The organism is Streptomyces colonosanans (genome assembly GCF_001866645.1).
In the GTDB taxonomy this organism is placed as follows: Bacteria; Actinomycetota; Actinomycetes; order Streptomycetales; family Streptomycetaceae; genus Streptomyces; species Streptomyces colonosanans.
Window position 1 is genome coordinate 56,321 of the sequence record NZ_MLYP01000042.1, and the last position, 57,671, is coordinate 113,991.

Genomic DNA, 57,671 nt, shown 5'->3' on the forward strand with positions numbered 1-57,671 from the left:
CGCCACGGGCCGGGCGGTCAGGCCAGCGGCCCGGTGACCCCCTCGACGGCCGACACGAGCCGCCCCGTCCGTACGAACCCGTCCGCTGCCGCGAGATCCGGGGCCAGGAAGCGGTCCGGGCCCGGGCCCCCGACGCCCGCCTCGCGCAGCGCGGTGATCGCCGCCCTGGTCGCCGGGGCCGGGGTCAGCCCCTCGCGCAGTTCGACGGCCCGCGCCGCCGCGTACAGCTCGATCGCCAGCACCCGGGTCAGATTGTCCACCGCCGTCCGGAGCTTGCGCGCCGCCGACCAGCCCATCGAGACGTGGTCCTCCTGCATCGCGGAGGACGGGATGGAGTCGGCGGACGCGGGCACGGCGAGCCGCTTCATCTCGCTGACCAGCGCCGCCTGCGTGTACTGGGCGATCATCAGGCCCGAGTCGACGCCCGGGTCGTCCGCCAGGAAGGGCGGCAGGCCGTGCGAGCGGTTCTTGTCGAGCAGACGGTCCGTGCGGCGTTCCGCGATCGAGGCCAGGTCCGCCACCGCGATCGCCAGGAAGTCCAGGACGTACGCCACCGGCGCGCCATGGAAGTTGCCGTTCGACTCGACCCGCCCTTCCGCGGGCAGGACCACCGGGTTGTCGACCGCGGAGGCCAGTTCACGCTCGGCGACCAGGCGGGCATGCGCCAGGGTGTCCCGGCCCGCGCCCGCGACCTGCGGGGCGCAGCGGACCGAGTACGCGTCCTGCACACGCGGCGCGTCGTCCTGGTGATGACCCGTCAGGCCCGAACCCTTGAGCACCGCGAGCATGTTGGCGGCCGACGCGCCCTGTCCGGGGTGCGGACGGATCGCGTGCAGCTCCGGCGCCAGCACCTTGTCCGTGCCGAGCAGCGCCTCCAGCGAGAGCGCGGCCGTGACGTCGGCCGACGTGTACAGCGTCTCCAGGTCCGCCAGCGCCATGATCAGCATGCCGAGCATGCCGTCGGTGCCGTTGAGAAGCGCGAGTCCCTCCTTCTCGCGCAGTTCGACGGGGGCGATGCCGTGCTCGGCGAGAAGTTCGGCGGCGGGCCGTACGGTGCCGTCGGGGCCCTCGGCCTCACCCTCGCCCATGAGCGTCAGCGCGCAGTGGGACAGCGGTGCCAGGTCGCCGGAGCAGCCGAGCGAACCGTACTCGTGCACGACCGGGGTGATGCCGGCATTGAGGATGTCCGCCATCGTCCGCGCGACCTCGGGACGGACACCGGTGTGCCCCGAGCAGACGGTCTTCAGCCGCAGGAACATCAGGGCGCGGACGACCTCCCGCTCGACCCGCGGGCCCATGCCGGCCGCGTGCGAACGGACGATGTTGCGCTGCAGCTGGGTGCGCAGCTCCTGGCTGATGTGCCGGGTCGCCAGCGCGCCGAACCCGGTGCTGACCCCGTAGACGGGGTCCGGCTTCGCCGCCAGCGCGTCCACGACTCCCCGGGCCTGCGCGAGGGCCGCCAGGGCCTCCTCTGAGAGCTCGATCCGGGCACCCGCGCGGGCCACGGCGAGCACGTCGGACGCGGTGACCCCGGACGTCCCCACCACCACAGTGTGCATATCCATATTCAGGAGCGTACGCAGTGAATTCGATGATGTCACTAGTGGACTGCGGGGTGGCCCCTTACCCGGCCGAGGGGACGGCGTGGCCCCGGCAGGGCGGCCGGCGCTCAGGACTGACGCCCACGGAACCGGCGGCGCTCCCCCACGGGCGGAGGCGTGTCGGCCAGGCGTACGACCGGATCGTCGGGCCCCTCACGGCCCGCGACCACGGGCTTCGAGGCACGCAGGGCCTTGGCGCGGTACTGGGCCGCGTCCGCGAGCCGGAACAGCCGGCGGGCCGAGCGGACCGGCCCGATGGGATCCAGGGTCGAGGCGACCCCGCAGGCGACGCCTTCGCCGAGTTCCAGCTCGGCCGCGCGGCGGCAGACCTCCTCGGCGATCCGGACGACCTCGTCGGCCGGCGGGCCGACGGCCAGAAGACAGAACTCGTCGCCGCCGAGGCGGGCGACAAGCGTCTCCGGCAGCATGGCGCCACACAGCGAGAGGACCGAACCGAAACGTTCCAGCAGCCGGTCGCCCACGGCATGCCCCTGGGTGTCGTTGACCTGCTTGAGCCCGTTGAGATCACAGACGACGAGCGAGACCCCGATCCCGTCCTCGCGGTGCTGCTCGACCGCCTCGTCGAGGCGTACGTCGACGGCGCGGCGGTTGGCCAGTCCGGTGAGGGCGTCGGTGAAGGCCAGCCGGCGCGCCTCCTCCAGACGTTCGGTCTGGGCGATACCGGCGGCGACGACGGAGGCGAGCACGGTGGCGAAGTCGGCGTCGGCACGGTCGAAGACGGGGGCGCCGACCGGGCGGGCCACATACAGCTCACCCCAGGCGCGGCCGTGCAGCACGAGGGGCGCGACGACACAGCAGCCGCGGCGACGGCGGCGCAGGGCGGCCACGCGCTGGTGGCAGTACCCGGCGTGCCCCGCGGCCGAGCCGTCCGCGGTCTCCACCCAGGCGCTCGGCCCGCCGCCGCCCGCCCAACGCTCGTGCAGGAACTCGGTGATCTCCGGGAACTGGTGCACGGGATACGCCTCGTGCTCCGGGAACTCCTCCTCGGCGGGTGCGCGCTCCCCCACGTTGACCAGGACCCGCAGCCGCCCCAGCTCGCGCTCCCACACGGAGAGCGCGGCGAAGCTCCCGGCGAGCGCCCGGCACGCGCCGAGGGCGGCGGCCTGCCAGGACTCCCGCGGAGTGTGCGCCGCCGCCATCCCCTGCGCCAGCGCCACCACGGCCCTCAGCCGACTGTCCTCACCCATCCCTCCAGGCTAGGGACGTTCAGGACAATGTGGGACATCGATGCGGCGATCAGGGTGTGCGGACGCCGGGCGCCTCGCGGCTACTCTCCGGGCCAGCTGGGGCTGCGCTTCTCGTTGAAGGCCGCCACCCCCTCCGCCCGGTCCCCCGAGAACGCCACCGAGCGCCACGCCGCGTCCTCGACCTCGAGACCGGTCCGCAGGTCCAGGCCGTGCCCCAACCTCAGGGCGCGCTTCGCGGCACGCAGACCCACGGGGGAGTTCGCGGCGATGCGGGCCGCGAGGCCGAGCGCCTCCGCGCGGTCCCGGCCCTCCGGTACGAGCTCGTCGACCAGACCCAACTCCCGCGCCTCGGCCGCCTCCAGGCGCCGTGCCGTGAAGATCAGCTCCGCCGCACGCGCCGCGCCCACCCGGCGGGGCAGCAGCTGTGTGCCACCGCCGCCCGGGATCACGCCGACGGACACCTCGGGCAGCCCGACCACCGCCGTGCGGTCCGCCACGATCAGGTCGCAGGACAGCGCCAGCTCGAAGCCGCCGCCCAGCGCGTAGCCGTGCACGGCGGCGACCGTCGGCATCGGCAGCTCCAGGACGCCGGTGTAGGCGGCGCGCGCGACCGGCCGCTGGCGCACCAGGTCGGCGTCCGTGAAGGAGTTGCGCTCCTTCAGGTCGGCGCCCACGCAGAAGGCCCGCTCGTGCGTCGACGTCAGCACCGTCACCCGGGCGTCCCGGTCGGCGGCCAGGTGCTCGCACGCCGCGGCGATCGAGCGCGCCATCTGCGTGGACACCGCGTTCATCGCCTTGGGCCGGTCGAGCGCCAGCTCCGCGACATACCCGTGCCGCCGTACGACGACGTACTCGCCGAACCGCCGCTCGTCGCCCTGCTCCGCCATGACACCCTCCCGGTTAACGCGGGTTAACTACCGACATCCCGATCATCGCAGCCGAAGCGGCCCGGCGGAAGCCGCCGCGATCCTCGGACGGACACGGGCCACCCGTCCCCGTTCGAGTGAATCTGAGCCGTCTCCGTCCCATCCGACCTTCGCCGGCGCATAGCCTGCGCACCGTCATGACGTGAGGGTGGAAGTGCGGACACGCCGGGAGAGGGGCGGCCATGACGACGGACACGGCCACCGCGGAAGCCACGACGACGGAAATCGACGCTCCGGGTCCCTTCCGGCGCCGCCCCGCGGGCCGCCACCGCAAGCCCCGCCCGCGGCGCATGGCCCTCGCCGTCGGCGGGCTCACGCTCGCCGCCGGGGCGCTGAGCCTCGTACGCCTCACCTCCGGGTCGGTGACGGACGGGGGCGGCGGGACCGCGGAGGCCCAGCCCCGGATCGGCAGCAGCGACGTCGTCGGCAGCACGGCTGACTCGGTCGCCGCCACACCGTCCCCGCGGACCGCGAGCCGCCGAGCGAGCGCCGCCATGGGAGGGGTGAGCGCGACCCCGAGCGCACGGACCACCGCGCACCCTTCCTCGTCGGCCCCGCGTGCCGCCGACCCCGCGACCGGCATCCCGGAGGCGCCCTCGACCCCCACGGCCTCGGAGACGCCCGAGCCGTCGGCGCCGCCGACGTCCGCAGCACCGCTTCCCACACCCTCGCCGACCACGACCCCCGAGGACTCCGACCCGGACACGAGCGCCCCGGGCCTGTGCGTCCCGGTCATCGGACTGTGCGTCAACGACCTGTCCTCACCCAAGAACTGACGGAACGCACGGACACCGGACACCGCCCGTCCGACCCGGGTCGCCGATCGGGACGTACGGACTACGCCGTCCCGTCACGCCGTGCCAGCAGCCACGGCTCGATCACGCCGAGGCCGCGCACCGGACGCTGCCACATCGGCTGGAGCGCGAAGCGGTAGGACGGCGGTTCCTCGCCCTCCTTCTCCGCTACGGCCGCGGCCTCGGCGGCCTTCGTCTCGGAGGCGGGCGCCTCGGCCGTGCGGATCAGTTCCTCCGCGAACGCGCCGTCGACCAGGACCGCGTCCCGGGGAGCTATCGAGGTGAGCCGGCTCGCCAGGTTCACCGTCGTACCGAAGACATCACCCATACGGGTGGTCACCGTGCCGAAGGCGATACCCACACGCAGTTCCGGCATGGTCTCGTCGTGCGCCATCGTCTCGATGAGGCGGAGAGCGATCTCCGCGGCCGTACCCCCGTCGTCCGCCGCGAACAGCACCTCGTCGCCGAGCGTCTTGATCAGCCGTCCGCCGTGCGCGGCGACCAGATCCGCCGCAGTCGTCTCGAACGCCTCGACGAGTTCACCCAGTTCCTCCTCCTCCAGGCGGCGCGTCAGGCGCGTGAAGCCCACGAGGTCCGCGAAGCCGACCGCGAGACGGCGGTCGACCATCTCCTCGTCGTCGGCGGCCTGGACGACCCGGCCGGTCGCGGCGGCGAGCTGGCGCCGCCAGACGTAGACGAGGAACTCCTCCAGCTCCGGCAGGAGCAGCTCGATCAGGGGGTACGTGACCTCCGTGCGGGTCATGCCGGGCTCGGGTGGCTCGGTGAGGCCCTCCAGGAAGGAGTCGATCTGCCACTCGGCCAGCCGGGCGGTGGTCTGCCCGGTCGAACGGGCCACCTGCACCGCCATCGCCTCGCTCAGCAGGCCCGCCTCGACCAGACCGGCGAGCCGGCGCAGCGCCAGGACGTCGGCCTCCGTGAGCGCCTTGGCCTGCCCGATGTCCGCGAAACCCATCGCCCGCCAGAACCGGGACGCCAGCTCCATCGAGACGCCCGCGCTGCGGGCCGCTTGGAAGGGGGTGTAGCGGCGCTCCGCTCCCAGGATGAGCTGTTCCAGGCGGAGCGCGAGGGGGTTCTCGTCGGACTCGGCGTGTGCGTCCCGCCCCGGCTCACCGTCGGGGGCGAGGCGTCCGCCCGTGCCCGAGCCCGTGTCGTCGACGGTCACGCGTGCTGCCCTTCCGATCTGCCACGGTCAGGTATCGACCGCGGTCAACTCTACGGCAGGTGTGCGGTAGCTCACTCCTCGGCGGGAACCTCCGGTGGTGGGGGCGGACACCCTGGGACACCCGGGGCCCGGAGCGGCCTCCGGCTCCGACGCGACCGCTCCCCGGGGGCTCCGCCCCGGCCCCCGTATCGGCCTGAACGGCCTCGCTCGCGGACGAGCGCCGGACGGGCCGGTCGCGACCGGCCTCCGGGTGCCGGCCGGGCCGATCCCCGCTCCCCTACGCCGGCCGCAGGTGCACGATGTCCCCCGCCCCCACCGGCTTCTGCATACCGTCCTCCGTCGCCAGCACCAGCCGGCCGTCGCCGTCGATCGCCACCGCCTCACCGGTGACGAAACGGTCGCCGGGCAGCTCGGCCCGTACGAGGCGGCCCAGGGTCGCGCTGCCCGCCGCGTACGTCTCCTGCAGACCGCTGGCCACCGGGTCGCCGCCCGCGGCGACCCACCGGCCGTACCAGTCCTCCAGGGCGCGCAGCACGGCCCGCAGCAGCGGGTCACGGTCCGTGGAGCGGGCGCCCGCCAGGGCCAGGGAGCCGGCCGTGGGCACCGCAAGCTCCTCCTCACGGACGGAGACGTTGATGCCGATGCCGATCACGACCGCGTCCTCGCCCGCGCGCTCGGCGAGGATCCCGCCGGCCTTGCGCTCCTCGCCGCCCACGGTGACGAGGACGTCGTTGGGCCACTTGAGTGCCGTGTCGACGCCCGCGGCCCGCGCGAGCCCGGTCGCCACCGCCACCCCGGTGAGCAGCGGCAGCCAGCCCCAGCGGGCGACGGGCACCCCGACCGGCTTGAGCAGGACGGAGAAGAACAGGCCGGAGCGGGGCGGAGCCGTCCAGGTGCGGTCGAGCCGGCCACGGGCGGCGCTCTGCTCCTCGGCGACCAGCACGGTGCCCTCGGTGGCCTTGCCGGACGCGGCGAGGGCGACGAGATCGGTGTTGGTGGAACCGGTGCGGGGTACCACCTCGATCCCGGTCCACAGCCCGCCCTCCCGCACCAGCGCCCGGCGCAGCGCGGCGGCGTTCAGGGGCGGGCGATCCAGGTCTGACCAGCGGCCACGGCCCCCGGAGTCGTTCGACGGGTCATGGGCGTCTGAGGCATCTCGGCGCATCATGCAACCCAGCCTAGGTGTGGTAAACGCCGCACTGCTGATCGGTGGGCAACGCCACTACGCTACGGATGAGTAACCGTTCGTTCTTCTGAGCATTCTCCTAGTGCCGTGACAGGCGACGGGGCAGACGCCGCCTGTCGGGTGCACTGACACCTCACCCTCACGTCCCCACTGAGCAGGCAGGGAGCCGCATCCCGATGTCCGAGCCGGAAGAGATCGACATTCACACCACCGCGGGCAAGCTGGCGGATCTCCAGCGCCGGGTCCAGGAGGCGACACACGCCGGCTCGGAGCGCGCCGTCGAGAAACAGCACGCCAAGGGCAAGCTGACGGCCCGTGAGCGGATCGAACTGCTGCTGGACGAGGACTCCTTCGTGGAGCTCGACGAGTTCGCCCGGCACCGCACCACGAATTTCGGACTGGAGAAGAACCGCCCCTACGGCGACGGTGTCGTGACCGGTTACGGCACGGTCGACGGCCGCCCGGTCGCCGTGTTCTCCCAGGACTTCACGGTCTTCGGCGGTGCCCTCGGCGAGGTCTACGGCCAGAAGATCGTCAAGGTGATGGACTTCGCCCTGAAGACGGGCTGCCCGGTCATCGGCATCAACGACTCCGGGGGCGCCCGCATCCAGGAGGGCGTCGCCTCCCTGGGCGCGTACGGCGAGATCTTCCGCCGCAACACCCACGCCTCCGGTGTGATCCCGCAGATCAGCCTGGTCGTCGGCCCGTGCGCGGGCGGCGCGGTCTACTCCCCCGCGATCACCGACTTCACGGTGATGGTCGACCAGACCTCGCACATGTTCATCACCGGCCCGGACGTGATCAAGACGGTCACCGGCGAGGACGTCGGCTTCGAGGAGCTGGGCGGCGCCCGCACCCACAACACCGCCTCCGGTGTGGCCCACCACATGGCCGGGGACGAGAAGGACGCCATCGAGTACGTCAAACAGCTGCTGTCGTACCTGCCGTCCAACAACCTCAGCGAGCCCCCGGTCTTCCCGGAGGAGGCGGAGCTGTCGGTCACCGACGAGGACCGCGAGCTGGACACGACCGTCCCCGACAGCGCGAACCAGCCGTACGACATGCACACGGTGATCGAGCACATCCTGGACGACGCCGAGTTCTTCGAGACCCAGCCGCTGTTCGCGCCGAACATCCTCACCGGCTTCGGCCGGGTCGAGGGCCACCCGGTGGGCATCGTCGCCAACCAGCCGATGCAGTTCGCCGGCTGCCTCGACATCGACGCCAGCGAGAAGGCCGCGCGCTTCGTGCGCACGTGCGACGCCTTCAACGTGCCCGTGATCACCTTCGTCGACGTGCCCGGGTTCCTGCCCGGCGTCGGCCAGGAGCACACCGGCATCATCCGCCGCGGCGCCAAGCTGATCTACGCCTACGCCGAGGCGACGGTCCCGCTGATCACGGTCATCACCCGCAAGGCCTTCGGCGGCGCCTACGACGTCATGGGCTCCAAGCACCTGGGCGCGGACCTGAACCTCGCCTGGCCGACCGCGCAGATCGCCGTCATGGGCGCGCAGGGCGCGGTCAACATCCTGCACCGGCGCACGATCGCGGAGGCGGACGAGCCGGAGACGACCCGCGCCCGGCTGATCCAGGAGTACGAGGACACCCTGCTCAACCCCTACATCGCGGCCGAGCGCGGCTACATCGACGCGGTGATCATGCCGTCCGACACCCGCCGCCAGGTCGTACGCGGTCTGCGTCAACTGCGCACGAAGCGGGAAAACCTTCCCCCGAAGAAGCACGGCAACATCCCCCTGTAGGCCCCCGGACCTTTGGAAGCCGAGATGACGATCAAGGTCGTACGGGGTAATCCGACCCCGGAGGAGCTGGCCGCCGCACTGGCGGTGGTCCGAGCCCGCGCCGCGGCGGCGGCCTCCACACCGCCGGGCGCGGCGCGCCCTCGCGACGCCTGGGCCGACCCGGCCCGCCTCACAGGCCGCCGACTGCCCCAGCCGGGCGCGGCATCCTGGTCCCGCACCTACTGGCCCGGCTAGGCGGGCCCCGAGGGGCGCGGGGACTGCGCGAGCAGAGCATGACCGCCCGCAGTCACCCGCGCCCCCTCCAAGCGGCCGAGGGCCCGGCCCGACGGCCGCATCCTCGGTCCTGCGGGCGACGGCAACACCGTCGGTCCTCCGTGATGAGGCGGCGTACGCGGGGCAGAGAGCGCCGGGTCAAGTTGAGTACGCGTACTCAGGCGCCGAAGCCCGCCATCGACGCACGATCGAAGGCATGCTGTGGTCCGACCCCGACAATGAGCCGCCCAAGGAACTCCGCCACACTCAGGACATGTTGCGGCGGCTGGGGGTCCTCATGGCGGTGGCCATGCTGCTGGCGATGATCGTCATCGGCATCCGATGAGGGGCGCGGATACGCTGAGCGCATGACCGATCAGCCCCGCCGCCGTCTCGTGCTCGCATCCCAGTCCCCCGCCCGGCTCGGACTGCTCCGGCAGGCCGGACTCGACCCCGAAGTCATCGTGAGCGGGGTCGACGAGGACGCCATCGCCGCCCCCACCCCCGCGGAACTCGCACTCGCGCTGGCCGAGGCGAAGGCCTCCGTCGTGGCGGCGAAGCCCGAGGTCATGGGTGCGCTGGTGATCGGCTGCGACTCGGTGCTCGATCTGGACGGCGAGGCCCTCGGCAAGCCCGCGGACGCGGAGGAGGCGACGGCCCGCTGGAAGTCGATGCGCGGCCGGGCGGGCACGCTCCAGACCGGTCACTGCGTCTACGACACGGTCAGCGGCCGGTACGCGTCCGCCACCGCATCCACCGTGGTCCGCTTCGGTGAGCCGACGGACGAGGAGATCGCCGCGTACGTCGCGTCCGGTGAACCCCTCTACGTGGCTGGGGCGTTCACGCTCGACGGGCGCTCGGCACCCTTCATCGACGGCATCGACGGCGACCACGGCAATGTCATCGGCATCTCGCTGCCGCTGGTGCGCCGACTGCTGGCCGAACTCGGCGTCCGCATCACGGAGTTGTGGGCGCCCGGGAAGGAGTGAGCCGGGCCCGGCCGCGGGAGGCGCTCAGGAGGTGACCGGTGCGGGGCCGTCGCTTCCCGGGGCCTGCGGGGGCGCCGGGGTTCCTGGGGGCTCCGGGGTTTCCCCATCCGCCAAGGTGCCGCCCCGGGGCTCGCCCTGAGCCGCTCCGCCACCCTCGGGGCCGGTGCCCGCGGGCGGTGCGCCGGCCGGGCCCTCCTGGCCGTCGTACGTCATCAGGGTGAGCAGGATCAGCCCGAGCACCACCATCAGATACGCGAACGCGCCCCAGCCGACCAGGCCGACCGTGAAGGCGCCGAGCAGGCCGTGCACCACGGCGGCGCTGATCAGCAAGATGCGCCAGACGCCCGACGGGGAGCGGTCGCGCGCGGCGACCAGCAGGGCGGCGAGACCGCACAGCGCGAAGTAGAGCCCGAAGACGACACCGGCCGCCTTCGACGACACGGACATCATGTGCGGGTCGAGGCCGGCCAGGGACATGTCCTGCCGGTCGACGACCATGCCGAGGAACCAGTTCAGCAGCGCGACGCCGAACGCCTCCACGAAGAGGACGACCGTCACGATCCATGCCACCGGTCTGCGGACCACCGGGCCCCCACCCACTTTCGAGCGCGCCACGTGTTACCCCGAGTACGAGACATCGCGAACGCTACTCACGGGTATACCGCGGGGCAAGGGGTCTGGCGAAGGCAAAGAATCGTTGGGCCATTAGTAGGGACTCCACAAAGAAACACGACCTGCGGCGGGACTACTTCATAGAGACCTTGACCACGTCTGAAGGCTAGGGTTTTCCGGTGGGTTCCCATGTACGGCGGTGCGACAAGGGATTTCACAGCTTGAGTGAGCCTGGTTTCACGCTCCGTGTGGGCAAGCTCACCACTGGGGACGGGTCGAAACGTCGTGTCGGCAGTCCCTAAACTCGGCTTGTTTCAAGGAGAGGGAGCCATCGTGCGCAAGGTGTTGATCGCCAACCGTGGCGAAATCGCTGTCCGTGTCGCCCGGGCCTGCCGTGACGCCGGGATCGCGAGCGTGGCCGTGTACGCCGACCCGGACCGGGACGCCCTGCACGTCCGCGCTGCGGACGAGGCATTCGCCCTGGGCGGTGACACCCCCGCCACCAGCTACCTGGACATCGAGAAGGTCCTGCAGGCTGCCAAGGACTCCGGCGCGGACGCCATCCATCCCGGCTACGGCTTCCTCTCCGAGAACGCGCACTTCGCCCAGGCTGTGCTGGACGCCGGACTGATCTGGATCGGCCCGCCGCCGCAGGCCATTCGCGACCTGGGCGACAAGGTCGCGGCCCGCCACATCGCCCAGCGCGCCGGCGCCCCGCTGGTCGCCGGTACGCCCGACCCGGTCTCCGGCGCCGAGGAGGTCGTCGCCTTCGCCGAGGAACACGGCCTGCCCATCGCGATCAAGGCCGCCTTCGGCGGGGGCGGACGCGGCCTGAAGGTCGCCCGCACCCTGGACGAGGTCCCCGAGCTGTACGAGTCGGCGGTCCGCGAGGCCGTCGCCGCCTTCGGCCGCGGCGAATGCTTCGTCGAGCGCTACCTCGACAAGCCCCGCCATGTGGAGACCCAGTGCCTGGCCGACCAGCACGGCAACGTGGTCGTCGTGTCCACCCGCGACTGTTCCCTCCAGCGCCGCCACCAGAAGCTGGTCGAGGAGGCGCCCGCCCCGTTCCTGAGCCAGGAGCAGACCGCCGAGCTGTACCGGGCGTCGAAGGCCATCCTCAAGGAGGCCGGCTACGTGGGCGCGGGCACGGTGGAGTTCCTCGTCGGCGTCGACGGCACGATCTCCTTCCTCGAGGTCAACACCCGTCTCCAGGTCGAGCACCCGGTCACCGAGGAGGTCGCCGGCATCGACCTCGTGCGCGAGATGTTCCGCATCGCCGACGGCGAGGAACTGGGCTACGGCGACCCCGAACTGCGCGGCCACTCCTTCGAGTTCCGCATCAACGGCGAGGACCCGGGCCGTAACTTCCTGCCCGCCCCCGGCACCGTGACCACCTTCACCCCGCCGGCCGGCCCGGGCGTACGCCTGGACGCCGGTGTGGAGTCGGGTTCGGTCATCGGCCCGGCCTGGGACTCGCTGCTGGCCAAGCTGATCGTGACCGGGCGTACCCGCAAGGAGGCCCTGCAGCGGGCCGCCCGCGCGCTGGAGGAGTTCCAGGTCGAGGGCATGGCCACGGCCATTCCGTTCCACCGCGCGGTCGTCAGGGATCCCGCCTTCGCGCCGGAACTGACCGGCTCCGACGAGCCGTTCACGATCCACACCCGCTGGATCGAGACCGCGTTCGTCAACGAGATCAAGCCGTTCACGGCGGCCGCGGATGCGGAGGCCGAGGAGGAGTCGGGCCGCGAGACGGTCGTGGTCGAGGTCGGCGGCAAGCGGCTGGAGGTGTCCCTGCCGGCGTCGCTGGGCATGTCCCTGGCCCGTACGGGTCTGGCGGCGGGTGCCAAGCCGAAGCGGCGCGCGGCCCGCAAGTCCGGCCCCCTCGCCTCCGGTGACACCCTCGCCTCCCCCATGCAGGGCACGATCGTCAAGGTCGCCGTGGAGGAGGGCCAGGAGGTCCAGGAAGGCGACCTGGTCGTCGTCCTGGAGGCGATGAAGATGGAGCAGCCGCTGAACGCGCACAGGGCCGGCACCATCAAGGGCCTCAGCGCCGAGGTCGGCGCGTCCATCACCTCCGGCGCGGCCATCTGCGAGATCAAGGACTGACACAGCGTCCATCGAGGCGCCCGGCGGACCTGGAACAGCGGGTCCGCCGGGCGCTTCGCTTTTCCACGCGGCGGACGGGGGCGACGGCCGTTCGAGCGCCGTGGGGGCGGGTGCGGGCCACGGCCGCGAGCGCACGGGAGACACCGGACGCACCCAAGTCGTGCGCCCGACGCGCCGGAGTCGTACGCCACGGGCGCCGGATGCACGACGAGGTGACTGCGCCTGTCCGGGCAGTCGCGACTTCGCGCTATCGGCGGCGCAGGTCCGCAACGCGCGCGCGTTCTCCCGCGGGCTGCTCCCCCAGGGCCGTCGCGCTGCGCAGTTGCGGGCCACCCCCGGGGACTTGGCTGCGGCGCGGGCCGGGCAGGGGCATGTCCCGGCGCGGCTGACGCCCCGCGGCGACGGGCTCACCTCCCGCCGAACCGCTGCCCGACGCCCCGGCGACCGCGATCTGTACGCCCTGATCGGCCAGGGCCTGCAGTTCGGTGGCCGCGCGGTCGTCGTGCGCGGGCGGCTCGTCCGTCACCAGGTGGGTGATGAGGTCCGTCGGCACGGTCTGGAACATCGTGTCCGTGCCGAGCTTGGTGTGGTCGGCGAGGACGACGACTTCGGCGGCCGCCTGCACCAGCGCACGGTCGACGGACGCCGACAGCATGTTGGACGTGGAGAGCCCGCGCTCGGCCGTGAGCCCGCTCCCGGACAGGAAGGCTCTGGAGACCCTCAGCCCCTGCAGGGACTGCTCCGCTCCACTGCCGACCAGGGCGTAGTTGGACCCGCGCAGGGTGCCGCCGGTCATCACGACCTCCACGCGATTGGCATGGGCCAACGCCTGGGCCACCAGCAGGGAGTTGGTGACCACGGTCAGCCCGGGTACCCGCGCGAGCCGGCGTGCCAGCTCCTGAGTGGTGGTACCCGCCCCGACCACGACGGCCTCGCCCTCTTCGACGAGACCCGCGGCGAGGTCGGCGATGGCCGTCTTCTCGGCGGTCGCGAGATGCGATTTCTGCGGAAAGCCGGACTCCCGCGTGAACCCGCCCGGTAGTACCGCACCGCCGTGCCGGCGGTCGAGGAGTCCTTCTGCCTCCAGCGCGCGCACGTCCCGTCGTACGGTCACTTCGGAGGTCTGGACGACGCGGGCGAGTTCACGGAGCGACACGGCACCGTTCGCTCGCACCATTTCGAGGATCAATTGGCGACGTTCTGCAGCGAACACGAAACTGACAGTAACCCCAACGACCGTCTGCTTTCAGCAGTTTGCGCCGAATAACAGAAGTTGTTCGCACGGCAGGGCGGGAGATGGTATAAGCGCCTACTCCCGGGTCCTATGCCACACGCATCGTCGGCGACGCCCCGTGACCTGCGCCGTCCGCCCCGGGGCCGTCAGTCCTCGCCGTTGAGCTTCCGCGTGTGCAACTGCCGCGCCACCTCGGCGATCGAGCCCGACAGGGACGGGTACACGGTGAAGGCGTTCGCAATCTGTTCGACCGTCAGATTGTTGTCGACCGCGATCGAGATGGGATGGATCAGTTCGGAGGCGCGCGGTGCGACCACCACACCGCCGACCACTATCCCGGTGCCCGGGCGACAGAAGATCTTGACGAAGCCGTCGCGGATGCCCTGCATCTTGGCGCGCGGGTTGCGCAGCAGCGGCAGCTTGACGACCCGGGCGTCGATCTTGTCGGCGTCGACGTCCGCCTGGGTGTAGCCGACGGTGGCGATCTCGGGGTCGGTGAAGACGTTCGAGGAGACGGTCTTCAGGTTGAGCGGGGCCACCGCGTCGCCCAGGAAGTGGTACATGGCAATGCGCCCCTGCATGGCGGCGACGGACGCGAGGGCGAAGACGCCGGTCACGTCACCGGCCGCGTACACGCCCGGAGCCGTCGTCCGGGAGACCTTGTCGGTCCAGATGTGCCCGGACTCGCGCAGCTTGACCCCGGCCTCCTCCAGCCCCATCCCGCTGCTGTTGGGGATGGCGCCGACGGCCATGAGGCAGTGTGAGCCCGTGATCACCCGCCCGTCGGAGAGGGTGACCTCGACCCGGTCGCCGACGCGCTTGGCGGACTGTGCGCGCGAGCGGGCCATCACGTTCATGCCGCGCCGCCGGAAGACGTCCTCCAGGACGGCGGCGGCGTCGGGGTCCTCGCCTGGCAGCACGCGGTCGCGGGAGGAGACGAGGGTGACCTTGGATCCGAGGGCCTGGTAGGCGCCGGCGAACTCGGCACCGGTGACACCGGACCCGACGACGATGAGCTCCTCGGGCAGCTCGTCGAGGTCGTAGACCTGGGTCCAGTTGAGGATCCGCTCACCGTCGGGCTGGGCGTCGGGCAGCTCGCGCGGGTGACCGCCGGTGGCGATGAGCACGGCGTCGGCGGTGAGGGTCTCCTCGCTCCCGTCCGCGGCCCGGACGACGACCTTGCGCGACCCGTCCAGGGCCTGCATGCCCTCCAGCCGACCGCGGCCGCGCAGGACCCGGGCGCCGGCGCGCGTCACGGACGCGGTGATGTCGTGGGACTGGGCGAGCGCGAGCCGCTTCACTCGGCGGTTGACCCTTCCCAGATCCACCCCGACGACGCGCGCGGCCTGCTCCAGGGGCGGGGTGTCGTCGGCGACCAGGATGCCGAGCTCCTGGTACGACGAATCGAAGGTGGTCATCACCTCGGCCGTGGCGATGAGCGTCTTCGACGGCACGCAGTCGGTGAGCACCGACGCCCCGCCAAGACCGTCGCAGTCGACGACGGTCACCTCCGCGCCGAGCTGTGCGGCCACCAGCGCCGCTTCATATCCGCCGGGTCCGCCACCGATGATCACGATCCGAGTCACGTACCCCATTGTCCCGCACGCTTCGAGTGGTGCTCCTCCGGGGGCGGCGGGCGGTACGTCTGTTGCAGCCGAGGCGGACGGGGTGCTGCCGTACTCTCGACAGCATGTCGCTCTACGCCGCGTACGCCGGCAACCTCGACGCGCGGCTGATGTCCCGCCACGCACCCCACTCACCGCTGCGCGCCACCGGCTGGCTCAACGGCTGGCGGCTGACCTTCGGGGGCGAGCAGTGGGGGCTTCCCTCCTCGACCGGAGCCGAGGACGTGGGACGGGGCTGGGAGGGCGCCCTCGCGACGATCGTCGAGGACCCGCTCACCCAGGTCTTCGTCGCGCTGTACGACATCGCCCCCATGGACGAGGACTCCCTGGACCACTGGGAGGGCGTGAGTCTCGGCGTCTACCGCCGCCTGCGCGTGCGCGTGCACACGCTGGACGGCGAGGAGACAGCCTGGGCCTATGCCCTGAACGGCTACGAGGGTGGCCTTCCCTCGGCCCGCTACCTGGGCGAGATCGCTGACGCCGCCGAGTCCGCAGGGGCGCCACACGATTACGTGATGGAGCTGCGTAAGCGGCCCTGCTGACGGGGACCGGTCCCTAGACTCGGGGGGACCGATGCAGGAACGGGAGAACCATGACCGGCACGCGCACGTACCACGTCTTCTACACCGAACAGGCGGCGACGGTACGTGACCGGCTCGACGACCGGCAGCGCGCCGCGTTCGACAAGGGGATCGCCGTCCTGGCACGCGACCCCTTCCTGCCCGCGTCCCGCGCCATAAGCTCCACGGGGGACGACCGTACGGTCCGGCTCACCCAGAACATCCTGGTGGAGTACACGATCAGCCTGGGCCGGCTGCTGGTCTTCATCGTCGAGGTCTTCAACGACAAGGACGTCGTCATCACGGACGAGGGCTGAACCTCCCACCAGGGGCCGCCCCGCCCAGCAGAGGGCCGACCCGCCCACCGGGCGAAACGACTTCCGGTGGAAACGGCATCCGGCAGAAACGGGTTCCGACCAAAACGGCAAGACAACGATCGCATTGCCGTGACCTCCCTCATCTACGCGCGTAGGCACTGACCGGCTACCCTCGTGCGCGTGAACGCATCTCTTCTTCCGGACGACATCCAGGGCGACCCCTACGCCGCCGCCGACGCCGCCGCCGCGCGCCTGCGCGAGCTGACGGGCGCCGAGACCCACGACGTCGCCCTCGTGATGGGCTCCGGCTGGGCGCCGGCCGCCGACGCTCTCGGCGAGCCCGAGGCGGAGTTCCAGGTCACCGAGCTGCCCGGCTTCCCGCCGCCGGCCGTCGAGGGCCACGGCGGCAAGATCCGCTCGTACCGGATCGGCGACAAGCGGGCCCTGGTCTTCCTGGGGCGCACGCACTACTACGAGGGCCGCGGTGTCGCCGCCGTGGCGCACGGTGTCCGCACCGCCGTCGCGGCCGGCGCGAAGACCGTCGTCCTCACCAACGGTTGCGGCGGCCTGCGCGAGACCATGCGCCCCGGCCAGCCGGTCCTGATCAGCGACCACATCAACCTGACGGCGACCTCCCCGATCGTGGGCGCCAACTTCGTCGACCTGACCGACCTGTACTCCCCGCGTCTGCGCGCCCTGTGCAAGGAGATCGACCCCACCCTTGAGGAGGGCGTCTACGCGCAGTTCACCGGCCCGCACTACGAGACCCCGGCGGAGATCCGCATGGCCCGTGTCATCGGCGCGGACCTCGTGGGCATGTCGACGGTCCTGGAGGCGATCGCCGCACGCGAGGCGGGGGCCGAGGTCCTGGGCATCTCCCTGGTGACGAACCTGGCCGCCGGGATGACGGGCGAGCCGCTGAACCACGAAGAGGTCCTCCAGGCGGGCCGCGACAGTGCGACGCGGATGGGAATGCTGCTGACGCAGGTGCTCGGCCGACTGTAGGGCGCCCTGCCCGGGGTGAACCATGTGGACGGGATGCGACACGCGCCCCGCCCCGCCCTCGACCGCCCACGCGCGGAAGGGGACGGGGCGGGGTGTCCGCCTACGACGGCCGGCGCGCAGCCACAGGCCCCCGGGTACCCACCGGCTTCGTGCCGGACCAGGGCGGACCACCGCCGACGCGCCCACCCGCCGCAGGCGACGAACCCACCACGCGCGACCGGCCGCCCTACAACCGAAACCGAAACCGAAACCGAACCCGCACCAAGCGCCCCCGACCACACAATGAGAGGTTGACCCGACGTGCACGACGAACTCATCGCACGGGCCAAGGCGTGGCTGGCCGAGGACCCCGACGCGGAGACCCGTGAGGAACTCGCGGGGCTCATCGACGCCGGGGACCACGTCGAGCTCGCCGCACGCTTCAGCGGCACCCTCCAGTTCGGCACCGCCGGCCTCCGCGGCGAACTCGGCGCCGGCCCCATGCGTATGAACCGCTCCGTGGTCATCCGCGCCGCCGCCGGTCTTGCCGCGTTCCTGAAGTCGAAGAACCAGGGTGACGGCCTCGTGGTCATCGGTTACGACGCCCGCCACAAGTCCGCCGACTTCGCCCGCGACACCGCCTCCGTGATGACCGGCGCGGGCCTGCGGGCCGCTCTCCTCCCCCGTCCCCTCCCCACCCCCGTCCTCGCCTTCGCCATCCGGCACCTCGGCGCGGTCGCCGGTGTGGAGGTCACCGCCAGCCACAACCCGCCCCGGGACAACGGCTACAAGGTCTACCTCGGCGACGGCAGCCAGATCATGCCCCCCGCCGACGCCGAGATCGCGGCCGAGATCGACGCCCTCACCACCCTCAGTGCGATCCCCCGCCCGGACTCCGGCTGGGACACGCTCGACGACAGCGTCCTCGACGCCTACCTCGCCCGCACGGACGCCGTCCTCGCCCCGGGCTCCCCGCGCACCGCCCGCACCGTCTACACGGCGATGCACGGTGTCGGCAAGGACGTCCTCCTCGCCGCGTTCGCCCGGGCGGGCTTCCCGGAGCCGGTCCTCGTCCCCGAACAGGCCGAGCCCGACCCCGACTTCCCCACCGTCGCCTTCCCCAACCCGGAAGAGCCCGGCGCCATGGACCTCGCGTTCGCCAAGGCCCGCGAGACGGACCCCGACCTGGTGATCGCCAACGACCCGGACGCCGACCGCTGTGCCGTGGCCGTCAAGAACGGCGAGGACTGGCGCATGCTCCGGGGCGACGAGGTCGGCGCGCTCCTCGCCGCGCACCTGGTCGGGCGCGGCGCCCGGGGCACCTTCGCCGAGTCGATCGTCTCCTCCTCCCTCCTCGGCCGTATCGCCCAGAAGGCGGGCCTGCCGTACGAGGAGACCCTCACCGGCTTCAAGTGGATCGCCCGTGTCGAGGGCCTGCGCTACGGCTACGAGGAGGCCCTCGGCTACTGCGTCGACCCCGAGGGGGTGCGCGACAAGGACGGCATCACGGCCGCCCTGCTGATCGCCGAACTCGCCTCCACGCTCAAGGCCGAGTCCGGCAGCGGCTCCGCGGGGGGCCGCACCCTCCTCGACCTCCTCGACGACCTCGCCGTCGAGCACGGTCTGCACGCCACGGACCAGCTCTCGGTCAGGGTCGAGGACCTGTCGGTCATCGCGAACGCGATGCACCGCCTGCGCGAGCAGCCCCCGGCCCACCTCGCGGGCCTGCCGGTCATCCACAGCGAGGACCTCGGCAAGGGCACGGACCAGCTCCCGCCCACGGACGGCCTGCGCTACACGCTCGACGGCGCCCGCGTGATCGTCCGTCCCAGCGGCACGGAACCGAAGCTGAAGTGCTACCTGGAGGTCGTGGTCCCCGTCTCCTCGCACGCCGACCTTCCGGCGGCCCGCGCCAGGGCCACGGAACTCCTGGCGTCGATCAAGCGCGACCTGTCGGCAGCCGCCGGCATCTGACGGCCTGCGCGCGGGCCCTGCGGCCCGCGCGCACGGCGGCTGTCCCCGGGGCGTGGTCCGGCTTCCCCGCCCCACGCCATGAAGTGACCGTGGGGACCAGGGCCGGGACCCGCCGAGCGCCTGCCCGACCCCGGCCGTCTCCTGAACGGTCGGCTCAGCCCACCGCCACCAGAATCGCCAGCAACACCGCCCCGGCCACCGCAGGCGCCATCACCTCGTACGCCCAGCGGACCGTCGGTTCGCCCTGGGCGCGCTCGGCCTTCTCGTGGATCTCGGCCAGTTCGCGCAGGTCGTGCATGATCTGGTCGCCCTGGGCTCGGGTGGGCTTGGCCGGGGTCGCCGAGGCACCCGGGCGGCCCTGCGTGCCCCCGCCGGAGGCCTGCGCGGCCGCCCGGCTCTGCTGCCGTGTCACCTTCTTGCGGGCGCGCAGCGAGACGGGCACCGCCCACAGCTGGTACTTGGTGCCGGACGTGGCGACGACCTCGTTCGAGTAGCCGGAGCGGAGCGAGGCGACCGAGCCCCAGGGCAGCACGATCACACGGAGCGGATTGCGGATGCGCAGCCGCTCCTCGTTCGCGTACACGGCCGGGCGTACGGTGAAGGCGGTGACCAGCGGAGTGATCAGGACCATTGCGGCGAGCGCCAGCCAAGGGGTGCGGCCGTGACCCGAGACCAGCGCGTCGATGCCGAGCCAGAGCACGATGGCGAGCAGCAGCACACCGCCCACGATGCCGCCGGGCGAGCGGAAGATCCGGTCCCGGGACTCGGGTACCGAGGAGTCCGGCGCGGGCGTTGGGCGATCGGGGGTCGTCATGGACCCGATTCTGCACGACGGGTGCGGAGTGCTCCCCAGTCGGTACGCAACCGTGGCCCGTGCGGTGCGTACCTGTGTCCCGCCCGCAGCGGGAGTGGCCCCCCGGGGGTGTACAGCCGCTACGCGCGTAGATATGCTCGCCTGGTGACCATGCCCACTTCTGCACCCGCTGCTGCACACGCACTCACGGACGTCGCCTCGTCCGACAGCACGCTGCGCCGCTTCCTCCATGGGCTGCCCGGCGTCGACACGGTCGGCCTGGAGGCGCGCGCCGCCGCCCTCGGCACCCGTTCCATCAAGACCACCGCGAAGGCGTACGCCATCGACCTCGCCATCTCGATGGTCGACCTGACGACGCTGGAAGGCGCGGACACCCCGGGCAAGGTCCGGGCGCTCGGCACCAAGGCGGTGCACCCCGACCCGACGGACCGTACGACCCCCACGACCGCGGCCGTCTGCGTCTACCCCGACATGGTGGCCGTCGCCAAGGAGGCCGTCGCGGGCTCCGGGGTGAAGGTCGCCTCGGTCGCCACCGCGTTCCCGGCGGGCCGTGTCGCACTCGACGTGAAGCTGGCCGACGTGCGGGAGGCCGTGGCCGCGGGCGCCGACGAGATCGACATGGTCATCGACCGCGGGGCGTTCCTCGCGGGCAGGTACATGAAGGTGTACGACGAGATCGTCGCCGTGAAGGAGGCCTGCGGGGCGGCTCGCCTGAAGGTCATCTTCGAGACGGGCGAGCTGTCGACCTACGACAACATCCGCCGCGCCAGCTGGCTCGGCATGCTGGCGGGCGCCGACTTCATCAAGACCTCGACCGGAAAGGTCGCCGTCAACGCGACCCCGGCCAACACCCTCCTCATGCTGGAGGCCGTACGCGACTTCCGCGCCCAGACCGGCATCCAGGTCGGCGTGAAGCCCGCCGGCGGTATCCGCACCTCCAAGGACGCCGTCAAGTTCCTGGTCCTCGTCAACGAGACGGCCGGCGAGGACTGGCTGGACAACCACTGGTTCCGCTTCGGCGCCTCCTCGCTTCTGAACGATCTCCTGATGCAGCGTCAGAAGCTGGCCACCGGCCGCTACTCCGGCCCTGACTACGTGACGGTGGACTGATCACCATGGCATCCGCATTCGAGTACGCACCCGCACCCGAGTCCCGCTCGGTCGTCGACATCGCGCCCTCCTACGGCCTGTTCATCGACGGCGAGTTCACCGAGGCGGCGGACGGCAAGGTCTTCAAGACGGTCAGCCCGTCCACCGAGGAGGTCCTCTCCGAGGTCGCCCAGGCCACCGCGGAGGACGTCGACCGCGCGGTGAAGGCCGCCCGCAAGGCCTTCGAGACGTGGTCGGCGCTGCCCGGCTCCGAGCGCGCCAAGTACCTGTTCCGCATCGCCCGCATCATCCAGGAGCGCAGCCGCGAGCTGGCCGTCCTGGAGACGCTGGACAACGGCAAGCCCATCAAGGAGACCCGCGACGCCGACCTCCCCCTGGTCGCCGCGCACTTCTTCTACTACGCGGGCTGGGCCGACAAGCTCGACCACGCGGGCTTCGGCCCCAACCCCCGGCCGCTGGGTGTCGCGGGCCAGGTCATCCCCTGGAACTTCCCCCTCCTGATGCTGGCGTGGAAGATCGCCCCGGCGCTGGCGACGGGCAACACGGTCGTTCTCAAGCCGGCCGAGACCACTCCCCTGTCGGCGCTCTTCTTCGCGGACATCTGCCGCCAGGCGGGCCTGCCGAAGGGCGTCGTCAACATCCTTCCGGGCTATGGCGACACGGGCGCCGCGCTCGTCGGGCACCCGGACGTGAACAAGGTCGCCTTCACCGGCTCCACCGCCGTCGGCAAGGAGATCGCCCGCACGGTCGCGGGCACGCAGAAGAAGCTCACGCTCGAACTGGGCGGCAAGGGCGCGAACATCGTCTTCGACGATGCCCCGATCGACCAGGCCGTCGAGGGCATCGTGACCGGCATCTTCTTCAACCAGGGCCAGGTCTGCTGCGCGGGCTCCCGCCTCCTGGTCCAGGAGTCGATCCAGGACGAACTGCTGGAGTCCCTGAAGCGGAGGCTCACGACCCTCCGCCTGGGCGACCCGCTCGACAAGAACACGGACATCGGCGCGATCAACTCGGCCGAGCAGCTCGCCCGGATCACCGCCCTCGCCGAACGGGGCGAGGCCGAGGGTGCCGAGCGCTGGTCCCCCGCCTGTGAACTCCCCACGTCCGGCTACTGGTTCGCCCCGACGCTCTTCACGAACGTCACCCAGGCGCACACCATCGCCCGTGACGAGATCTTCGGCCCGGTGCTGTCCGTCCTCACCTTCCGCACGCCGGAGGAGGCCGTCGCCAAGGCCAACAACACCCAGTACGGCCTGTCGGCGGGCATCTGGACGGAGAAGGGCTCCCGCATCCTGGCGGTGGCGAACAAGCTCCGCGCGGGTGTCGTCTGGTCCAACACGTTCAACAAGTTCGACCCGACCTCGCCGTTCGGCGGTTACAAGGAGTCGGGCTTCGGCCGCGAGGGCGGCCGCCACGGCCTGGAGGCGTACCTCGATGTCTGACGAACGACTTTCCGTCTTCAAGACCTACAAGCTGTACGTGGGCGGGAAGTTCCCGCGTTCCGAGAGCGGCCGGGTGTACGAGGTGACCGATTCGAAGGGCCAGTGGCTGGCGAACGCGCCCCTCTCCTCCCGCAAGGACGCCCGTGACGCCGTGGTCGCCGCGCGCAAGGCGTTCGGCACCTGGTCGGGCGCTACGGCCTACAACCGCGGCCAGATCCTCTACCGCATCGCCGAGATGCTGGAGGGACGGCGCGACCAGTTCGTGCGCGAAGTGGCCGACGCGGAGGGCCTGTCGAAGTCGAAGGCGGCGGCGCAGGTGGCCGCGACGATCGACCGCTGGGTCTGGTACGCGGGCTGGACCGACAAGATCGCCCAGGTGGTCGGCGGCGGCAACCCGGTCGCGGGCCCGTTCTTCAACCTGTCGACGCCCGAGCCGACCGGCGTGGTCGCGGTCCTCGCACCCCAGGAGTCGTCCTTCCTGGGCCTGGTCTCGGTGGTCGCCCCGGTGATCGCGACCGGTAACACGGCGGTCGTGGTGGCCTCCGAGAAGGCCCCGCTCCCCGCGCTCTGCCTGGGCGAGGTGCTGGCCACCTCCGACCTGCCGGGCGGTGTCGTGAACGTCCTCTCCGGCCGTACGGCGGAGATCGCAGCGCCGCTCGCCGCCCACCAGGACGTCAACGCGATCGACCTGGCCGGGGCCGATGACGTCCTGGCGAAGGAACTGGAGATCGCGGCGGCGGACAACCTGAAGCGCGTCCTTCGTCCACAGCCTGTGGACTACACCGCGACGCCGGGCATCGAGCGGCTGACGGCGTTCCTGGAGACGAAGACGGTCTGGCACCCGACGGGTTCGCTGGGCGCGTCGGGCTCCTCTTACTGAGACGGCCCCGAGACCGATGAGCCGCGCTTCTTCTCCATCCGGGAAGCGCGGCTCTCCATCTGTCCCGCTCAGCCAAGCGCAGTTCGCGTCGCACCGCCATGTCGTGTGACCCGTGGGCGGCAGTCAACCTTGACAACCCCCCTGACGAACGCCTCATCCGTGGCTTTCCCGGACCACACGTAAGCCTCACCGGGTCTGAGCGCCGCCAACTTCTCGGGGTTCAGGCCCGCCAAAGCGGCATTGACCTTTTGCAGGTGTTTCAGCCAGGCCGGCGATGTGAACCTGTGCAGCACTATGTGAGTGGAGAGTTCGATGAGCTCTGACGGCACGGACGGCGGATCCTGACTGGCGACGAGCACGGACATACCCTTGTGTCGCATTTGCCGCACGTTGGATACCAAGCCATTCACCAGGTCGCCGCTGTCGGCGTACTTGTGCGCCTCATCGAAGACAACCAGCTTGTTGAACGGACGTCCCTGGTCGGTCGCCTCCGAGAACAGCTGCATCAGGACGACGAACAGGCTCAGCGCATCGCTCTTCTCGATGTCGTCAGAGCGCAAGTCCACAACGATCAGGCGTCCAGGACGCGCCAGCTCCGTGATGCGCACCGAGTCGTCGATGTAGTCGCCCGCGATGTCGAGGCGTTCCCTGGCCTTCCTCTTCAGGTGGTCTTCGAGACTCGACTCCTCTACTCCGCGTCGCACCGCCTCCCATGTCAGGTCGGCGCGATTCGCCTTGATGATCCTGCTGATCTGCCGGATGTAGCCGGACTGGTTTCCGATGGCTCCCATGAGAAATTTCCAGTGGGCGATCTTCAGTTCCGCGGCAGCGAATGCCAACGGGTGCACCTGGACGCCTGGATATCGCGCCTGACGCTCCTCCACATACTCCTCGGGAACGAGCAGGACCACGTCCTCAAGGCCGGTGGGCTGTGCCCCGTACCGCCGTCGCAAGGCCTCTCGCTGCCCCTCGTCGTCGTTGGCCTGGAGCATGCTCAAGAACTCTGGCTCGTACTCCGAGGTTTCGCTGTAGTGGAAGACAATGCTCGCCAGAGGGCTTGCCAGCCGGTTGACCCCGGGTACCTGGACGCTCGCCATCTCCAGTACAGATCCCAGCGTGTAGCTCTTGCCGCCACCCTGCACACCGAACAGGCTGATCGCGTGGGTCTCATTGAGGTCCAGTGCGACCGTGCGACCCGCACTCATACCGAGCAGGCCGAATTGCGCCGATGCCCTGGAGGTGCCTAGGACGACGTCCGGATCCCCGGTTTCCAGGGCGTCGGACACCTCACCTTCCGAACCGGGTTCGACGGCTCCGCCCCCTTGCACTTCTCGCATGTCGCCCTGGGGTGACGAGACAGGCCCTCCACGCTGGTCGATCGCGCCAGCAGAATCGCTTGACGCGATCGCATCCCGCTCACCGAGCGGCGACGCGGCGTCGGGCGCGCGCCCAAATTCGTCAGGGCCAAGGGGCGTCGGGATATCGGGCTCGTCTTCGTCCGGGTCCTCGGAAAGGGGAGCAGGCTCCTCAGGGATGTCCCGGGTACGCGTGCGAGGCCTCAGCCGCATGGTCACCCCGGCGACGGAATCGCTCTCCTTCGTGCCAAAAGCCTCCCACCCCGGCAGCACAGGCTCGTCCTGCGCAGCATCCTCTGGAGCCGGAAGGTACTCCGTCGCTATGGCATCGAGCAGTTGCACCGCCTGGTCCCGGCCGATGCGATGGAACGCGACGCCTTCTTCCTCGTCGGTGTCGAATCCGTCCTGGGACAGGTCGAACACGAGGCCACTACGAGTGAATTCAAGGCGATAACCGTGGTCGAGGCGCTTCAGGAACCAGCGTGCCTCGTCCATCGCGCGCTCATCGAAGAGACCGTACCGGCCCGCACGGGACAGGTACTGATCGAGCAGAGTTCGCAACGCCACGTTCTGGAGCGGGCGGTCGGCACGCCCCTCTGAAGGATCGAACCGCTGCGCAAGAATCCGCTCGGTGTTCTCGGTCTGGCGGATGACCTGCCGGCGTTTACTCTGGTACGCGCCGATGCCACCACTGGTGTGGCACTTCACCTCCAGCAGACGGCAGACGATCGTCCGTCTCTCGGCATCAAGGTCGAACAGGGCGAGGTCGGTGCGGTGCAGCCGAACTTCTGTGTCTCCGCCCGTGGCCCGGCTGCGTTCCTCGTCGTAAAGCTCGGGATGCGTATCGAGGGGCACGAGAATCTGGTTGCGCAGCGCCTTGCGTGCCCCAAGGTAGAGGCGTGCGAGCGCGAGGCCCAGGACTTCCGTGCGCTGGCTCTCGCCAAGTGCCGCGAGCTTGAACACAAGGCTTCCGGACATTTCGCGCAGTTGATCGAAGAAGGTCCGGATGTGCCGTTCGGGAATGCCGAGCGCGCGATCCGCCAGGACGGGTGCGATGAGGGCACGCATCTCGTCCAGCGATCGTGAGGAGACAACCAGTTGGTGTCCCAATCCACCGCGAGACATGGTTGTGTGGTCGATGATGTATTCCGAACGCCCGCGCCGCCCGTGATCGAAGTATTCGGCACCAAGGGTGCGGTCCACGGTGACGACCCAGTCGCTCATCCGGTGGACCTCGTGTAGGAGGGCTCGATCGTCCGGCGTCAGGCGGACCGTGATCTGCGGGAGCATTCCCGGCCGGTGTTCGCCCGCGCTGGCCGCGACCAGGGCGGCCGACAGCGTTCTGGGCAAAGCCGCAAGAAGGTCGCCCGTCGTCTCGGCCCCTGTCACCGGGTCGGTGACGCCGTGGCGGGGCTGCCGGGTCCACTCGACGTTCTCGTCGTCCTCCTGGTACGCGCTGCTCATCTCCTGGACGAGGCCGTGCACCGCGACGCGCCCGGTGCCGTCGCTGCCGGCCGCGATGTCGTGGCTCTCTCCACCGAAGGGATTGAAGAGGAAGGTGAGGTGGGCGGGGAAGTCGTCCGCCGACCTCAGGAGTTCGGCGGCATCCCGGATCACCACCGACAGTTTGGGGCGCAACGGGTCTCCGGGAGTCGCGAACGCCTCGGCGGCGGCGGAGCGCGGGCCGCTTGACGGGCCCATCAGGTCGGTCAGTGCCGAACCTGTCCATGGATCGTCCGGCACGGCGGTGAACAACCGCACCGTGTAATGGAGATGCGACAGATGACGTCGCTCTTGAAGAGAGACCAGCATGTCGGCAAGGAGTTCACCGTGTCCCGCGCCGAGCGCGTTGATCACCAGGGTTTCGGCATAGGGGTGGAGGCGGATGTACTTCTCGACCCGGTCGGCGAGTTCACCACCGCTGACACCGCCCGCCGCGGCTGCCGCGTCGATACCCAGCGCATCCGCCACCCTGGCCAGCACTTCGCGTGGGTCGTCGACTTCGCTGGGCAGACAGATCTGCCAGTAGTCGGTCAACCGGCTGCTGGCAAAGGCGAGTTCGCCGGAATCCAGAGGGACGGCGAGCGGATACCCGAGGGGGGCGAGCCGCTGTTCCAGGCTGTCCAGCCGCGCCCTGACCACGCCTGCCGAAGCGCCCTGGAGGCTGTCGAGCCAGTGGTCGGCCAGGGCTGCCTGTCCGCTCCACCACAGCATGCGCAGCGGATGGGTGGGGGCAACGAGGATCACGGTGCGTCGGCTGCCGTCGATATCGTGAAGGCGAACGACGAGTGTGTCCGTGCGCAGCAGACTGCGCAGTGCGGCCCGCCGCTGATCGGTGTCAGAGGCGTTCGGTCGATCCAGGGACCGTAGGCAGAAGGTGACGGCACCAAGATATGCCTCCGCATAGGCCTCCACCGCTTCCCTGAGTGCACGCGGGTCCATGCCTTCCACAATCAGGGCATCTCCCACGCCGCCGGGTGATGCCGGTAGAGAGAAGTGATTGAAGAGCGCTGCGCGTGCATGGACGTAGTCCTGCACGGGCCCGTCAGGCGGGATGTCGGAAGTCCCCTCGGTGGACTCGGGAATGACGGCGCCCCCTGCCGGATCCACCTCGATCTCAGGGCCGTCCAGCGCGTGCGGTTCGCGCAGCATGCGCTGCTGCGCCTCGGCGAGAATCCTCGGCACATCGATGGTGACCAGTCCGGCGGGCCCGAACGACGCACGAAGCGAACGAGTCTTGAGACTCGTACTGCGCGGCCCCCAGCCGATGTCGCGGCACTGCACACGGTGGGGTGTTCGTCCCTCGGCGAGCGCTGTGAAGCGCAGCCGGTTGACGGCCTGGGCGAGGCCGGGCGCATGGTGGCCACGCTGGGCGGGCGGTTCGTCGAACTCGCCTTCAGGGATGACGTAGAAGCGGTTGCTCTCGTGCGGCTTACGGCCCTCAGTCTGCCCACCGAAGGCGAACCGCAGCGGATCGCCGTTGCCGTCGAGCGGAGTGACCCGCACGAAGTGCCAGCCCTCCTCCCAGTCGGGGTTCCGGCGTCCCTTCTTGAGCTTGATGGTGGCCCTGAGGGCGGATTTAGTTTTGGCGGTGACCGGCTTGGTGATGGTCAGCCCTGTAGGGCTGGCAAGTGGCGTGCTGTCGCCTTCGTCCTCGGTGTCGTCCCCGGTCTCGGCGCAGATCTCGACCTTGAAGCCTTTGATTCCCGTGATGCTGCGCGGGTCGGGATCCACGGTGAAGGTGACGGGCAGGGAGGACAGCCCGCCCGGCAGCAGGTAGGGCTGGCCGAAGAGGCGCTCCAGGGCGGGGTGGTTGCGCTGGTCCTCCGCGTTCTCACCGGCTTTGGGCAGCGCGGTCAGATCGTCGACCTCGATGCGTACGGTCTGGCCGGAGGGGTCGTTCTCCTGTGGCCAGTGCTGGAAGGCGAGAGGCCAATTCTCCGGGTCGGCGGCGATGGCCCGACACCAGTGACGGGGATCGGTCAGCCCGGTCGCCGCGGCGAAGTCGACCAGGCGGCGCAGGAAGCGCTGGTGTTCAGCCGAGTTGCGGGGCAGGCCGAGGGCGAGAATGCGCTGCCTGTCGGTGGCGGCGCCTTCGGTGAGCTTCTCGACGGTGCGACGGTTGCGCTGAATCTTGGGAACGACGAGGGTGGGATCCGCGAAGAGGCGGAAGTCCGGGATGAGGCCCAGCAGATGGATGGCCGCTCCGGCAGCCTCCGGATGATACTCGTTCTCCCTCAGGGTGAGCAGATACCGAGCAGCTGTCCGGTCACCAGTGTCGGACATCTCCGCGAGCAGTTGCTCGACTCCCCCACGCAGTTGCTCGGGGACGTCCTTGAGCACGTTCCGCTTCAACCGGGTGTGAATCTCTTGAAGAGAGATCTCCTCGAAGGTAGCGACGGAGAAGGAGTCCTCCGCGCTGGCCTTGGTTCCGGGCGGTACGAAGACCAGCAGTGGCGGCCTCAGCCGTCCCTGCTCATCGGGGTTCCGCAGTTCGACCAGCTTGGTACTGGTGATGTATCTGCCGTCCCCCTTAGTGGGGCTGGTCGCGAGGACATGCACCTGAGCATCGGGGACGGCTGTGCACAGACCGCCCGCGAGGCGGGCGGCAAGCTGGGAGTCGAGTCCTCCCACACGCATGCAATGGCCCGGTTCTCGGGCACGCAACAGCTCGGCGAGGCGCGGCAGGATGACGTGTTCGAGGGCTTGCCGCCAGTCGGTCTCTGAGATCTCCACCAATCCGCGTGCCATGTCCGCGTCTACCTTCCGCCCGCCGTGACCAGGCCGTCTTCGGTGATCGTGAACCTCGGGGTGATCACCTGGGTGAGATAGGCGTCCGAGAGGTCTTCGTAGAAGCCGATCTCACGCATCCGCGTGGTGAACGCCTCGGTGTTGGCCCGTAGGACCGTTTCCTCCTCCAGCCCCACCGGATCGAAACCGTCCGAAGTCGGCAGGCGGTCCACGTAGAGGCCGTACCGATCGCGCAGCAGCGCCAGGAACTCGTCGAGCCGCAGGGAGACCGTGTGGTGGGTGTACGGGGAGAAAGTGCCGCGGGGGTTCACCCGCAGCAGCGCCACCTGCACCAGCACCTCAAGCAGGGCGCTGTCCAGGACGAAGCGGCGGCGGCCCCGGTGGGGCTGGGCGATGGCCGCGCCGGGTCGGTTCTTGAGCAGCAGGGCATCGATGGTGTCGACGATGTACTTGTGGTGGTATCGCCCTCGGTAGGCCATAAGGAGTTCCAGGTACTTCTCGAAGGGGTCGAGTCCCATGGCCTCGTCTAGCAGAGGGCGTACTTCCTCGGGCTGTTCGCTCACCGGGGTGTCGTCGGTGATCGAGGTCAGCCTGGAGCTGAAGAACTCCTCACGCGACTTGCCGTATGCGTCCGTGCCGAAGCGCAGCAGTTCAGGCACGGTGAAGTGACCGCGGACAGGTCTGGTTTCCTTACCCTGGCCGACCAGATGCTCGGCGAATTCGTCGAGTTTGCGGATGGTGTATGCGGCGCGGACGAAGCCAGGGATGCGGCGGAGCCAGTGTTCCGCGCTGTGCTCTGCGAGGGCTGCGGCGGGGGTTCCGGGCGCTCCGGCGACATCGACGAAGAGCCCGACACGGAAGGGGCATCCGGCGAGCGGATCGGGTGCGGCGGCCGAGGCGGGGCAGCGGTCGTGACCGCAGGCCGGGTCCGTCGCCGACCGGGCGACCGCCTGGGGCAGCAGCTTCATCGTCTTGAGCTGGCCGAGGGCGAGATGAAAGGCGAAGAGGATCTTCAGGTACTCGACCATGGTGATGCGGGGCAGCAGGTCTTTCAGAGAGAGCAGCCGCACCACGTCGTCGGCCAGGAGGTCCGCCTGTCCGATGCACAGCGGGGGCGCGGAGTACCAGCCCTTGACACTGTGCGGGCTGTCCGCCTTGACCTGACTGTTGAGATGCAGCACCGCCTGGGTCTCGACGTCGATGGGAGCTGTCTGGGCCGGTACCGAGTTCGCGGCGTCGAGACCGGTGAAGAAGAATTTCCGGATCTGGTCCAGCGCGAGCTCTCCGTAGGGGCCACGGGCGTGCCGCAGCATCTCGTACAGCTGCGCATCAGCGCCGTACGGACGGGAGTGGTAGTAGTTGCGGAACTTGTACGTGAGACCGTGCAGGGGCCGCAGCCCGGCGACCGCCTGGGTGGGCCTGCCTCGGTTGACCATGTCGAGGAGCTGGGTCTCGACCCAGCGCCGGGCCATGTCCGGGTGATCGGCGAAGCCCTGGAACCGGTCCGTGTGGCGGGCGTCGGTGAACTCGCCGGCGAACTCCGCCACCGACAGGTCATTGCGCCGCACCATACGGCTGGTGAGGCCCTTGTGGTTGAGCCGCATCAGGAAGCCGGTGAGGACCCGGTCCATCTGCACGCGCTTGAACTCCAGGTAGGAGACGCCGAGATGCTTGAACTCGGTGTCGCGTCGGCGCAGTGCCATCAGCGCGCACCCTCCGTGTCGTGTCCGCTGGTTTCGGGCGCCGCGGAGTCGGGCAGTGCGGGGGCCAGGCTCAGGGCGCCGTCGGGCAGTCGGCTGAGCCGGTAAGGCGGCGAGCCGGGCGCGTTGAGCAGCACCTCCTGGTAGGAGGTGGCGGCCAGTGCGTTCTTGAAGACGGCCAGGGCGAGGTTCTGTCCTTGGCGGTCCTCCACTCCGGGCTGGTGGCCCTGGTGCAGCCGGTCGAGCAGTTCGTACAGGTCGAGCCGGACAGCCAGTTGGGCACGGTGGGCGCGTCCGTCCTCGGGATGGTGGCGCACCACGAGTTCGCGGGCGCTCGTCTCCACGTACCTCGAGGAGGGCGGCTCGGCGACGGCGATCGTGAAGCTGCCCGCCGGGAACAGCCGGTGACTGCGTACAGTGCCTCCGGGCACGGCACGCACTTGCAGGGCCAGGTCTCTTCCCTCCCTGCCGAGAGCGCGCGGCATACCCTCACCGCGGTTGACCGCCTCGATGAGGCGGGACAGCTCCTCGGGGCCAGGATTCCCCGCGGCCAGGAGGCGCAGGAAGCGGTCGGCGGCCTGGTAGGGCAGCAGGCCCATCCATCGGGTGTCGTCGAGGCTCTCGAAGTAGAAGCGCCGCCGTGCCGCGGCAAGGTAGGCACGGTGCGCGGAGATCTGGGCGCGGTCGGCGAGATGTGTGCGGGGCAGGGCGCGGAAGCGTTCGGTGAGGAGCCTCTCGTCGAGGTCTCCGCGCTGGTCGAAGGAGACAAGGGTGTGGCCAGCGGCGGGGCCCGTGTAGTCGAGGCGCCGGTCCAGCTGGGGATCCGGTACGGCTGCGACGTCGAGCTCGCGGAGCTGGCCGAGAAGGCGGTCCCGCTCATCGGTACCGCTCTCGCCGGTGTGGATACCCGCCCAGCTGGTGAAGTAGAGGCTGTCGAGAACGTCTTGCCGTGCCTCGTGATCGTCGCTTGCGTAGAGCGCCTGGATCTGGGCGCAGTCGCGGCCCGAGGTGAGGGTGTAGGCGAGAGCGGAGCGCAGGTCGCGCAGGGTGATGTGGAGCCGCCCGCGCAGATGCACCATGCGGTAGAGCGTGGCGAGCCGCTCGGTGACCTGTTTCCCCGCGGTGGGGTGGGCGAAGGTACGGGCGTTGTGGAGGGCGTAGCAGCGCGGGGCGAGCGCGCAGGACGCGCAAGCCTCCCAGTTTCGTTCGCCGGTCAGCGAGGCAACCATCCGGTGCATGATCGATCCGGTGCCGTCCGGATCGGCCAGGACATCGCGGGCGTTGAGGTTGACGACGGCGACTCCGTGCGCTCCGCGGCCGGTGGACAGCCCCTCCCGGACGATGGCGGCGAGCAGCGGATATCGGTCCTCGTGCCGGGCGGCGAAATCGACGAGGCGGCCTTCGTTGACAGCGATGAGCCGGGTCTGGTCATCGGGCCATGCCTGGGGAACCTGCCCCTGGTAGGGGGCGAGGAAGGTGTCGAGGACGGTGTCGTTCTCGGTGTCTCCCTCGTCCTGGCTGCCATCGTGGTTGGTGTGGAAGGTACGGCCGTCCAGGGTGAAGTCGTCGCCGTTGGCGCGAGGTTCGTCGAAGTCGGCGCCGCGGCGGCGTGCCTCGTCCGCGAGGTGTTGCAGGAAGGCTGTCTTGCCGTCGCCGGCGTTGCCGGTGATGACCACGAGACGGTGCAATCCCTTGAGGACGTCCGGGCGCAGTCGGGAATCGAGGGCAGTCTCGACGTAGAGCGGGTGGTCGGCGGGATCCAGGCCGCGGGTGCCTGCGTTGGTGCGGGCGCTCTGGCTGTAGAGGGTCTGGAGATGGCTGACGAAAGGGTTACGGCCCGCAGAGTCACCACCGGTCGCTGTGAGGCGCGATCGCGCCGCCGGGACGTGCGGCACGATCCGTACTTCGTGTACGGCGGCGAGCGCGGCGCGGAACTCCTCGGCGTCGCGGTAGCGCTGATGGCGGCGGGGGGCGATGGCACGCAGCAGAACCGCGGTGAAGTCGGGATCGAGGTCCGCGAGGCCGGGCAGCCGTCTCGGGTCGAGCGGCTGCGTGCCTCGCTGCGGGGTCCTTTGGCCCTCCCACGGATAGCCGCCGGTGAGCGCCTCGTACGCGGAGATCCCGAGGGCGAAGAGGTCGAGATCGGTGAGCTGTTCGCGGCTGGGCCGCTTCAGACCGGTGGCCTCGGGCGCGAGGTAGCGGGGTGAGCCGAGGGTCGGGGTGAGCGTGGAGTCCTCGGAGACGGCCGCGTTGAAGTCGAGGATACGGGCGCCGTCGGCCGTCCACAGCAGGTTGCTGGGCTTGATGTCGCAGTGGAACACACCGTTGAGGTGCAGGTGGCCCAGTCCGGCGAGGCAGTCGTCGAGCAGCTTGCGCACGTCGGCGGGGCCCAGGGTGCGGTCCTGGTTGAGGACGCGTTGCAGATCCTGTCCCTCCGCGAACTCCATACGAAGGTATGGGAAGCGGCTCTTGGGCAGCCACTCGGCGTCAATGAGCCGCACGAGGTTGGTGTGCGGAGGCAGTTTGCGCAGGATCCGGTACTCGCCCTTGAGGCGCTCCTCGACGGACTCGTGGTCCTTGGTGATGATCTTCAGGACTTCGTCGGCGTCGTCCAGGGTGTTGAACACCCGGTAGACGACGCCGAACTGGCCCTGCCCCAGCCGAGCGCGCACCCGGAACTTCTCGGTGAGGCGGAAGCCCTCGGGCAGGTCGGCATAGCTGTACGGGTTGTTCCAGTCGAAGGGGTCGCCAGGCTCCTCGCGCACCGGGCGCCGTGCCTGCACCCGGGAGCGGCCCGCGTCGGCCATGGACAGCCTGCTGATCACGTCCCGGGCGAGTGGCCGGTCGGCCGGGTCGACGGACAGCAGCCCCCGGATGACCGCCTTGAGCTCGGGATCGAGCTGTTCGGTCTCGTCGAGGCTGTCGAGCAGTATCCCGCCCGCCCCCAGAGAGGGAAGCTCACCCGTGTAGAGCTCGTGGAAGAGCACACCGGCCGCGTACAGGTCGGTGGCCGGGGAGAAGCTGCCGGGATGCTGATGGCACTCGGGCGCGAGATACGCCGAGGGCTGATGGACGTACGCCGCCATGCCCACGCTGAGCTCGCTCGGGCGGGGCGGCCCGGGATGCGCGTAGTCGAAGCCGGTGAGCATGGCGACGCCGTTGCGTCCGACGAGCACGGTGTCCGGGCTGAGATAGCGGTGGACCACCCGGTGGGCGTGTGCGACAGCGAGGCCGCTGAGGACCCCGTCCACGATGCGCCGCCTGGCGTCGGCGCCGAGCGCGGAACGGCCCTTCGCGTCCAGCTTGACGCGCAGGGCTTCGGCGAGGACGTCCTTCAGAACGACGGCGTATCCCTCGCCCTCGTCCAGCGGGAAGGACGTGACGCACGGGACGATGTTCGGGCAGGGGGGAAGCTTGTTGAGGGCCTGGATCGGGTTGCCGATGCGCGCGTACGCCGTGGACCGCTGCTCGTCGGGCAGTAAAGGGTCGACGGCGTGTGCTTGGAGGATGTACGTCCCCGACCGCGGCTGGTCCGCCAGCCGCACCTGGTACACGGAGACGCGGCGGGCCGGGTCGTCGTCCTCGGACGTGTCGGTGTGGTCGGCCTCATGGAGGGTCTCCACGACCTCGTAGTGGCCGAAGCGCCGCTTCCCGGCCGGCGGACGGGTCTCCGCCTGGAAGACACGGGCCAGGTCGGCACGTAGCGCCGAGATGTCCCCCGTGGGCCGGTTCCCCGGCGGGCGGTGGCGCTTGAGGAAGGGCACCAGGTCGTCGAGGTGGAGGGTGCTCGGCTCGTCACGGCCATCGGGGTCGTGCAGGGTGGCTCCCGGGTACGGCAGGATCACCAGGCCCTCGCACCACACCGACCCGAGCCGCCCTCCCCCGGCCCGGGACCGCGCCAACAGGTCGGCGGCGACCCGCGCATGGTTACGGATCTTCCGCCCCGGGCTCGCGAACGGCGCGCCCCGCGGATACCAGCGCCCGCCGCGCACTTCGACCCGGCCGTGCACCCCCTTGGTGTCCGCGAGGTAGACGGCGTGATCGGCGATGATCGCCAGATCCACCTCGAACATCGGTCGCCCCGGCCCGTACGGCAGCTCGAAGTTGGCGACGACGATCCACTCGTCCGACGCGTGCTCCCGCAGATGGCGCAGCACCATGCGTTCGGCCTCGTTGGCCGGCTCCCCGATCGGGATGATCCGCGCCATCGCCCCGCTCCCTCGTTCTCACGCCGTACGCACACCGCACCCGCCCCACGAGCACCGGCACGCACACGGTCATATGCCGACGCCTGTGTCACGGGACACTCTAGGACGCCCCACTGACAACGCGCCGGAATCCGGCCGCGCCCAGGTCACAACACCTCGCCCCGGCTACGGGCGTTGGCCACGGCCACGCGGGCCCGCAACAGCCTGTCGTCCGGCGACGTGCCGCCCACCGAGCCGTCGGCAGCCACCGGCTCGACGTCACCGGGACGCGCGGTCCACTCCCGGCCGCCGCCGGGAGGGCGCAGCCAAACGTAGCCGTCGAGGTGGTCCATGACGACTCCTTTCCGGTCCCGCCGTGTGTCATAGGCGAGTTCACCGACGGGGAAACGGCCCGGCTCATCGGCGGCGCGGGCGGTCGCCTGGTCGGCGGCACGCGCCTGCGCGGCGGCCTTGTCGGCGGCTCGATCGGGGCGGTGGGGGGTCGTACGGCGGGTCAACTGTGCCTCCTGTGCGGTTCTCGCTGTTCGCGCTCTCAGCGTCACCGTCAGGAACCGTCGCTGGACAGGGGGACGGTGTTCCACGAGGAGATCCGGAACAACCCTCACCTGCCGTTCTTCACCGTTCGCACCCACGCTGTCACCGAACGCGACTAGCGTGGACGGCGTGATGACATCCCCTCGGGGATGCGGAACCACGAGGGAGCACCGCCATGACCAAGCCCGGCCGCGCACTCACCCCCGCCCGCTCCGCCCGCGACCTCTACGGCGTGGAACTCAACCGCCAACGCCAGCTCGCCGGGCTGTCGTTGGACCGACTGTCGGACATCGTCAACTACAGCAAGACACATCTGCACGGGGTGGAGACGGGTGAACGGCTTCCGTTGCCGCCGATCTCGGAGAAGCTGGATCTGGCCTTTGGGACAGGGGAGTTGTTCCAGGGGCTGTGGGGCGCGATGAAGCGGGAGCACACGGCTCGCCGGTTCGATCACTGCTTGGAGCTGGAGGCTCGGGCGGCGCGGATTCAGGAATTTGGCGCGAACGTCATCCCCGGGCTGCTCCAGACCCCCGCGTACATGCGCGCGTTGTTCATCAAAGGCAATCCAGGAATGAGCCCCGTGAAGATCGACGACTTGGTGGCGGCCCGCCTGAGTCGCCAGGAGGTTCTTCGACGCGACAATACGCCGGACTTCTGGTGGATTCTCGGTGAAGCGACCCTGCGCCAGGCTGTGGGCGGACCGAGGGTGATGTGTGAGCAGCTCACGGCCTTGCTTCCGCTAGCGGAAACACGCCGCACGACGATCCAAGTCATCCCGTTCGAGGCGGGCGCGTGCACCCTGATGAACGGCACACTCATCTTGCTGACTCTCCCGGACAACTCGACCACCGTGTACCAGGAAGGCCCCAGGAACGGCGAGATCTTCGACGACCGGGATACCGTCACGCTGCGCATGCGAGAGTACGATCTGATGAAGGCCAGCGCCCTCTCGCCAGGAGAGTCCGCAGCGCTGATCGAAGCGACGATGGAGACATACCAGCCATGCGAGCCACCTCGGACCTGAGCATCGCCCACTGGCGCAAGTCCTCCTACAGCGGAAACCAGCAGGGGGATGCTTGCGTCGAGGTCTGCGACGACTTCCCCGGCACGGTCCCCGTCCGCGACAGCAAGAACACTGCTGGCCCTGTCCTGACGCTCCCTGGCCGATCCTGGCAGCGGTTTATCGACGGCCTCAAGGACGGGGCGCTGTAGGGCACTTACGTCGAGTACCGCCCCTCGCCGACATACAGCTCCGCACAGGCTCAGCCGGTCACGGCCTCCTCCAGCTTGGCGAGGGCCAGATCTTCCTTGACGTCGGCTTCGTCGCGCTTCCTGTACGCGTCACGGATGGTGTTGGCGATGCGATCACGGTCGGCCTCCGTCAGAACCGGCACAGGAATGCTCGTACGCAGCTCCTCATGGATGTCCTGCTGCTTGCCACCAACGGACATGGAACGCAGAACGCGGAAGGCGGCCTCCGAACGGAGAAAAGCGAAGAGGTAGGCACCCGGAACAGTGGGTTCCCCACTCACGACACGCAGGAAGTGCTGACTGTAGGCGTGGTCGAGCCAGGAGCCGGTTACCAGGAACGGGCGACAGAACACCTCGTTCTCGCCCAAAGTTCCCTGAGCCGCAATCATCACTGTCTCATCCGACGCAAAAATGCCCGGCGGCGCCTGCTCTGGGCTGATCCAACGCCCCTCCGGTCGCAACCAGAACGCCTGACGCTGGCCAATGAGGCGTACAGCGCCGTGGTCCGGTTCTGCGTCAATGCGCTTGAAACGCACCCCGGACCCCAGCACGCCCCCCTTGCAAACCTCCCCCAACGTCACACACTCCACAGACCCCAGCCGCTCCAGAATCTCCTCGGCCCGCGGCTGGAAGTTGAGCGCCCGCAGCGTGGTCGCCGTAAGGCCCCGCTTCACGAACCCCAAGTCCCGCCCGCGTTCATGCCACCTGAGGTCGAGCAGGTCCTCCAGGTGAGCCGTGCTGAAGAGATCGCGCGTGGCCTGGGCAAGCCCCTCCTGAAACGCAGCCCGCAACTCGGCTGCTTCCTGAATGAGTTCGTGGATCTCCTTCTCGACCGCATCACCGAAGCGAGGGATCGGGATATCCCCCACATGGTCAGGAGAGATGTGCTTGACGGCCGATCCGTATACCCCACCCCTGACGAGCACCTCACCGAACCGGCTACTCAGGAAGGCGCACAGATACCCAGGAGGGGTAATCCCGGAATCGGGCTCGACCTTGATGACGTCTTCCGATGACCAGAAGCCGACCATGTCAGGCCGTACATAAGCCCGTCGCCCCGCATTGAATCCCGACCGGGAGATCAGCGTCATCCCGGATTTGAGCTTCAGGTCGGCCAGCCGGGATGACACGGCGTCTTCCCTGCGCAGCAGGGGCAGTGTCGAGAAGTCGGCGAGTTGCATGTCCTTGCTGCCGACGAACGGCACGCCATGCGCGGGGTCAGTCACGTACACGCGCCGGAAGAGCGGTCCGCTGACAATGCCCCCGGACCGGCCACCGGTCAGGTCCCTCAGCGGCACCTTCTCCACCCGCAGCCGCTCCAGCAACCGCTTCGTCGCGAACGCCCCCGACAAGTAGGGCTTGGCATCCAGCCGCAACCCCTGCTTGTCGAGCCACCCGCGCATCGCCGGGTTCCCCGGTTCCGCGACCTTCACGCCTCCGCCCCCGGCTTCCAGGGAAGTTCGTCCCGGTACCGGTCCAGGAACGCGTGGTACTCGGTGATGACGCTCGGCCGGTTGTGGCGCTTGCGCCGTTGCCGTAGGGGCATGAGGTCATCGTCGCGGATCAGGTCACGCCGCTTGAGGGTGCGGGGAATCGCCACGTTGTTGACGACGATCTCGTCGGTCACCTCGTACTCGTCCACGACGAGGTCACCACGAGCGTCCCGCACATACAGAGGATTGCCGCGCCGGTCGACGCCGACCTTCTCCGCGACGGCCATGAACACCGGGTAGTCGGCGGGACCGTGCACCCGTTCCTGGAACTTCTCCTCATCCGTCTTCTTCGTCAAGAAGAGCAACGTGGTGAGGATGTTGACGCCCGCACCCTCGACGAAGATCTCCACCGGGAGTTCGACGCTGGCCATGACCCAGCACTCGTCGAGGACGTACTGGCGTACCGCCTCGTCGTCGGGGCCGGGGTTGGAGAGGATTCCGTTGGGCAGGACGATGCAGAGACGACCGCCGGGCCGTACCCATTCGATCGCCTTCTGGACGAAGAGCCGTTCCGGGGCGACGGAGTAGGCGGGCTTGCCGCGCTTGAGGGTGCCGTCCGGCTTCCGGCTCCAGCCGTAGGCGATGCTCCGCTCCTTCTCCACACCCGACGGGTGCTTGCGGAACAGGTCCAGGACCGGGCCTGTCACCGGGATGTCCGTACCGAAGGGGGGGTTAGTGAGCAGCACATCGAGCTTGCCGGGTTCGATGCGGTGGCGGAACGGCTCGGCGAGCCTGACGCCGGGGAGGTTGCCCAGCCAGGGGAAGCCGAGGGAGTCCATCTGGAACGTATGGCCCGCGATGTCGGTGAGCATCATCACACCGAACGCGGCGGCGCGCGTCAGGAAGGGGTCGAAGTCCGCTCCGAAGATCCGTTCCTCGGCGTACCGGCCGAGCCGCTGCCGCAGCGCGGTCTCCAGGCGGGCCCGTTCCTGGACGGACAGTGACTGCTCGTCGTCGGGCATCCACTTGTGCAGCACGTGGAGCAGGGTCTCGCGCAGGAACCCCCCGGTGCCGCAACACGGGTCGAAGACGGTCTCGCCCTCCTTGGGGTCGAGGATCTCGACCGCGAGCCGGACCGCCCGGAGCGGAGTGAAGTACTGGCCGCGGTCACCACGCAGGTTGTCACCGACGAGTTCCTGGTACGCGGTGCCGAGGGCGTCGAGCGAGGTGTCGTGCAGGCTGTAGGTGGCCAGTTCACCGGTGATGAACGTCAGGGCTCCGTCGCCGAGGGTGAGCCGGTCGTACTCGTCGAACAGTTCCTGCTCGGCGTAGAACTCCTTGACCTCCTCGAAGAGTTCCCTGACCCGGGCAGCGACGGCGGGGCTGCCCTCCTCACCCATGACGGCGGCGGCGAGGTCGGCGCTGTCGACGTGGAACCGGGTCTCCCGCTTGCCCTCCCGCACCAGACGCTCGTCGTAGAGCTTGGCGAACAGGACGTACAGGAACTGCCAGAACGCGGCGTCCTTGGGCAGGCCCTCGTTTCCGTGGATGTAGTTGTGGCAGCGGCGGAAGGCGAACCGCAGCATCGATTCGTCGGCCCGCCGCATCACGGCGAGCGAGGAAGCATTGCCTTGGGCGTCGAAGACCGTCGCGTCGCCGCGCGGCCAGTTCAGCAGCGGCAGGTACTTCTCCTCGAAGGGCGAGGAGGTGTCGCGGCGGATGAAGTACAGGTCCTTGTCGTCGGTCCACATGCCATACACGCACTCGTCGCCGGCGGCGTGCATCAACGAGGCAACCTCGTCGACCTGCTCCTTGGCGTGCGCGAATGTGCGGATCTTGGAGACGGTACGGCTCTCCTTGGGGCGGGCCTTGGTGACGACGATGCGCCGCACGTACTGCAGCTTGTGCGGCTTGCCGTGTTCGAAGATCGCGATGCTCGCGCGGCGCCGGGACTTACGGCCGGTCTCCTCGTTGATCACAGGAATCGAGAAGTCGGCTTCCATGTCACGGGGATCGATGCCGTACTGATGGACCAGCGAGCGGGCGATCCGCTGGCGCACCTTCTCAGCCTCGGTGAGCTTCACCACCTCCGTGCCGGTGATGTAGTCGAAGCCCTCGTCGTCCTGAAGCTTCCGCGGCTCCGCGCTCTCCCCCGAGCCGTTCTCTGCGCTCACCATCTCCGCGCCCCGCTTGCCGGACTTCCCACGCTTCCTCGACGCCCCGGACGCCCCCGGCTTCGGCTCTCCCCCGCCAGGAATGTCAAGACCCAGCTGTTCCTCAGCCATCGCGATAGCGCCCACCTTGTCCCGTATTGCCACAATTCGCACCGGCCGCGGTCGCCCGCCGATACCACTCAAGACTAGGGCAGCGCGGAACCGGTTCCTCGCCGTTCCGCGCTGCCCACGGTCCGTAGTCACGGTCGAGGAATCCCAGCCCTCACTCCTCGCCGCCCTCGCCTGCATCGAGATCATCGACCGCCCGCAGCTCCGCCGCGATATCGGCCAGCGAGCCCTCGCCCGGGATATGCCAGTAGCGGGTCCCCTGGACCTGCTGATGGACCCCCATGGCCTCACCGCGCATCTGCCGGGTGAGCGTGGAGGGCGCGTACGGCTGGCCGTCCGCCTCCCACACCAGCGGCTTCGTCTTGTTGTTCCGCCACACCGCACGGGTTCGGTTCGCATCAGCGGCGAGCCAGTTCGGCAGCCCTCGGCGGTCGGGGCCGGTCACGGGACGGAACTCCAACACCGTGCCCTCGGCGATCCGCCCGGCGTCGACGATCACCCGCACCGCGTTCGCGAGCCGACCGGCCCTGCCCTGCGTCTGCTCGGTGACCCGGTAGTCGCTGAAGTCAGGTGCCTTGTCGCCCGAGCCGAGACGCTCCAGCAGCCGCCGCTGCACGACCTTTACCCGGTCGGCCGTGCGGACGGTCGTCGCGTACTGGCTCTTCTCGCCGAAGGCCGTGTCGGCGATCTCCACGAACCACCACAGGGCCCGCTCCGTCAGCTCTGGCACCTCGGCCAGCCGCGCCCCCCACGCGGCCTCCTGTGCCTCACTCGAGTCGTCGAGGGTGCCGGTGTCCATGGTGTGGAAGATCGCGTGGGCTATGAGCAAATCGGCATTGCCCGCCGCGCTCGCGACCCGCCCATACAGATCGACGCGCAACTTGTACAGGGCGGCGCGCACCTCCCGCAGCAGCTGCACGACGCGCCAGACACGGGCGGCGCTCGGCCGGCGTCCAAAGAGGTCACGGTAGTGGCGGTCCTCCCACAGAGTGGATGAGTCCCGTTTGGCCCTGGCGACCATCTCGGGCGACCGGTGGGTCGCGGCGAGGGCGAGGGCGGCCTCGGTCATGGTGCAGCCGGCCGCCTCGTGGGGCGCTGGTTCCCCGCGCCTGATGACGTAGTTGAGACCAAGCGAGACGATGAAGTCGTCACGCAGGTCGAACTGGACCTGGTCACGCGACTTGAAGTCGCGCTCCTGCACCGGATTCTGGGTGTTGGCGGCAGTGGTGACCCGGTCGCCGAAGCCCTCAGGACATGCCTTGAGGGAGATGATCCGCACCAGAACCCGGCCCTTCCCCGCCGTTCCCGGACTCTTCTGCACGGCGCGCGCGATCGCATCGACGGTCTGCGCGCCGTTGACGACGCTGGCGCCCTTCAGTCGGAAGCCGACCCCCGCGCCCGGCCTGAACTCCCCCTTCCCCTTCGGGTCATAGCTCTCGCACAGCAGCGTGATGCCGTTACTGAAGTACCAGAAGTGTTCGGGCTCGCTGAGGAGTGTGCCTTGGATCTTGGGATTGACGTCGGACACGTCCAGGGCATCACGAATGTTGCGCGAGAACAGGTGAGCCCGATTGTCGCCCTGGTACCACTCGGCGATCTCGGCCACGGAGACGGTGCCGTAGAAAGCCTCGTACGGAATCGTTTCCTTGCCCGCCCCTTCGAGCCAGACGTCAAGCTCGACCTGCCGCTCGCCTTGGTCGCCGAGAAGTTCCTGATACAGCCCCCGCAAATCGATGACCTTGTAGTCGATCATCCCTGGAATCCAGCTGCGGGAGCGGATACCCTCTTCGAGTTCCCGCTTGATATTGGGGTGCAGGTCGTTTTCCGTGACGAGCGCCAGCACCAGCTTGATGGTGCCGGGGTTGTCGAGCGCGGTCTCCAGTGCTGCCGCATGGGGCTCGATCCGGCTGTTGAAGCGGTGGAACTCCAGCGCCCTCAGATCGTCCAAGCCCCGGAAGAGTGCCCTGAGCTCGCGCTCACCGAAGCCCGCGGTGCCGTTCTCACTCCACTTCGCCTGTACCAGCGTGATGTGGTACCTGTCCTCGCCGCGTTCCTCGACGGCGACGGCGTCGATGCCCCGGTCCCCGAAGTCGTCGATAAGCCCCGAAGCCGCCTCCCGGTCGCTCCACCGCGTCTCCTGTTTCACAGCCAGGGCCGCGACCGCACGGCTCAGGAAGGCCCTTTCCTCTTCCTTGGTGCTCGAGTTGGCGCGGTCCGACATGTCGATGTGCGGCCGGAACCTCTTCTCCAGTCCTTTGCGCAGATGGCGCATGTAGTACGAATTGGCCACGGACGAATTGGCCACGGAGGTCCCCCCTGAATTCGCTGGGCTTCGAGGCGGCACGCCGTCGTGAGCGCACGCCACCGGCAAGGCTATCCCGGCAGGTAACAAGCGTTCCGCGTGGTCCGATGGAACACCCCGATCCCGACAGAGCAGATCAGGCCGATCCATGGTTGAGACCACGTCGCCCCACAAACCGGAGAGCCGCGCTTATCCCCTCCGGACAGAGGGGATAAGCGCGGCTCTCCATGCGCCCGCCGGAGGGCTCAGCGCACCGCCCCGAGCACCTGGCCGAGCACCGGCACGCTGCCCAGCGACGACGCCTGGGCCACCGGCCGGGTCAGGGCCTGCGAGCTCAGCGGCTTGAAGTCGGCGATCTGCGTGCCGACGCCGTTGTCGAGCGGGTCGACTCCCGTGCCCGCCAGCGGGTTGGGCTTGAGGTTCGCGAGCGGGCCGGTGGCGTATCCGACGCTGCCCTTGAGCGCCTGCAGCCCCGACTGCGGGTCGACCTGGCCGAGCGACGCGGGCCGGGCGCGCGTCGCGTCAGGGGCCGGGCCGGTGGCCGCCGACGCCGCGGCCGCACCCGCCCCCAGTGCGACGCCCGTGGTCGCGAGGGCGACGAGGGCGCGCCGGGCGGTGGGGGTGTGGGGGGAGGCATGTCGTGCCATGGCTGCTGCCACCTTCTGCTCGCCGAGAGTAATCCGTTCGACGCACAGGGTAGTTGAGGTGTGATGTCCGTTCCAACGGAGACCCGCGGGGTCGGCGCGCCGCGGGCGATGCGTCAAACTGGTGTCTCGTGAGTCCCCAACCCCCGGCCCCGGCCCGCGTCGTGCTGCTCTGCGGCCCCTCCGGCTCCGGCAAATCCCTCGTCGCCGCCCGTTCCGGCCTGCCCGTGCTGCGGCTGGACGACTTCTACAAGGAGGGCGACGACCCCACGCTGCCGCTGGTGGAGGGAAGTTCGGACATCGACTGGGACCATCCGCGGTCATGGGACGCGGACGCCGCGATCGCGGCCATCGTCGAACTGTGCGCCAAAGGCCGTACGACGGTGCCCGTGTACGACATCTCGCTGAGTGCGCGTACGGGCGAGGAGACCCTGCACATCGACCGCACGCCGGTGTTCATCGCCGAGGGCATCTTCGCCGCGGAGATCGTGGAGCGCTGTCGCGAGCTGGGCGTTCTCGCCGACGCGCTGTGCCTGTCGCGGGGGCCGTTCACCACGTTCCGCCGCCGCTTCCTGCGCGACCTCAAGGAGGGCCGCAAGTCGGTGCCGTTCCTGGTGCGCCGCGGCTGGCGGCTGATGCGCGCGGAGCGGTCGATCGTCGCCCGTCAGACGGCGCTGGGCGCGTACGCCTGCGACCGGGACGAGGCCCTGGGCCGGCTGGCGGCAGCAGCCGCGGGCCGTCGCGCCCCGGCGAAGACGGCAACGAAGACGACGACGTAGCCCCGTACGCACGCAGACCCGTACGGGGGACAACGAGAACGGGGCTGGACAGACCCCCCGGCCCTCCAGCCCCGCTCTCTGGTGCTCCCCCGTGGTGATCCCCCGTGATCCCCCTGTGGTGCTCCCCCGTGTCCCCCCGATCCCTCAGGCGACCAACTCGCCGAAGGACTCCTCCTCGTCACGGCCGAAGCTGAGGACCTCGTCCTCGCGCAGCCGGCGCAGCGAGCGCCAGATGCTGGACTTCACCGTGCCGACACTGATGTCGAGGATCTTCGCGATCTCCGGGTCCGTGCGGCCCTCGTAGTAGCGCAGGACCAGCATGGTGCGCTGGAGTTCCGGCAGCCGGGCGAGCGCCTGCCACAGGACGGCGCGCAGTTCGGTGCCGCGCATCGCGTCCATGTCGCCGATGGTCTCCGGCAGTTCCTCGGTCGGGTACTCGTTCAGCTTGCGGCGGCGCCACGCGCTGATGTGCAGGTTGGTCATCGTCCGCCGCAGGTAGCCCCCCACCGCGGCCTTGTCGGTGATCCGGTCCCACGCCCGGTACGTCGAGAACAGCGCGCTCTGCAGCAGGTCCTCGGCCTCGAAGCGGTCACCGGTCAGGTGGTAGGCGGTTGCGTACAGGGAGGCGCGGCGTTCCTCGACGTAGGCGGTGAACTCCACCTCCGCCGCCGAACGACGCTCCCCCTGGACCTCCCCGTACGCGGCTCCCCCGTGAGCCTCCCCCGCGTGTGCGTCAACCACCGCCATGTAGGGCTGGCGCCCCTGCTGGGCAGACGCGGTGTACTGACGCCCGGTGCCGCGAGTGCACCCCCGCCCTCCCCCGAGCTCTCGACTGCGCTCGAGCAGGGAGGCACCCCCTCCGGCACCGGACTTCCCGACGCTCCGATTGACGTCGTGCAGACGCGTGACAACTGCGCTCGTGCTGGTGCCGTGCAGCGTGTTCATCTCGCGCCCCCCGTCGTGGAGTCCCGGACTTCCGGCCGCCGTGCGGCCTTGTTCATGTCGAAAAGATTGCCCGGGTGACTTCATGGCCGTGTCCGCCGACTGTCACAGGCCTGTCACAGAGGTCACCCACAGCCGCATCGTGACGTCACAGAGTGGCGTTGTGCGACTACAGCGGCATGTCGGCGCCCCGTGCCGTGCGGGAAGGATGTGATGGAGTGCTCGGGCGGTCGAAACACAGCCGTGGTATGAGCCAGAATGAGGCCCGTGCCTTCCCTGTTGCTGATCGAGGACGACGACGCCATCCGAACGGCCCTGGAGCTCTCTTTGACGCGCCAGGGTCACCGCGTGGCCACCGCTGCCACCGGCGAGGACGGTCTCCAACTGCTGCGCGAGCAGCGCCCGGACCTGATCGTGCTGGATGTGATGCTGCCCGGCATCGACGGATTCGAGGTGTGCCGGCGCATCCGGCGCACCGACCAGCTGCCGATCATCCTGCTGACCGCGCGCAACGACGACATCGACGTCGTGGTCGGGCTGGAGTCCGGCGCCGACGACTATGTCGTCAAGCCTGTGCAGGGGCGGGTGCTGGACGCCCGGATCCGGGCCGTGCTGCGACGCGGCGAGCGCGAGGCCAGTGACTCGGCGACGTTCGGCAACCTGGTCATCGACCGGGCGGCCATGACGGTCACCAAGAACGGTGATGATCTCCAACTGACGCCCACCGAACTGAGGCTGCTCCTGGAGCTGAGCCGGCGGCCCGGTCAGGCGCTGTCGCGGCAGCAGTTGCTTCGGCTGGTGTGGGAGCACGACTACCTGGGCGACTCGCGGCTCGTCGATGCGTGCGTGCAGCGGCTGCGCGCCAAGGTCGAGGACGTGCCGTCGTCCCCCACGCTGATCCGTACGGTCCGTGGGGTCGGATACCGACTGGACGCTCCTCAGTGACCGATCCGCACGAGGAACGCCGCGGCTGGGCCGCGGCTCGCAAGGCCGTACCGTCACACCTGCGCTTCACGAGCCTCAGGCTGCGCCTGGTCGTGGTGTTCGGGCTCGTCGCGCTGACCGCCGCCGTGTCGGCGTCCGGCATCGCCTACTGGCTCAACCGCGAGGCCGTGCTCACCCGTACCCAGGACGCGGTACTGCACGACTTCCAGCAGGAAATGCAGAACCGGGCGAGCGCGCTGCCGGGGCACCCGACGCAGGACGAACTGCAGCACACCGCCAGCCAGATGGCGGGCAGCAGCCAGCGCTTCAGCGTGCTGCTGATCGCGCAGGACGAGCACGGGAAAACGGTGGTCGGCAACTCCGACCTGGGCACCTTCACCCTTCAGGACGTGCCGGAGTCCCTGCGCAAGGCGGTGGACAAGCAGCAGCACGTGTCATCGTCCGACAAGGACGCCTACCACCTGTACTGGCAGCGGATCGTCCAGCACGGCAAGCCGTATCTGGTCGGCGGCACGAAGGTGATCGGCGGCGGCCCCACCGGCTACATGCTCAAGTCCCTGGAGCCGGAGGCCAAGGACCTCAACTCGCTGGCCTGGTCGCTCGGTATCGCCACCGGTCTCGCGCTGATCGGCTCGGCGCTGCTCGCACAGGCCGCCGCGACGACCGTGCTGAAGCCGGTGCACCGGCTCGGCATCGCGGCCCGGCGTCTGGGCGAGGGCCGGCTGGACACCCGGCTGCGCGTGTCCGGCACCGACGAACTCGCCGACCTGTCCCGGACCTTCAACCGCGCGGCCGAGTCCCTGGAGAAGAAGGTCGCGGACATGAGCGCCCGCGAGGAGGCCTCCCGTCGCTTCGTCGCCGACATGTCCCATGAACTGCGTACTCCGCTCACGGCGATCACGGCGGTCACCGAGGTGCTGGAGGAGGAGCTGGACGCCGAGACGGGCGGCATAGACCCGATGATCGAGCCCGCCGTCCGGCTCGTGGTCAGCGAGACCCGCCGGCTGAACGACCTCGTCGAGAACCTGATGGAGGTCACCCGCTTCGACGCGGGCACGGCCCGGCTGGTCCTGGACGACGTGGACATCGCCGACCAGATCACCGCGTGCATCGACGCCCGCGCCTGGCTGGACGCCGTCGAACTGGACGCCGAGCGCGGCATCATGGCCCGCCTCGACCCGCGCCGCCTCGACGTGATCCTGGCGAACCTGATCGGCAACGCGCTCAAGCACGGCGGTTCACCGGTACGCGTCCGCATCCGCGAGGAGGGCGAGGACCTTCTCATCGAGGTGCAGGACCACGGCCCCGGCATCCCCGAGGACGTCCTGCCCCATGTCTTCGACCGCTTCTACAAGGCGAGCGCCTCGCGCCCGCGCTCCGAGGGCAGCGGCCTCGGCCTGTCCATCGCCCTGGAGAACGCGCACATCCACGGCGGCGAGATCACGGCCGCCAACGCGTCCGGGGGCGGAGCGGTGTTCACGCTGCGCCTGCCGCGCGACGCCTCGCCGCTCATCGCGGAGGAGACGCGGGACGGGAACGGCACCGAGGAGAACGCCCGATGACGCCACGTCGCGCCCGCCCCTGGCTCGCCGCCCCGCTCCTGGCCGCGCTGCTGGCCGGCTGCGGCATCCGCCCCACCCAGGTGCCGACGGAGTTCGGCCCCGCGCCCTCCCGGGTGCCCTGCGCGCTGTCCGGCACGGACTCGTCCACGCAGACCGGCCGCGGCATCCCGGTCCAGATCTTCCTGCTGTGCGCCTCGCAACTGGTGACGGCGGACCGGTCCGTGCGCATCCCGGACGGACCGGCCGAGGCAGAGCGCCGGGTGCTGGTGGCACAGGGGCTGCTCGACCAGCTCGCCGTGCAGCCCTCGTCCGGGGAGCAGCAGGCGGGCTACACGACCGGCGTGACCGGAGGCATCAGGGCGAGCGGCCCGCGCGGCAAGGACCCTGACGGCACCTTCCGGCTGAGCACCCGGCCGCAGGACCTCACCTCGTACGCCCTCGCGCAGATCGTCTGCACCTTCGCCGACTCCGAGGCGACCGCCGCCGAGGACGGGAGCGTCGTACTCGGCGGCCCTGCCGGTCAGCCCCTGCGCCGCTACACATGCACCACGGAGGTGCGCTCCCACCCGGGCACGGTCGCACCGCCGTCCAGCCAGGTCACCGGGCCCTGAACCGGCCGGGAGACCGCCCGTCCGCCGGGGCGCTCACGGCTCGTACGTGTGCCGTAGCACTCACCCATCGTGGTGCATCACGGAACCGATCCCGTGGAGGGCCGCGTCTAGCAGGGCGTGCAGCGTCAAGGCTCAAACGGCGGCAGCGCCGCGATCCGCGTCCGTGTGGCAGGAGGTGTCCTCCTCGTCGCACATCTCGCGTTCGTCGCCTGGATCACGCTGCGCCCGCTGGACGTGCCCTGGGTCAGACCCGCCAATCTGCACCCGTTCGCCGGCATCAGGGCCGATCTCGCACTGGGCTGGCCGGAGGCCGCCCGCCGCATCGGGGAGGGGCTCGCGCTGCTCGCGCCGCTCGGGGTGCTGCTGCCCCTGGCCGGCGGCCGGCTCGTCGTCTCGCCGCTCGCCTCGCTGGCCCGTACGGTCGCCGCGGGCACCCTGCTCTCCCTGGGGATCGAACTGCTGCAGACCGGGGTGCCCGGTCAGGTCGCGGACATCGACGCGGTGCTGCTCAACACGGTCGGGGTGGCACTGGCGCACCTTCTGGTCGTGCCCGCGGCCCGGGCCCGGCTGCGCCGCCGGGCCACGTCCAGGCAGCGGGCCGCGCTCCTCCGGGAGGACCTGTCTCAGGGGCGTCCCCCGACGATTCCCAGGGTCGGAATGGCCCCGTAGAGGGACGCTTCGCGCCCTTCGTCTGCGTAGCGTGGAACACGTCGAGAGCGTCGAAGACACCGACACCATCGAAGACATCGAGATCGTCGGGGACATGACGCCGAGGCGACGTCCCGGCGCCCGCCGGGGCCATCACTCCACTCACGGTTCGCGAAGGAGCCACCATGACCGCCCTTGCCCGCCCCACTCACGGACGGATGATCGGCGGAGTGTGCGCAGCGCTGGCACGGCGCTTCGGCACCTCCGCGACGACGATGCGCGTGATCTTCCTGCTGTCGTGTCTGCTTCCCGGCCCACAGTTCCTGCTCTACATAGCGCTGTGGATCCTGTTCCCGTCGGAGGAGACGGCGGCGAACCGGGCCTGGTGACGTCTCGCGCTCCGGTGCGGCGGCACGCCGGTACGCCGATATGCCGATGGGCGCCCCGGAGCGGGGCGCCCATCGACGTCGTACGGGCAGGTGGCGTCAGCCCAGCGGGATGCCGTTCACCGGCAGGCCGTGCGTGGGCAGCCCCTTGACCGGCAGTCCACCGAGCAGCCCGGCGGTCGGTTGGGTGACGACCCTCTGCGCGGCGGGCCGGGCGGCGGTCACCGCCGTGCCGACCGCCTTCTGTCCCTGGCTGACCACCTCACCCGCGCCGGGCAGCACCTGGGCGACGTTTCCCGGCGGCATCGCGTGGCGGGCGGTGTTCATCCCGGGGACGTCCGGCACGGCCGGGGCAGCGCCCGCGACGCCCGCGCCCGCGGCGGCGAAGGCGGCACCGAGAGCGGCGACACCGAGGGTCTTGGCAGCAGACTGCTTCATGGCGAATGCGTCCTTGAATCCGATGACGGGAATATGAGCGGTCCAAAACCGTAAACACGCCGCGGCAGGCACCGCAAACGTCCCGCAGCGGCCGGGACATACGCTCCCGGCCGCTCGACAAGAGGACCCCTCAGTCTTCGGACGCCGCAAAACCGCTGCTGGAAGCAGCCTGCCTGAACAGCCATTCGGATTTCAGTTCGGCATAACCGGGCTTGATGACGTCGTTGATCATCGCCAGTCGTTCATCGAAAGGAATGAATGCCGACTTCATGGCATTGACGGAGAACCACTGGAGGTCGTCGAGCGTATAGCCGAATGCCTCGACCAGGTGCTCGAATTCCCGGCTCATGCTGGTTCCCGACATCAGCCGGTTGTCGGTGTTCACCGTGGCACGGAAGTGCAGCCGCCGCAGCAGCCCGATGGGGTGGTCGGCGTACGACGCGGCGGCGCCGGTCTGCAGGTTGGAACTGGGGCACAGCTCCAGCGGGATGCGCTTGTCGCGCACGTACGAGGCGAGGCGCCCGAGTTCCACCGAGCCGTCCTCGAGGACCTGGATGTCGTCGATGATGCGCACCCCGTGCCCGAGCCGGTCGGCGCCGCACCACTGCAGGGCCTGCCAGATCGAGGGCAGCCCGAAGGCCTCGCCGGCGTGGATGGTGAAGTGGTTGTTCTCGCGCTTGAGGTACTCGAAGGCGTCGAGGTGCCGGGTGGGCGGGTAACCGGCCTCGGCACCGGCGATGTCGAAGCCGACGACCCCCAGGTCCCGGTACCGGTTGGCGAGTTCGGCGATCTCCAGGGCGCGGGCCGCGTGCCGCATGGCGGTGAGCAGGGCACCCACACGGATGCGGTGGCCGTTCGCCCTCGCCCGCCGCTCGCCTTCCCTGAAGCCCTCGTTGACCGCCTCGACGACCTCTTCGAGGGCGAGCCCGCCCGCCAGATGCTGCTCGGGCGCGTACCGCACCTCGGCGTAGACGACCCCGTCCCCGGCGAGGTCCTCCGCGCACTCGGCCGCCACGCGCACCAGCGCCTCGCGGGTCTGCATCACGCCGACGGTGTGGGAGAAGGTTTCCAGGTACCGTTCCAGGGAGCCGGAGTCGGCGGCCTCGCGGAACCAGATGCCCAGCTTCTCCGGGTCGGCCTCGGGAAGGTGCGCATAGCCCGTCTGGCGGGCGAGTTCGACGATCGTGCCGGGGCGCAGCCCCCCGTCGAGATGGTCGTGCAACAGGACCTTGGGCGCCCGGCGGATCTGATCCCGGTTCGGGGTGTTCTGGTGCTGGCTCGTCATTTTCGCACCATAGCCCCTACGCGCGTAGAACTTCAGGTGCGGCAAAGCGTCGATATCCAAAGGTGATCCACCGGACGGTTTCGTATCCGGTCGCTTCTGACACTGTTCTGCTATGGCACACCAAGCGACGCCGGTTCGCAGGGCCCGGCTGGGAAGAGCACTCGGCCCGGAGCCGACGGCGGTGAGCGGTGCGGTGCTGCTGCTCCCGGGCGGCGACCGGGTCTCCACCCGCAGACCGTCCCCCTTGATGGCGACCGCCTCCGTCCGTGCGCTGGGCCGCCACCTGGCGCGCGCGGGGCGGCGTGACGGCCTGGTCAGCCATGTGGTGCACTACCGGTACCGGGGCTGGAACGACGACGAGGCGCATCTGGTGCACGACGCCACCTGGGCCGCCGACGAGGTCGTACGGCGCTACGGGGACGTGCCGGTGTGTCTCGTCGGCCGGGACATGGGCGGCCGGGCGGCGCTGCATGCGGCCGGCCACTCGGCCGTCACCTCGGTTCTGGCGCTGGCGCCCTGGCTTCCCGAGAACGACAGGGCGGCGTCGTCCGAACCGGTGAAGCAACTCAGCGGCCGGCAGGTGATGATCGTGCACGGCACGAACGACGGGCGTACGGACCCCGAGCTGTCGTTCCGGCTGGCGGCGCGCGCGAAGAAGGCTAACCGCGACATCTGCCGCTTCGAAGCGCACTCCGACGGGCACGGGTTGCACCACTACCGGTCCGAAGTGCACGCGCTGGCCGAGGACTTCGTGATGGGAACGCTGTTCGGGCGGGCCTTCTCCCGGCCGGTGACGGACGCGCTTGCGGCCCCGCCCCCGCTGGGGTTGCGGATGCCGTTGGCGGCGGGGTTCGGGCGGTCGCTCAGGAAGTGAGGGGAACGCCCTTCGCCGGGGCGCGGGGCTGCGGTGGCAGCATTCGGCTGAGCCGTGCGGGCGCGATCGGCCGGCCACGGCCCGCCCGTCAATCGGGCAGAAGCCGCCCCCTCCGCGACAACAGGAACCTCTTGAACGCCGCCACCGGCGGCGTGTCGACGTGGCCCTCCAACCACGCCACCCCGATCTCCCGCACCGCTCGCGGCGCGGTGACCGTCAGTTCCACGACACCGGGGCGCGGTACGGCGGGCGGCGGCAGCAGCGCCACGCCGAGCCCCGCCGCGACCAGGCCGCGCAGCGTCTCCGCCTCCTCGCCCTCGAAGGCGATGCGCGGGGCGAACCCGGCCTTGCGGCACAGGTCGTCGGTGATGCGCCGCAGTCCGTAGCCGGGTTCGAGGGTCACGAAGGTCTCGTCGGCGGCTTCGGCGAGGCGGATGCGCCTGCGGCCCGCGAGCCGGTGGTCGGCGGGGACGACGAGCCGCAGCTTCTGCTCGTCGAGGCGGCGGGCGACCAGGTCCGGGGCGTCGGGCACCGGGGAGGTCAGGCACAGGTCCAGCTCCCCCGCCCGCAGCTTCTCGAGCATCGCCTCCCCGTAGTTCTGCACGAGGCTGAAGCGGACGCGCGGGTGGTCGGCGCGGAAGGCGTGGATCAGTCCGGGCACGGTCTCGGCGCCCATCGTGTGCGGGAAGCCGAAGGTGACCTTGCCGGCGGCCGGGTCGACGTCCGCGCGTGCCTCCTCGGCGGCCCGCTCGATCTCCGCGAGGGCGCGCTCGACGGAGGCGAGGAACGTACGGCCGACCGGGGTGAGCGAGACCGTCCGGCCGCGGCGGGCGAAGAGCTCGACGCCCAGGTCCTCTTCGAGCCGGACGAGCGCACGGGACAGGGTGGACTGCGGGACCTGCATCTCCTGGGCGGCGCGCGTGACGTGTTCGGTCCGGGCGACTCCGGCGAAGTACGCCAGCCGCGGCGCGAGCAGCGCGACGACGTCTTCTGTGTCACCGGACGGTGACAGGCGAGCGGCTGACCTCTGCTGATGCATCACAGGAACAATTATGAGGTTTCTGTGCATTGGACGCATGAGCAGAGTGTCCGTACGTTCGAAGCATGCCTGCCGCCGATACCGGGGCGTCCACCATCGTGGGCGCCGACCCCGTCACCGTCCCCGACTCCCGTATGACCCCGGGCGACCCCGGCTACCGCCGGATGAGTCTCGCCCTCTTCCTGGCGGGGGTCGCGACCTTCGCCCTCCTCTACTCCACGCAGGCCCTGCTGCCGCTCGTCTCCCACGACTTCGGGGCGACGGCGAGCGCGGCGAGCTGGACGGTGTCGGGCGCGACCGGTGCGCTGGCGCTGTTCGTCCTCCCCATGAGCGCGCTGTCCGAGCGCTTCGGGCGGCGCACGCTGATGACGGCGTCGCTGGCAGTGGCGGTGACCGTCGGTCTCCTGGTCCCCTTCGCCCCGTCGCTGGGCGCACTGATCGCGCTGCGGGCCGTCCAGGGCGCGGCCCTCGCGGGCCTGCCCGCGTCGGCGACCGCGTATCTGGCGGAGGAGGTCAGCCCGAGGGCCCTGATCACGGCGATCGGCCTGTTCGTGGCCGGCAACAGCGTCGGCGGGATGAGCGGCCGGATCATCACCGGCTGGGTCGCACAGGAGTGGGGCTGGCGGGTGGCCGTGGGCACCGTCGGCGTGATCGCGGTCGGCTGCGCGGTGGCCTTCCGCCTCCTGCTGCCTGCGCCGCGGCACTTCGAGCCGGGCTCACTGCGCCCGCGCGTCCTGGCCCGCTCGGTCCGCGACCACCTCGCCAATCCGCTGCTGCGCCGGCTGTACGCGATCGGCGCGCTGTTCATGATGGTGTTCGGCGGCGTCTACACGGTGATCGGCTACCGCCTCACCGAAGCGCCGTTCTCCCTGCCACAGGGCATCATCGGCTCGATCTTCCTGGTGTACCTGGTGGGCACGGTGTCGGCGTCGACCGCGGGCAGGCTGGTGGGCCGTCTGGGCCGCCGCGGTGCGCTCTACCTGGCGGGCGGCACGACGACGGCGGGCCTGCTGGTGTCGCTGGCGCCCTGGCTGCCGCTGGTGCTGCTGGGCCTGGTCCTGATCACGGCGGGCTTCTTCGCTGGCCACGCGGTCGCGTCGTCGGCGGTCAGCCACACGGCGAAGCAGGGCCGCGCCCAGGCCTCCGCGCTCTACCAGTCGTCGTACTACATCGGCTCCAGCGCGGGCAGCACCCTCGGCGCGGTCGCCTTCCACTCGGGCGGCTGGGCGGGAACGGTGGCCATGGGCCTGCTGGCGGTGCTCGGCGTCGTGACGATCACGGTGCTGGGGTCGCGGGCGGCGCGGGCCGAGCGGTGGCTCGTGACGGCCTGAGTACCGGACAAGTTCCCCCTGGTCGGCGCCCGTTGTCAGTGGTCGCGTATAGCGTCCGCGCCACAACTGGGCCGAGCAGGGGGTTTGTGCATGCAGTTCCGGATCGACCGCGGAGTCCTCGCCGAGGCCGTGGGGTGGGCGGCCCGTGTACTGCCCACGCGGACACCGGTGCCGGTGCTGGGCGGGCTGCTGCTGGAAGCGACGGACGGACGGCTGAGCGTCTCGGGGTTCGACCTCGAGACAGCGGCGCGTATCGAGACCGAGGCCGAGACGACGGCGGACGGACAGGTGGTCGTCCTCGGGCGCAGACTGCTGGACATCTGCCGGGTCCTGCCCGACGGGCCGGTGAGCTGCGGCCTGGAGGGGACCCGGTTCACGGTGGAGGCCGGCGGCACAAGCTTCGGGCTCTCGACGCTGCCGCGGGAGGACTACCCGACGCTGCCGGCGGCGCCGCAGCCGTACGCGAGCGTGGACGCCGCCGCCTTCGCGACCGCCGTCGGACAGGTCGTCCTGGCCGCCGGACGCGACGACACCCTTCCCGCACTGACCGGTGTACAGCTGTGCCTGGACGGCGACACGATGACGCTGGCCGCGTCGGACCGCTATCGGTACGCCGTACGGCAGTTGGAGTGGAAGCGTGAGGCCGCGGCCGACGACAGGGTGGAGGCGTTGCTGCCCGCGCGCCGGCTGTTCGACGTGGCACGGTCGCTGGCCCGCTCCGGCCGGGTGCGCATCGGACTGGCCGGGGGACTGATCGGCTTCGACGGGGGCGACATACGGGCGACGGTGCGGCTGCTGGAGGGACGGCTGCCGCGGTACGGGTCGCTGTTCGACATGGCGGGAGCCGCGGTCGCCGAAGTGGCCTGCGAGGCGCTGACGGAGGCCGTGCGGCGGGTCGCGGTGGTCGCGGAGGCGAACAGTCCGGTGCGGCTGGACTTCACGTCCGGCGGATCGGTGCTGCTGCGGGCCGGCTACGGGGACGACGTCGCCGCACAGCGGGTGCCTGCCGCGCTGAGCGGTGCGGAGGAGGTGAACGTGGCCTTCAATCCGGGGTACTTGCTGGACGCCCTGGGCTCCTTCGAGTCGCCGCGCGTGCGGATGGAACTGCTGGGGGCGGGCCAGCGGGCGCTGCTCACCGGACTGGGGCGCGTCGAAGCCGGCGACGGAGGCGGGGCGCACGCCGTCCACCAGCATTTGCTCATTGCGGTGAGACAACTGGTCTGAGCTGGGCTTTCCCTCACCTTCCGGGCCGTTGTCAGTGGCCTGCGGTAGCTTCCGAGGTGCTGGGGCGCGACAGCGCGCCGGACAAAGCGGCCACAGAGTGGGTGAACCATGGGTGACGGCACGGCGACGGTGGACGACCTCGATGTCCGGCTGGAGAAGCACCGGGTCGAACTGACGGGGTACTGCTACCGCATGCTCGGGTCCTCCTTCGAGGCCGAGGACGCGGTGCAGGACACGATGGTCCGCGCCTGGCGGAGCTACGAGAAGTTCGAGGGCCGCTCCTCGCTCCGCTCCTGGCTGTACCGGATCGCGACCAATGTCTGTCTGGACATGCTGAACGCGGGCAACAAGCGTGCCCGCCCGGTGGATCTGACCGACTCCACCCCGCTGGCCCAGGCCGCCCTTTCCCCCCGCCCGGACAGCACCTGGCTGGAGCCGATGCCGGATGCCCGTGTACTGCCGTCCGTGAGCGACCCGGAGGAGGCCGCGGTGGCGAAGGAGTCGGTGCGGCTCGCGTTCATGGCCGCCCTGCAGCAACTGCCGCCCAAGCAGCGTGCGGTGCTCATCCTGCGCGAGGTGCTGGCCTGGAAGGCGAGCGAGGTCGCCGAACTGCTCGGCGCCTCGGTCGCCTCGGTCAACAGCGCACTGCAGCGGGCCCGCGCGACGCTGGCCGAGAAGGGCGGGGAAAATGCCGACGCCGCCGTCCTCGACCCCCTCGACGAGGAGCAGCAAAAGCTCCTGGAGCGCTATGTGGCGGCCTTCGAGGGGTACGACATGACGGCGCTGACGGCCCTGCTGCACGAGGACGCGGTGATGACGATGCCGCCGTTCGACCTGTGGCTGCGCGGTACGCCGGACATCACCGGGTTCATGACCACGCTCGGTTCCGCCTGCGAGGGCTCGCGCCTGGTGCCCGTCGCGGTCAACGGCCTGCCGGGCTTCGCCCAGTACAAGCCGGACCCGGACACGGGCGGCTTCACGGCGTGGGCGGTCCAGGTCCTGGAGATATCAGACGGCCGACTCACCGGGTTCCACTTCTTCCTCGACACCGAGCGCTGGTTCCCGCTGTTCGACCTGCCCCTCCAGCTCGAAGGAGAGGCCGACCAGGTTCAGCAGGGCGCCTAGCGCGAGGTCGGGGTCGCGCAGCAGTATGCGGCCCCCGGCCCGCCTCGCGGCGAGCTGCAGCCGTGCCAGCAGGTCGACGGCGCCCAGACCCGGCGGTCCCAGCCCACCCACGTCGCACACCACGGCCCCGGCCCGGGTCGCCTCCAGCAGCCCGCGTACGTCGTCGCACATCCCCCTCACCTCCTCCCGGGTGACGGGGCCGGCGAGTACGAGCACAGCGGGTGTCATGTCCTCCACGATCCGTAGACCGTCCGCCAGCGCGCAATTCATCGGTGCGCGGGGGCCTGCACGCCCCCGCGGAGATCACATTGACCCGCTCGCCTCCTTCCCCGGAAGGTGGCTGTATGCCCCACGGATCGCCACCGCCTTGGACACCCGACGACCTCCTGCCCGCCAAGGAGGCCGCGTGCAAGGGGTGTTGACCGGGTTCGCGGTCATCGCGGTAGTGATCGGCGTCGGCTATGCGATCGGGCGGCGTGGCTCTCTCGGCGACCAGGGCGGCGAGGTGCTGACCACGCTCGCCTTCCAGGTGGCGACCCCGGCCCTGCTGTTCACCACACTGGCCCGGGCCGACCTGTCGGTGGTCTTCTCCAGCCGGCTGCTGGTGACGGCGCTGAGCACGGCGGCGGCCGGAGGCGCCTTCGTGACGGTCGGCGTCGTACGTCGCTGGGGGGTGGGCCGCACCACGATCGGCGCGCTGTGCTCCAGCTACGTCAACGCCGGCAATCTCGGCATCCCGATCGCCGCCTACGTCCTCGGCGACGCCTCACTGGTGGCCCCCGTCCTGCTGTTCCAGCAGATCGTGGTCACGCCCGTCGCCCTGACGGTCCTCGACCTCTCCGGCGCCGGTGAGAAGGGCGCCCTGTGGCAACGCCTGCTGACGCCGCTGCGCAACCCGATCGCGGTGGGCGCGCTGACCGGAGTCCTGACCTCGGCGACCGGACTGCACGTCCCCGGCCCGGTCA

48 protein-coding genes (1 of these 48 cut by a window edge) are annotated in these 57,671 nt (G+C 70.1%); 26 read left to right on the forward strand and 22 right to left on the reverse strand.

From position 1 onward, the window contains the following. Positions 1–17: 17 nt before the first annotated feature. The 3 genes from hutH to BIV24_RS16400 all read right to left on the reverse strand — a co-directional run bounded on the left by hutH (position 18) and on the right by BIV24_RS16400 (position 3,696). Complete coding sequence (gene hutH / locus BIV24_RS16390) at positions 18–1,559, reverse strand: histidine ammonia-lyase (RefSeq protein WP_071367043.1); 1,542 nt, start codon at positions 1,557–1,559, stop codon at positions 18–20. A 110-nt stretch (positions 1,560–1,669) separates the two neighbouring features. Beyond that, positions 1,670–2,809, reverse strand: a complete 1,140-nt coding sequence (locus tag BIV24_RS16395; RefSeq protein ID WP_071367044.1) for a GGDEF domain-containing protein — start codon at positions 2,807–2,809, stop codon at positions 1,670–1,672. 80 nt (positions 2,810–2,889) lie between these two features. Next, positions 2,890–3,696: an enoyl-CoA hydratase/isomerase family protein gene (locus tag BIV24_RS16400; RefSeq protein WP_071367045.1), complete on the reverse strand. Its 807-nt coding sequence runs from the start codon at positions 3,694–3,696 to the stop codon at positions 2,890–2,892. A 221-nt stretch (positions 3,697–3,917) separates the two neighbouring features. On the opposite strand from BIV24_RS16400, the gene BIV24_RS16405 reads away from it, so the two are divergent. Continuing rightward, complete coding sequence (locus BIV24_RS16405; RefSeq protein ID WP_079168306.1) at positions 3,918–4,511, forward strand: hypothetical protein; 594 nt, start codon at positions 3,918–3,920, stop codon at positions 4,509–4,511. 61 nt (positions 4,512–4,572) lie between these two features. On the opposite strand, the gene BIV24_RS16410 is transcribed toward BIV24_RS16405, so the two are convergent. Next, a complete protein-coding gene (locus tag BIV24_RS16410; protein ID WP_071367046.1) occupies positions 4,573–5,712 on the reverse strand; it encodes an adenylate/guanylate cyclase domain-containing protein in 1,140 nt (379 codons plus the stop codon). A gap of 277 nt (positions 5,713–5,989) precedes the next feature. Continuing rightward, a complete protein-coding gene (locus tag BIV24_RS16415; protein ID WP_071367047.1) occupies positions 5,990–6,880 on the reverse strand; it encodes a biotin--[acetyl-CoA-carboxylase] ligase in 891 nt (296 codons plus the stop codon). Positions 6,881–7,074: 194 nt separating this feature from the next. Between BIV24_RS16415 and BIV24_RS16420 the strand changes: the two genes are divergently transcribed. From BIV24_RS16420 to BIV24_RS16430, 4 genes are all read left to right on the forward strand, one after another. Then, positions 7,075–8,658, forward strand: coding sequence for an acyl-CoA carboxylase subunit beta (locus BIV24_RS16420; RefSeq protein ID WP_071367048.1), 1,584 nt, complete (start codon positions 7,075–7,077; stop codon positions 8,656–8,658). Between the two features lie 24 nt (positions 8,659–8,682). Next, complete coding sequence (locus BIV24_RS16425) at positions 8,683–8,892, forward strand: acyl-CoA carboxylase epsilon subunit (RefSeq protein ID WP_071367049.1); 210 nt, start codon at positions 8,683–8,685, stop codon at positions 8,890–8,892. 235 nt (positions 8,893–9,127) lie between these two features. Continuing rightward, positions 9,128–9,256, forward strand: a complete 129-nt coding sequence (mmpB, locus tag BIV24_RS36050) for a morphogenic membrane protein MmpB (protein ID WP_107459514.1) — start codon at positions 9,128–9,130, stop codon at positions 9,254–9,256. 22 nt (positions 9,257–9,278) lie between these two features. Continuing rightward, complete coding sequence (locus BIV24_RS16430) at positions 9,279–9,899, forward strand: Maf family protein (protein ID WP_071367050.1); 621 nt, start codon at positions 9,279–9,281, stop codon at positions 9,897–9,899. Between the two features lie 24 nt (positions 9,900–9,923). On the opposite strand, the gene BIV24_RS16435 is transcribed toward BIV24_RS16430, so the two are convergent. Next, positions 9,924–10,484 carry a hypothetical protein gene (locus BIV24_RS16435; protein ID WP_071367051.1) on the reverse strand — a complete coding sequence of 187 codons (561 nt, stop codon included), beginning with the start codon at positions 10,482–10,484 and terminating at the stop codon, positions 9,924–9,926. A 360-nt stretch (positions 10,485–10,844) separates the two neighbouring features. Here BIV24_RS16435 and BIV24_RS16440 point away from each other — a divergent pair, with 360 nt between their 5' ends. Further along, positions 10,845–12,617 carry an acetyl/propionyl/methylcrotonyl-CoA carboxylase subunit alpha gene (locus BIV24_RS16440; protein WP_071367052.1) on the forward strand — a complete coding sequence of 591 codons (1,773 nt, stop codon included), beginning with the start codon at positions 10,845–10,847 and terminating at the stop codon, positions 12,615–12,617. Positions 12,618–12,864: 247 nt separating this feature from the next. Here the strand turns inward: BIV24_RS16440 and BIV24_RS16445 are convergent, their stop codons facing one another. Then, entirely contained in the window at positions 12,865–13,830 is a 966-nt protein-coding gene (locus BIV24_RS16445) for a DeoR/GlpR family DNA-binding transcription regulator (protein ID WP_079168307.1), read from the reverse strand. 167 nt (positions 13,831–13,997) lie between these two features. Then, positions 13,998–15,446 (reverse strand): NAD(P)H-quinone dehydrogenase, encoded by a 1,449-nt coding sequence (locus BIV24_RS16450; protein WP_071367054.1) that lies wholly within the window; start codon positions 15,444–15,446, stop codon positions 13,998–14,000. Positions 15,447–15,541: 95 nt separating this feature from the next. On the opposite strand from BIV24_RS16450, the gene BIV24_RS16455 reads away from it, so the two are divergent. The 4 genes from BIV24_RS16455 to BIV24_RS16470 all read left to right on the forward strand — a co-directional run bounded on the left by BIV24_RS16455 (position 15,542) and on the right by BIV24_RS16470 (position 19,311). After that, positions 15,542–16,018 carry a gamma-glutamylcyclotransferase family protein gene (locus BIV24_RS16455; protein WP_071367055.1) on the forward strand — a complete coding sequence of 159 codons (477 nt, stop codon included), beginning with the start codon at positions 15,542–15,544 and terminating at the stop codon, positions 16,016–16,018. Positions 16,019–16,068: 50 nt separating this feature from the next. Continuing rightward, complete coding sequence (locus tag BIV24_RS16460) at positions 16,069–16,353, forward strand: hypothetical protein (protein ID WP_071367056.1); 285 nt, start codon at positions 16,069–16,071, stop codon at positions 16,351–16,353. Positions 16,354–16,533: 180 nt separating this feature from the next. Further along, the gene (locus BIV24_RS16465; protein WP_071367145.1) at positions 16,534–17,358 is read left to right on the forward strand and encodes a purine-nucleoside phosphorylase; all 825 of its coding nucleotides are present in this window, start codon (positions 16,534–16,536) and stop codon (positions 17,356–17,358) included. Between the two features lie 300 nt (positions 17,359–17,658). Then, on the forward strand, positions 17,659–19,311 hold the full coding sequence (locus BIV24_RS16470; RefSeq protein WP_071367057.1) for a phospho-sugar mutase: 1,653 nt from the start codon (positions 17,659–17,661) through the stop codon (positions 19,309–19,311). Between the two features lie 154 nt (positions 19,312–19,465). Here the strand turns inward: BIV24_RS16470 and BIV24_RS16475 are convergent, their stop codons facing one another. Then, positions 19,466–20,125 (reverse strand): PH domain-containing protein, encoded by a 660-nt coding sequence (locus BIV24_RS16475; RefSeq protein ID WP_071367058.1) that lies wholly within the window; start codon positions 20,123–20,125, stop codon positions 19,466–19,468. A gap of 150 nt (positions 20,126–20,275) precedes the next feature. Between BIV24_RS16475 and deoC the strand changes: the two genes are divergently transcribed. Genes deoC through BIV24_RS16490 form a run of 3 tightly spaced genes read left to right on the forward strand, consistent with a single transcriptional unit; the run spans position 20,276 to position 23,557 of the window. Next, the gene (gene deoC / locus BIV24_RS16480) at positions 20,276–21,235 is read left to right on the forward strand and encodes a deoxyribose-phosphate aldolase (RefSeq protein ID WP_071367146.1); all 960 of its coding nucleotides are present in this window, start codon (positions 20,276–20,278) and stop codon (positions 21,233–21,235) included. A gap of 5 nt (positions 21,236–21,240) precedes the next feature. Continuing rightward, positions 21,241–22,677 (forward strand): aldehyde dehydrogenase family protein, encoded by a 1,437-nt coding sequence (locus tag BIV24_RS16485; RefSeq protein ID WP_071367059.1) that lies wholly within the window; start codon positions 21,241–21,243, stop codon positions 22,675–22,677. Next, complete coding sequence (locus BIV24_RS16490) at positions 22,670–23,557, forward strand: aldehyde dehydrogenase family protein (RefSeq protein WP_071367060.1); 888 nt, start codon at positions 22,670–22,672, stop codon at positions 23,555–23,557. The genes BIV24_RS16485 and BIV24_RS16490 overlap by 8 nt, the downstream gene beginning before the upstream one ends. A gap of 68 nt (positions 23,558–23,625) precedes the next feature. Here the strand turns inward: BIV24_RS16490 and mads8 are convergent, their stop codons facing one another. The 4 genes from mads8 to BIV24_RS36470 all read right to left on the reverse strand — a co-directional run bounded on the left by mads8 (position 23,626) and on the right by BIV24_RS36470 (position 35,568). Next, entirely contained in the window at positions 23,626–29,163 is a 5,538-nt protein-coding gene (mads8, locus tag BIV24_RS35445) for a methylation-associated defense system ATP-binding protein MAD8 (RefSeq protein WP_071367061.1), read from the reverse strand. Positions 29,164–29,171: 8 nt separating this feature from the next. Beyond that, positions 29,172–30,866: a methylation-associated defense system protein MAD7 gene (mads7, locus tag BIV24_RS16500; protein WP_071367062.1), complete on the reverse strand. Its 1,695-nt coding sequence runs from the start codon at positions 30,864–30,866 to the stop codon at positions 29,172–29,174. Continuing rightward, the gene (mads6, locus tag BIV24_RS16505) at positions 30,866–35,071 is read right to left on the reverse strand and encodes a methylation-associated defense system protein kinase MAD6 (protein ID WP_071367063.1); all 4,206 of its coding nucleotides are present in this window, start codon (positions 35,069–35,071) and stop codon (positions 30,866–30,868) included. Before mads6 ends, mads7 begins: the two co-directional genes overlap by 1 nt. Positions 35,072–35,217: 146 nt before the next feature. Continuing rightward, on the reverse strand, positions 35,218–35,568 hold the full coding sequence (locus tag BIV24_RS36470; RefSeq protein WP_425442569.1) for a hypothetical protein: 351 nt from the start codon (positions 35,566–35,568) through the stop codon (positions 35,218–35,220). A 212-nt stretch (positions 35,569–35,780) separates the two neighbouring features. On the opposite strand from BIV24_RS36470, the gene BIV24_RS16515 reads away from it, so the two are divergent. Further along, the gene (locus BIV24_RS16515) at positions 35,781–36,629 is read left to right on the forward strand and encodes a helix-turn-helix domain-containing protein (RefSeq protein WP_071367064.1); all 849 of its coding nucleotides are present in this window, start codon (positions 35,781–35,783) and stop codon (positions 36,627–36,629) included. Further along, positions 36,608–36,817 (forward strand): DUF397 domain-containing protein, encoded by a 210-nt coding sequence (locus BIV24_RS16520; protein WP_071367065.1) that lies wholly within the window; start codon positions 36,608–36,610, stop codon positions 36,815–36,817. Before BIV24_RS16515 ends, BIV24_RS16520 begins: the two co-directional genes overlap by 22 nt. A 50-nt stretch (positions 36,818–36,867) precedes the next feature. Here the strand turns inward: BIV24_RS16520 and mads5 are convergent, their stop codons facing one another. The 4 genes from mads5 to BIV24_RS16540 all read right to left on the reverse strand — a co-directional run bounded on the left by mads5 (position 36,868) and on the right by BIV24_RS16540 (position 43,520). Further along, entirely contained in the window at positions 36,868–38,289 is a 1,422-nt protein-coding gene (gene mads5, locus BIV24_RS16525; protein ID WP_071367066.1) for a methylation-associated defense system restriction endonuclease subunit S MAD5, read from the reverse strand. Beyond that, the gene (gene mads2 / locus BIV24_RS16530) at positions 38,286–40,574 is read right to left on the reverse strand and encodes a methylation-associated defense system DNA methyltransferase MAD2 (RefSeq protein ID WP_177198738.1); all 2,289 of its coding nucleotides are present in this window, start codon (positions 40,572–40,574) and stop codon (positions 38,286–38,288) included. Before mads2 ends, mads5 begins: the two co-directional genes overlap by 4 nt. A gap of 151 nt (positions 40,575–40,725) precedes the next feature. Continuing rightward, positions 40,726–42,876 carry an AIPR family protein gene (locus BIV24_RS16535; protein WP_177198739.1) on the reverse strand — a complete coding sequence of 717 codons (2,151 nt, stop codon included), beginning with the start codon at positions 42,874–42,876 and terminating at the stop codon, positions 40,726–40,728. Between the two features lie 242 nt (positions 42,877–43,118). Then, positions 43,119–43,520: a hypothetical protein gene (locus BIV24_RS16540; protein WP_071367068.1), complete on the reverse strand. Its 402-nt coding sequence runs from the start codon at positions 43,518–43,520 to the stop codon at positions 43,119–43,121. A gap of 128 nt (positions 43,521–43,648) precedes the next feature. Here BIV24_RS16540 and BIV24_RS16545 point away from each other — a divergent pair, with 128 nt between their 5' ends. Further along, positions 43,649–44,296 carry a uridine kinase family protein gene (locus BIV24_RS16545; RefSeq protein WP_245766838.1) on the forward strand — a complete coding sequence of 216 codons (648 nt, stop codon included), beginning with the start codon at positions 43,649–43,651 and terminating at the stop codon, positions 44,294–44,296. A 144-nt stretch (positions 44,297–44,440) separates the two neighbouring features. Here the strand turns inward: BIV24_RS16545 and BIV24_RS16550 are convergent, their stop codons facing one another. Continuing rightward, on the reverse strand, positions 44,441–45,241 hold the full coding sequence (locus BIV24_RS16550) for a SigE family RNA polymerase sigma factor (protein WP_079168311.1): 801 nt from the start codon (positions 45,239–45,241) through the stop codon (positions 44,441–44,443). Between the two features lie 264 nt (positions 45,242–45,505). On the opposite strand from BIV24_RS16550, the gene afsQ1 reads away from it, so the two are divergent. The 5 genes from afsQ1 (at position 45,506) to BIV24_RS16575 (ending at position 49,393) form a co-directional block, all read left to right on the forward strand. Beyond that, the gene (gene afsQ1 / locus BIV24_RS16555; RefSeq protein ID WP_071367071.1) at positions 45,506–46,183 is read left to right on the forward strand and encodes a two-component system response regulator AfsQ1; all 678 of its coding nucleotides are present in this window, start codon (positions 45,506–45,508) and stop codon (positions 46,181–46,183) included. Then, positions 46,180–47,745: a sensor histidine kinase gene (locus BIV24_RS16560; protein ID WP_071367072.1), complete on the forward strand. Its 1,566-nt coding sequence runs from the start codon at positions 46,180–46,182 to the stop codon at positions 47,743–47,745. Before afsQ1 ends, BIV24_RS16560 begins: the two co-directional genes overlap by 4 nt. Further along, positions 47,742–48,356: a hypothetical protein gene (locus tag BIV24_RS16565; protein WP_071367073.1), complete on the forward strand. Its 615-nt coding sequence runs from the start codon at positions 47,742–47,744 to the stop codon at positions 48,354–48,356. Before BIV24_RS16560 ends, BIV24_RS16565 begins: the two co-directional genes overlap by 4 nt. 117 nt (positions 48,357–48,473) lie before the next feature. Continuing rightward, positions 48,474–49,025 carry a VanZ family protein gene (locus BIV24_RS16570; RefSeq protein WP_071367074.1) on the forward strand — a complete coding sequence of 184 codons (552 nt, stop codon included), beginning with the start codon at positions 48,474–48,476 and terminating at the stop codon, positions 49,023–49,025. A 164-nt stretch (positions 49,026–49,189) separates the two neighbouring features. Beyond that, positions 49,190–49,393, forward strand: coding sequence for a PspC domain-containing protein (locus tag BIV24_RS16575; protein WP_071367075.1), 204 nt, complete (start codon positions 49,190–49,192; stop codon positions 49,391–49,393). A gap of 96 nt (positions 49,394–49,489) precedes the next feature. Here BIV24_RS16575 and BIV24_RS16580 read toward each other — a convergent pair whose 3' ends face one another. Both BIV24_RS16580 and BIV24_RS16585 read right to left on the reverse strand, forming a co-directional pair. Further along, entirely contained in the window at positions 49,490–49,828 is a 339-nt protein-coding gene (locus BIV24_RS16580; RefSeq protein ID WP_071367076.1) for an ATP-binding protein, read from the reverse strand. Positions 49,829–49,958: 130 nt separating this feature from the next. Continuing rightward, positions 49,959–51,113: an adenosine deaminase gene (locus BIV24_RS16585; protein WP_071367077.1), complete on the reverse strand. Its 1,155-nt coding sequence runs from the start codon at positions 51,111–51,113 to the stop codon at positions 49,959–49,961. A 112-nt stretch (positions 51,114–51,225) separates the two neighbouring features. Here BIV24_RS16585 and BIV24_RS16590 point away from each other — a divergent pair, with 112 nt between their 5' ends. After that, positions 51,226–51,987, forward strand: a complete 762-nt coding sequence (locus BIV24_RS16590; protein ID WP_071367078.1) for a dienelactone hydrolase family protein — start codon at positions 51,226–51,228, stop codon at positions 51,985–51,987. Between the two features lie 88 nt (positions 51,988–52,075). On the opposite strand, the gene BIV24_RS16595 is transcribed toward BIV24_RS16590, so the two are convergent. Continuing rightward, complete coding sequence (locus BIV24_RS16595) at positions 52,076–53,029, reverse strand: LysR family transcriptional regulator (RefSeq protein WP_071367079.1); 954 nt, start codon at positions 53,027–53,029, stop codon at positions 52,076–52,078. 62 nt (positions 53,030–53,091) lie between these two features. On the opposite strand from BIV24_RS16595, the gene BIV24_RS16600 reads away from it, so the two are divergent. The 3 genes from BIV24_RS16600 (at position 53,092) to BIV24_RS16610 (ending at position 56,706) form a co-directional block, all read left to right on the forward strand. Next, positions 53,092–54,357 carry an MFS transporter gene (locus BIV24_RS16600; protein WP_071367080.1) on the forward strand — a complete coding sequence of 422 codons (1,266 nt, stop codon included), beginning with the start codon at positions 53,092–53,094 and terminating at the stop codon, positions 54,355–54,357. Positions 54,358–54,447: 90 nt separating this feature from the next. Then, positions 54,448–55,581 carry a DNA polymerase III subunit beta gene (gene dnaN / locus BIV24_RS16605; protein WP_071367081.1) on the forward strand — a complete coding sequence of 378 codons (1,134 nt, stop codon included), beginning with the start codon at positions 54,448–54,450 and terminating at the stop codon, positions 55,579–55,581. 108 nt (positions 55,582–55,689) lie between these two features. Beyond that, positions 55,690–56,706 carry a sigma-70 family RNA polymerase sigma factor gene (locus BIV24_RS16610; protein WP_071367082.1) on the forward strand — a complete coding sequence of 339 codons (1,017 nt, stop codon included), beginning with the start codon at positions 55,690–55,692 and terminating at the stop codon, positions 56,704–56,706. On the opposite strand, the gene BIV24_RS32005 is transcribed toward BIV24_RS16610, so the two are convergent. Next, positions 56,590–56,934 carry an STAS domain-containing protein gene (locus BIV24_RS32005; protein ID WP_143064616.1) on the reverse strand — a complete coding sequence of 115 codons (345 nt, stop codon included), beginning with the start codon at positions 56,932–56,934 and terminating at the stop codon, positions 56,590–56,592. The genes BIV24_RS16610 and BIV24_RS32005 overlap by 117 nt on opposite strands. A gap of 178 nt (positions 56,935–57,112) precedes the next feature. On the opposite strand from BIV24_RS32005, the gene BIV24_RS16615 reads away from it, so the two are divergent. After that, positions 57,113–57,671: the 5' portion of an AEC family transporter gene (locus tag BIV24_RS16615; RefSeq protein WP_071367083.1), read on the forward strand. It continues 362 nt past the right edge of the window; 559 of the gene's 921 nt are visible here — the first part of the coding sequence; it begins with the start codon at positions 57,113–57,115; the stop codon falls past the right edge of the window.

Coding starts and splice junctions, on each gene's coding strand:
- BIV24_RS16515 (WP_071367064.1), top strand. CDS start 35,781: ATGACCAAGCCCGGCCGCGCACTCACCCCCGCCCGCTCCGCCCGCGAC.
- BIV24_RS16405 (WP_079168306.1), top strand. CDS start 3,918: ATGACGACGGACACGGCCACCGCGGAAGCCACGACGACGGAAATCGAC.
- BIV24_RS16575 (WP_071367075.1), top strand. CDS start 49,190: ATGACCGCCCTTGCCCGCCCCACTCACGGACGGATGATCGGCGGAGTG.
- deoC (WP_071367146.1), top strand. CDS start 20,276: ATGCCCACTTCTGCACCCGCTGCTGCACACGCACTCACGGACGTCGCC.
- mads6 (WP_071367063.1), bottom strand. CDS start 35,071: ATGGCGCGGATCATCCCGATCGGGGAGCCGGCCAACGAGGCCGAACGC.
- BIV24_RS16395 (WP_071367044.1), bottom strand. CDS start 2,809: ATGGGTGAGGACAGTCGGCTGAGGGCCGTGGTGGCGCTGGCGCAGGGG.
- BIV24_RS16430 (WP_071367050.1), top strand. CDS start 9,279: ATGACCGATCAGCCCCGCCGCCGTCTCGTGCTCGCATCCCAGTCCCCC.
- BIV24_RS16460 (WP_071367056.1), top strand. CDS start 16,069: ATGACCGGCACGCGCACGTACCACGTCTTCTACACCGAACAGGCGGCG.
- mads7 (WP_071367062.1), bottom strand. CDS start 30,866: ATGGCACTGCGCCGACGCGACACCGAGTTCAAGCATCTCGGCGTCTCC.
- BIV24_RS16485 (WP_071367059.1), top strand. CDS start 21,241: ATGGCATCCGCATTCGAGTACGCACCCGCACCCGAGTCCCGCTCGGTC.
- BIV24_RS16580 (WP_071367076.1), bottom strand. CDS start 49,828: ATGAAGCAGTCTGCTGCCAAGACCCTCGGTGTCGCCGCTCTCGGTGCC.
- BIV24_RS16520 (WP_071367065.1), top strand. CDS start 36,608: ATGCGAGCCACCTCGGACCTGAGCATCGCCCACTGGCGCAAGTCCTCC.
- dnaN (WP_071367081.1), top strand. CDS start 54,448: ATGCAGTTCCGGATCGACCGCGGAGTCCTCGCCGAGGCCGTGGGGTGG.
- mads8 (WP_071367061.1), bottom strand. CDS start 29,163: ATGGCACGCGGATTGGTGGAGATCTCAGAGACCGACTGGCGGCAAGCC.
- BIV24_RS16425 (WP_071367049.1), top strand. CDS start 8,683: ATGACGATCAAGGTCGTACGGGGTAATCCGACCCCGGAGGAGCTGGCC.
- BIV24_RS16490 (WP_071367060.1), top strand. CDS start 22,670: ATGTCTGACGAACGACTTTCCGTCTTCAAGACCTACAAGCTGTACGTG.
- BIV24_RS16420 (WP_071367048.1), top strand. CDS start 7,075: ATGTCCGAGCCGGAAGAGATCGACATTCACACCACCGCGGGCAAGCTG.
- BIV24_RS32005 (WP_143064616.1), bottom strand. CDS start 56,934: ATGACACCCGCTGTGCTCGTACTCGCCGGCCCCGTCACCCGGGAGGAG.
- BIV24_RS16415 (WP_071367047.1), bottom strand. CDS start 6,880: ATGATGCGCCGAGATGCCTCAGACGCCCATGACCCGTCGAACGACTCC.
- BIV24_RS16610 (WP_071367082.1), top strand. CDS start 55,690: ATGGGTGACGGCACGGCGACGGTGGACGACCTCGATGTCCGGCTGGAG.
- mads2 (WP_177198738.1), bottom strand. CDS start 40,574: ATGGCTGAGGAACAGCTGGGTCTTGACATTCCTGGCGGGGGAGAGCCG.
- BIV24_RS16475 (WP_071367058.1), bottom strand. CDS start 20,125: ATGACGACCCCCGATCGCCCAACGCCCGCGCCGGACTCCTCGGTACCC.
- BIV24_RS16600 (WP_071367080.1), top strand. CDS start 53,092: ATGCCTGCCGCCGATACCGGGGCGTCCACCATCGTGGGCGCCGACCCC.
- mmpB (WP_107459514.1), top strand. CDS start 9,128: ATGCTGTGGTCCGACCCCGACAATGAGCCGCCCAAGGAACTCCGCCAC.
- BIV24_RS16540 (WP_071367068.1), bottom strand. CDS start 43,520: ATGGCACGACATGCCTCCCCCCACACCCCCACCGCCCGGCGCGCCCTC.
- BIV24_RS16455 (WP_071367055.1), top strand. CDS start 15,542: ATGTCGCTCTACGCCGCGTACGCCGGCAACCTCGACGCGCGGCTGATG.
- BIV24_RS16450 (WP_071367054.1), bottom strand. CDS start 15,446: ATGGGGTACGTGACTCGGATCGTGATCATCGGTGGCGGACCCGGCGGA.
- BIV24_RS16565 (WP_071367073.1), top strand. CDS start 47,742: ATGACGCCACGTCGCGCCCGCCCCTGGCTCGCCGCCCCGCTCCTGGCC.
- BIV24_RS16400 (WP_071367045.1), bottom strand. CDS start 3,696: ATGGCGGAGCAGGGCGACGAGCGGCGGTTCGGCGAGTACGTCGTCGTA.
- BIV24_RS16550 (WP_079168311.1), bottom strand. CDS start 45,241: ATGAACACGCTGCACGGCACCAGCACGAGCGCAGTTGTCACGCGTCTG.
- BIV24_RS16590 (WP_071367078.1), top strand. CDS start 51,226: ATGGCACACCAAGCGACGCCGGTTCGCAGGGCCCGGCTGGGAAGAGCA.
- hutH (WP_071367043.1), bottom strand. CDS start 1,559: ATGCACACTGTGGTGGTGGGGACGTCCGGGGTCACCGCGTCCGACGTG.
- BIV24_RS16585 (WP_071367077.1), bottom strand. CDS start 51,113: ATGACGAGCCAGCACCAGAACACCCCGAACCGGGATCAGATCCGCCGG.